Consider the following 57,671-nt stretch of genomic DNA (forward strand, 5'->3'; position numbering starts at 1 on the left):
GCCGACGATCGCCTCCGGCGCGGGCGCCTTCGGGCTCTCGGTCGGGACCGCGGGCGCGGCGAGCACCTCGGCGACGGGCGCGAGGTTCGTCGGGGTCGGCTTTGCTCCCTCCGCCGCGGCGCTCGCGACATGAGACCGCGCGACGAGGATCCGGTCCTCCCGCGACGCCCAGATCCCCGCCCCGCCGCCCACCACGGCCGCAACGAGCAACGCCGCGACCAGCACGCGCGACCCGTGCTCCCGCGCCCGCGCGGAGACCGACCACGTCCCGCCCCACGCAGCCCCGGTCGGCTCGGACGTCGAGATCGGCGGCGGCGGCTCCTGCATGGAGCGGAGCGTCGGCACGCTCTTCATCGCGGCCCGAACATCGCGCGACGTCGGCACGTCGTCCGGCATGGGATCCGTCGGGGGAATCGAGGGCAGGACGGTCACGGCCGGCGACGAAGGCAGCGACGCCCGGCTCTGCTTGCGCAGGCTGCGCGGCGCCTCCTCCTCGGGCACGAACGGCGCGAGCGCGGCGGCGAGCTCGAGCGCCGAGGGAAAACGATCATCGGGGTTTTTCCGCAGACAGCGACGCACCACCGCGTCGAGGGCCGGGGGCACGTCGGGCCGACGCACCGAGAGCGGCCGCGGCTCGCGCTCCAGGATCCCCTCGTATACGTCCGAGAGGCTCCGCGCCGCGAAGGGCGCTTCTCCCGCGAGCAACCTGTACAGGATCGCGCCGAGGGCCCAGAGGTCCGTCCGCGCGTCGACGTCCCGCGTCGAGCGCATCTGCTCGGGCGACATGTAGAGCGGCGAGCCGAGGATGTCGGTCGTCCGGGTCATCCCCGAGGGCGCGCGGGCGTCGCAGCGCTTCGAGATGCCGAAATCGAGCACCTTGACGCAGGGCGAGCCGTCGGGTCTCTGGGTGAGGAAGAGGTTCGCCGGCTTCAGATCGCGGTGGATGATGCCGGCCGCGTGGGCCTCGACGAGTGCGGTGCATGCGTGCATCACGTAGAGCACGGCCTCGGCCACGGGCAGACACTCGCGTTTCTTGCCGAGCTGCTGCAGATCGCAGCCTTCGAGGTACTCGAGCAAGATGTACGGGATGCCCCTCGGCGTCCTTCCTGCGTCGAAGACACGCGCCACGTGCTCGCTACGTAACTTCGCGGCTGCCCGTGCTTCCCGGAAGAAGCGCGCGAGCGCTTGCCGGTTCCCGATCTCGGCCGGGTGCATCAGCTTCACGGCGTAGAGCGCGTCGAGCTGGGTATGCCTCGCCGCGACCACGATCCCCATGCCGCCGACACCGAGGACGCGCTCGACCCGGTACTTTCCAAAGAGCACGTCTCCCACCGACACACGCGCGAACGACGGCTCGTTCATCGCACACGTCCCCCCTCTCGACCCTCGGGGGCTTTGTTCGGAAAGCCGAACCGCGCTCCCGCCCCCCGGAGTTCTCTCGCTGCCTCTGCGCTCTCGTTCGATGCCCGACCCTCCCGGTTTGCCGCACCGCGAAAGCATCCTCCGAAGCGAAAAATCTCCTGGAACGTGGCCCGGACGGCCGTTCGCCGCTCCGGGCGTGCCGCGTGTTTTTTCCTCGGCGGCCAAACCCGACTAAGCTCGGCCCGCGCCGTGCCGAACGTCCCTCCGAACGCCCCCCTCGCGCCCATGCGCCGGCAAGCCGTGATCCTCTGCGGAGGCCTCGCGACGCGCATGTACCCGCGCACGCTCGAGGTGCCGAAGTTCCTCCTCCCGATCGCGGGCCGTCCGTTCGGGCATCACCTGCTCGCGCGGCTCGCCGAGGCAGGCTACGAGGAGGTCGTGCTCTGCATCGGACACCTCGGCGACGTGATCCGCGCGGCCATCGGGGACGGCGCGTCCTTCGGGCTCCACGTCGCCTACGCCGACGAAGGCGAGACCCGGCTCGGCACGGCGGGTGCGCTCCGGCGCGCGCTCCCGCACCTCGGCGAGGCGTTCCTCGTGACGTACGGCGACTCGTACCTGCCTTTCGACTACGCCGCGCCGCTCGCCGATCTCGAAGCGCACCCCGAGGCGCGCGGCACGATGAGCGTCTACCGCAACGAGGATCGCTGGGACGATTCGAACTGCGAGATCGCGGGCGGCCGCGTCGTTCGTTACCAGAAACGAAAAGCCACCGAAGCGCGTGATCCCGCCCTGGATCACATCGACTACGGCGCGATCGCGCTCCGCCGCGAGGTCGTCGCGACGCTCCCGGAAGGCCCGAGCGACCTCGCCCCCGTGCTCTCGCGGCTCGCCGTGGCGGGCGCGCTCCGGGCGCTCGTCGTTTCGCAGAGGTTTTACGAAATCGGATCGGAATCCGGTTATCAGGAGCTCGAAGCGCATCTCGGCGCCCGGGCGGAGGTCTCCACGTGATCGTTTCCCGCGCGCCCGTGCGCTTCTCGCTCGGCGGCGGAGGCACCGATCTCCCGGCGTATTCGACGCGCTTCGGGGGATACCTGGTCTCCGCGGCCATCGACAAATACATCTACGTCACGGCGAACAAGCGGTTCCACCGCGACATCCGCCTCGCGTATTCGAAGACCGAGATCGTCTCCAGCGTCGATCGCGTCGAGCACCCGATCTTCCGCGAGGCCTTGCGGATGACCGGCATCGACCATTCGATCGAGCTCACGAGCGTGGCCGATCTCCCGGCGAACTCGGGCCTCGGCTCGTCGAGCGCCTTCACGGTCGCGCTCTTGAACGCGCTCCACACGTACAAGCGCGAGTTCGTCTCCTCGGAAAAACTCGCCGAGGAGGCGTGCACCCTGGAGATCGAGCGTCTCGGCGAGCCCATCGGCAAGCAGGACCAGTACATCTCGGCCTTCGGCAACGTCACAGCCTTCCGCTTCAACCCCGACGGCACCGTCCACGTCGAGCCCGTGCCCGTCCGGGACGAGGTGCTCGACGAGCTCGAATCGAACCTGGTCATCATCTGGTCGGGCATCGAGCGCCCGGCGCGTGTCGTCCTCAGCGAGCAGGGACAGAGGCTCCGCGAGCTCGAGCCGCCTGTGATCGAGTCGATGCACCGGATCAAGGAGATGGGCCACGAGACCTACCGGATCCTCACGAGCGGCGACATCGATCAGTACGGCGAGCTCTTGCACGTGCACTGGTCGCACAAGCGCAAGCTCGCCTCGAAGATGACGGACTCGGTCATCGACGAGCATTACGAGGCGGCGCGGAACGCCGGCGCGATCGGCGGCAAGCTGATGGGCGCGGGCGGCGGCGGCTTCTTCATGTTCTACGTCCGCCCCCAGGATCGACGCCGCGTGCTCGAGACCATGCTCGCCCGGGGCCTGCGCCCGCTCCGGTTCCGCTTCGACATGGATGGCGCCCGCATCATGGCCAACATGCACCGATCCTGACCGAGCGGAAAATCGTAGCCGGACCGGAAACATCTCCCGGCCTGTCGATGTCGAAAAAACTCGGAACCTTGCTCCGAGGTCGGTGTCTTCTCGCCATTCCCCGAGCGCGGCCGTGGGTCGCGTACGACGGAGGAGGAGGAGATTCACCATGGGCGGCGTCGACGTTGGCAGCGAGGGCGGCAAGAAGAGACCGACGAACACCGAGATCAACATGGTCCCGTTCATCGACCTGTTGATGTGCACGATCGCGTTCCTGCTCATCACGGCCGTCTGGGTGACGAATTCGCGCATCAATGCGGACGCGCAGGTCCCCGGGCCGCCGAGCCCGGATCCGCTCACCATCGTCCCGCCGGAAAAAGTGCTGAACGTGCACGTCGGCGAGAGTGATTTCGCGCTCGTGTGGAAGCAGGGCGCGACCGTGGTGAGCGAGGTGCGCATTCCGAAGGCCTCGCAGCAGGTGGGCGAGCTCGTGCAATACCCCGACCTCGAGAAGAAGCTCGCGGCGGAGTGGCAGGCGAACGCGAATCACCGCGATCCGAGCGACAAGAAGCTCGATCAGGCGATCCTGCACACGGACAACCGCACGCCGTTCAAGGAGATCGTCGCGGTGCTCGACGCGCTTTACGCGACGAAGCGCACGGTGAAGCTGGAAGGCGGCGACAAGGAAGTGCCCGTCTTCAACATGACGTTCGCGGCGCGCTGATCGACAAAGAAAACCGGGCGGATCGATGCCACCATCATCGAGCCGCCCGAGCACGACGTGTGGTGCGCGGCGTCAGGGATCGAGCGTGAGCTTGGCGGCGATGATGTCTTCGTCGCTTGTACCGTTGCCCTTGATCGTCAGCACCTTGCTCCCGTCTTCGGAGAAATTGAAATCGGTGATCCAGTTCCCGGCCAGCACGATACCGGTCTGGAGCGTCGTCACGTAGAAACCCCTCGTGAACGTCGTCTGGCCCTTCCCGTTGAAGACGTCGAACCACGAAAGCTCGCCGCTCGCGGGGTCGATCTTCGCAAGGAACGGGTTCGCCCCGGCACGTTCGAACGTGCCCGACGGCGAGGCCGGATCGATGTCGATGCTTTCACGGAACGTACCGGCGAAGTAAAGCGCACCGGCGGGCGTGAGCGCGAGGCTCGTGCCAGCGACATCTCCGAGCATCTGTGCCTGCCCACCGGTAAACACCCGCTTCCAGGAGTTCTCCAGCCCGATGGGCATGACGAACGCCGCGAGCTGGCCGTCGCTCACGAGGTCAGGCTCGACCGAGGTTTTTCCTTCGAGCTGCCCGGCGATGTACAGCGTCCCGTCGCTGGTCGACGTCGCGGCCGCTGCCCGCACGGCCTTCCCGCTCCCCGCCGAAATCTGCTTCGAGTCCAAGACCGCGCCAGATAGGTGCGCGAGCCCGAGAATGAACGAATCCGTCGTGCCGGCCTTCGCCGTGAAGGCGCTGCCGTTGGGAAGCGTCAGCGTGCCCTCGAAATGACCCACGACACGGAGCTCGTTCTTCTGGAGGACCAGCGCCGTCGGCGTGACGTTGCCCGCCGCCTGGACGAACCATTGGCAGGTACCTGCCGCGCTGAAGCCTGCCACGAACATGCCGCTCGTTGGGAGCACTTCCGCGCTGCAGCTCACGGTCTTGCTGGACGACGCGGTGATCGTGCCTGCAACGTAAAACTCGCCCGTCGCGCTGGCGGCGACGGCGACGGCCTCGTCCAGACCATCGCCCCCGAATTGAAACGTGGCTTTGTCGATGATGGCGTCGTTCATGCCGGGCGTGAACTTCCGGATGAATACGTCGGAATCCGGGATCCCGCCCTCCGTGAATGAGCTCGTTCCGGCGACCACCACATCACTCCCCGCAAACGCCACGGCATACGCGGTTCGCGGCTGATACCCGATCCCGAGCGCGACCGGCGCCGCCCACGTCGCGACTCCATTGCCATCGAGCAGCGTGACGTAGGCCTCGTAGTCGTAATTGGGCGATGCGAGCGGCAACGTCTTCGGAGACCCCTCGCCCATCTCGAAGCTCTGCCCGTTGTACGTCCCGGCCAGCGCGACCCTCGTCCCGTCGCTGGCGAGCGCGTGCACCCGTTGCTGATCGACCGCCCCCCACCGCGCCGACCACCCGAGGGACGCGCACGACGCGCTGGGCGAGCACACCGGCGTCGCGTCACAAAACGCCGGATGGCAATCCACTCCGCCGGGCTCCCCGCCGCTCCCGCCGCCGCCCTGCCCGCCCGCCCCGCCTTGCCCGCCCGTGCCGGGCTGCTGGACCGAAAGCTCCCCGAGGCATCCCCCGAGGAGCCACGCGCAAATCCCCGCCCCCAACGCCACACGAGCCGCCCTGCCGACCATGAACCACCTCCGCAACCAGGACGGAGGCTACCACGAGAGCTGGAACGACCTACAAATGTGTAGCGCGGAAGACGGCCGCGATCAGGGCGTGATCTGGGCGAGCACGATATCGAGCTCGCCCGGCTGGGAATTGCTCTCGAACACGAGCTGTGCTTTCCAGCCCGTGGCCAGGAAAATGCCGGCATCTCCGAAGGCGAGCGGGAGCGCGTGCGCCTTCGGCTCTTCGACGTGTCCCAGGACGTCGAGCCATTGCAAGGCGCCATTCTCGTCGAACCGCGCGAGGAGCGCGGCCAGGTCCTTCCGCGTGACGTCGATCCCCTCGTTTTGCGGATCGAAATCGAGCGTCGTGAAAAACGTCCCCGACACGAGCGCCCCGCCCGCCCCGCTCGGCACGATCCCGAGGCCCCTCGATTCGCCGCCCGGATTCGACGCGCCTCCGATGATCGAGCTCCATTGCGTCGTCGTGCCACTCGCCGCGAGCACGAACAGGCTGTCCTTGTCGGCGACGAGCGGGCCCTTGCCGAAATCAACGACACCGCTCGAGGATCCCGTCACGAGCACGAGACCCGCCCCATTCGAGGAGATCGCGCGGGGCGTCGCGGCGCCGCCGCCCCCGCCGCCGTACGTCGCGATCCCCGTGACGAGCCCGCTCACGCCGTCGATCTTCATCAAGAACATCGCAGGGTTTCCGCTCGGGATGGTCTCGGGCGCAGGTGTCGTCTCCGTCCCCTCCAGGGCGCCCGTGTACGTCCCCGTGACGAAGAGCTCGTTCTGGCTGCCCATGGTCATCGCCATGGGCTCGTGCACGCCGCCGGAGAAGCGCCGGGCCCATTTGCAATTGCCCACGGCGTCGTAGGCCAGGAGGACCATGTGTTTCTCGCCCGCGAAGACGGTCTTCGGCATCACGCTGGCACACGGAATGGTGACGTCCGTGTCGATTCCCTCGACGCTCGTTACGGTCGCGACGGCATAAGCATACGAGTCGCCCGCGGCCACGGCCACGACCTCGTCATTGCCGGGCCCGCTGACGGCCTGCGTCCATTGGATCATCGCTAGATCGTCGGAGTAGGCCCGCACGAAGCCCTCGAGCTCGTTCGTCGCATCGGTGAACCGCCCGCCCACGATCACCTGATTGCTCGTGCCGAACGCCACTCCATGCGCGATACGCGGCGGAAGGCCGAGCCCCTGGTTCATGGATTGCGCGGCCACGCCGGTGAAGCCCGGACCGAACACGGCCACGTACCCGTCGTCCCCCATCGGGCCGCCTTCGCTCATGAGGTTCGAGCTGCCAATCGTCATCGACCCCTGATATCGACCCGCGACGTAGATGCGGACGTTCGCAGGATCCTTCCCCAGGGCAATCCCGCGGGCATCCTGATCGGAGGCAAAGGGATAACGCTGCCCGGTCACGGTGGCGCATTTGACGGTCGGGCAAGGCGAGGCCTCCTCCTCGGCCGTGAAACACCACTCGACGCGGCAGGCGCCTCCCCCTTGCCCACCGGCGCCGCCGGCGCCGACGAGCCCCCCCGCGCCGCCTGTGCCGTCGGTCCCGACGGCGCCATCGTACTTGCCGGAATCGTAGAGGAAGATGCAGCCGCCGAGCGCCAGGAGGCCACAACCCGCCAGGACCGAGAGAACCCTTCGCATCGAACCTCCGTCTTGCCCCCGCTCGGTCCCCGTGGGCCCCCGACGCGGCCCCTGCGCGCGAGCGTGCGTCAGGGCTTGGGGGTGATCTTCGCGGCGATGATGTCTTCGTCACTGATGCCGTTGCCCTTGGCCGTCAGCACCTTGCTCTCGTCTTCGGAGAAGTTGAAATCAGTGTTCCAGCTCCCGGCCAGCACGACATCGCTCTGGAGCGTCGTCACGTGGAAAGACTTCGTGAACGTCGTCTGGCTCTTCCCGTTGTAGACATCGAACCACCAAACTGTGCCGCTGGTGGGGTCGAGCCTCGCGAGGAACGGGTTCACCTCGGGACGTTCGAACGTGCCCGAGGCCAAGTCCGGAGCGATGTCGATGACCTTCCGGAACGTGCCAGCGACATAAAGCGAGCCGTCCGCCGAGAGCGCGAGGCTCGTGCCGGCGGCTTGCCCGAGCTCGATCGCCGGCCCGCCGGTAAACACCCGCTTCCAGGAGTTCTCCAACCCAATGGGCATGACGAACGCCGCGTACTCGCCGTCCTCCACGAGGTCGGGCTCGACCGACGTTTTTCCTTCGAGCTGCCCGGCGACGTACATCGTCCCGTCCACGCCCACGGCCGCCGTCATGACGCGCACGGCCTTCCCGAGCCCCGCCGAAATCTGCTTCGATTCCGAGACCGCGCCAGACAGGGGCGCGAACCCGAGGACGAACGAATCCGTCGTGCCCTGCTTCGCCGTGAATTCGGTGTTGGAGAACGCCAGCGTGCCCTCGAAATGCCCCACGACACGGACCGCGTTCTTCTGGTAGACCAGCGCCGTCGGCGTGACGTTGCCCGGGACCTGGACGAACCATACGCAGGCGCCTGCCGGATCGAAGCCTGCCACGAACATACCGTTCTTTGGGTACTGTTCCGAGCCACAGACCACGGCTTTGCTGGACGACGCGGAGATCTTGCCTGCCACGTAGAAGTCGCCCATCGAGCCGGCGGCGACGGCGACGGCCTCGTCCAGATTGTCACCCCCGAACTTGAAGGGCTGCCCCATCTCGCCGATGGCGTTGTTGTCGAGGGGCGTGAACTTCCGGATGAAAACGTCTTGCTCCTGAATCCCGCCTTCCTTCGCGGCGGTCGAACCGGCGACCACGACGTCCGTCCCCGCGAACGCGACGGCATACGCGGTTCGCGGCTGATACCCGACCCCGAGCGCGATCGGCGCCGCCCACGTCGCGACCCCATCTCCATTGAGCAGCGTGACGTACGCCTCGTAGTCGTAATCGGGAGATGCGAGCGGCAACGTCCTCGGAGCCTCCTCGCCAATCTCGAAGCTTTGCCCGTTGTACGTCCCGGCCAGCGCGACCCTCGACCCGTCGCTGGCGATCGCGTGCACCCGTTGCTGATCGACCGCCCCCCACCGCGCCGACCACGCGAGCGGCGGACACGTCGTGTTGCCAGGACAGGTCGACGTCCCGTCACAAAACGCCGGATGGCAGGCGCCCGTGCCGCCCGTGCCGCCCGTGCCGCCCATTCCGCCCGGCCCGTTGGGCTGCCCCCCGCTTGCGCCCGCGCCGCCCGCCCCTACGCCGCCCGCCCCCAGGCCGGCGTACTCGTCGTAGGCCCCCTGGTCATAAGAAAGAAGGCAACCACCGAGCGCCACGATGCCCGAAGTGGCCGCGACAAAAAGAAGACTCCGCATCAGAACCTCCCGGACAAACCCATTCCTCCCCCACCCGGGACCACGATCGGCACGGGCACGAACGACGCCTTCCCCGCTTCCCCTTCCTTCGAGGACGGCGCCGTCAAGACGAGCACGAGGCCCACGCCCACGCCGGCGATCCCCACGCCCCACGCGACCGCGTTCGGCACGAGCAGGTTGTTGTACGTGTCGACGTCCTCCTGCTTGATCTCGCAGGTCTCGGGCGGCGTCGCGTTCCGACGCTGAATACACGCGTCGAAGCTGCTGCTCTTCGACATGATGATGCCGCCCGTCACCCCGGCCGCGACGAGCCCCGCCACGCCCACCCCGCCCACGATGAACCCCGCCGTGCGCCGGAAGCTCGCAGGCAGCGGCGGAGGCGTCCCGCCCCCCGTCGACGTCGCCGACGCCGTCGCCGTGGGCACCACGTTCGCCGACGACGATGCCGCCGGCCCCGGCGCCGCGGGCGTCGCCACGAACTCCGTGCGCTCCTTCTCGGCCAGCGTGAGCTCGTGCTTGCGGTCCGGGCGCCCCTCGGCGCGCACCACGATCACGTGCGTCCCGGGCTCGACGTAGAGCGGCGCCGAGAGCGCCGTCGGCGCGAACTCCGTCCCGTCGAGCACGACGGCCGACACCGGCTGCCCCGGCGGCACCACGATACGCAGCCGCGGCACGCGCGGCGAGAGCGCGTTGATGCGATCCTTCGCCACCTTCGCGCGTGGATCCTTGGCGTCGATCAGCGCGAGCCCGCGCTCCCAGTGCTCGAGCGCCCCGGCGATCTTGCCCTCGCCTTCATCACACTGCGCCACGTTGAAGAGCGTGTTCGCCACCGCGAACAGGCTCATGCTCTCGCGCATCTTCGCGCAGCCCGTGGCCTTGTCGCCGGCCTCGATCGCCTTGCGCCCCTCGACGAAGAGCTGCTGCGCGCGCGCCTTGTCGTCCTTCTCGTCCGCGTACGCGGCGCCGCCGATCACGAGCGCCAGCGCAAGCGGCGCGGCGACGAGACATGCGCCCCGAAACGGGCTCCGCACGGGTGTGGTCATTTTCCCCATTCGCCGAAGTCCGCCCCGCTCTTGACGCTCGGCCCCTTTTTCGTCGCGCTGGCCGTCACCGAAGGGACGGGCGGCGGGGCGCCCGCGTCCTCAATCACCACGCGCGCCGGACCGACCGGCAAAACCGACGGGGGCGCGGTCGGCGCCGCTGCCTCCACGCGTGCGCCGCCCGCGGTCGCCGTCGAGGACGGCGCAGGCACAGGCGTCGGATCCTCCGTGGATCCGCGCCCGAACACCAGGAACGCGACCACGCCGCCGAGCACGAGCGTGCCGATCGCGCCCCCGATCAACGCGCCGCGCGCCGGCGTCGCCGACGCCGGTGTCGGCGCCGTGGGATCACGCTTCAGCGTGGCGATCTGGCTGTCGACCGCGCCGGGGTTCGTCGTGCCCAGCGAGACGATGGGCGCGAGGTTCTGCGGCTCGCCGTTCTTGTCGAGCCACGCGAGCGCCTTGCGCACGGCGGCTTGCATGCTGCGCGCGTCCTGGTAACGCGCGTTCATGTCGAAGGCGAGCGACCTGTCGATGACCTCGGCCACGTCCGCGGGCAAACCCGGCATGATCGTGCGGATCGGCGGGGGCGGCTGCGTCATCGCCTTCAGCAGGAGCTGGTTCAGCGTCGGCGCCTCGTGCACGTGGCGGCCCGTCATCAGCGTGAACAGCGACGCGCCCACGGCCCACAGATCCGAGCGCGCGTCGACGCGGTTCCACTCGCCGAGGGCCTGCTCCGGCGGCATGAACGCGGGCGTGCCCATGGCGTTGCCCGTCTTCGTCATCTTCGCGGACGACTGCATCTCGCGCATGCGGGCGATCCCGAAGTCGAGCACCTTGAGCGCGCCGTCCTTCGTGAGGAACAGGTTCTCGGGCTTCAGATCGCGGTGCACGATCCCCTTGTCGTGCGCGGCGGCGAGCGTATCGAGGAGCTGATCGGCGATGCGGAACGACTCGGTGATCCCGAGGCGATGCGTGGGCCGATGTTCGGCGAGCGCCTCGACGGTCTTGCCTTCGAGCAGCTCCATCACGACGAAGACCGAGCCGTCTTCGGCCACGTCGTCGTCGAGCACGCTCACGGCGCCGGCGTGGCCCACGTTGTTCGCGACGTAGCCTTCGCGAAGGAAGCGCGCGCGCGCCTCGGGATCCACCGACAGCTCGAGGTGGAGCATCTTGATGGCGCCGCGCTTGCCGTTCCGGTGCGTGCCCTCGTAGACCGCGGCCATGCCGCCGATCCCGAGGACACGATCGATGCGCCACTTGGCTCGCAGCACGGTCCCGACGCGCGCCTGCGCCCGACGCGACACAGCATCGTCAAGCTCGGTCGGCGCGTCGTGCATCACCGGCAACGTCTGCATGCCTCGTCATCCCTTACAATGTTTCCCCCATGTTGTACAAGCGGTGCGACGTACCGTTCGCACCGGGAGCTTCCTGACACATTCCTGCCGACGCTCCCGACGATAGGCCGTTCACGCGGGGCGGATCACACCCCCGGGTCGTTTACGACGGAGACGGGAGCATGGTACCGTGGAGCGCCTCGCTTCCCGGCTCGCGAGCGGAAAAACCATGCCGATCCACGTCGTCCAGCAAGGCGAGTGCTTTTCGAAGATCGCCGAGCGATACGGCTTCGGTGATTATCGGGTCCTCTACGATCACCCCGACAACGCCGAGCTGAAGAAGAAACGCGCGAACCCGAACGTGCTCGAGCCCGGCGATCGGATCGTGATCCCGGACAAGGAGCTCAAGGTCGAGGAGGGCCTCGCGACCGGCAAGCTCCATCGATTCCGCCTGCGCCGGCCGAAAAAAGAGCTTCGCTTGAAGCTCGAAGGGCACGACGGCAGGCCCCTCGCGGGCGCGGCGTACGTGCTCGAGGTCGGGGGCGAGAAACACGAGGGCAAGACCGACGGCGACGGCAAGCTGGAACAAAAGGTCCCCGTCTCCGAGACGACCGGAAAACTCACGATCGCGGGGCGCGTGATTCACCTCCGGCTCGGGCACCTGAACCCGCTCGACGCCAAGGACGGCGGCGTTTCCGGGGCGCAGGGGCGGCTCGCGAACCTCGGATACAATCCGGGCCCGGCGGACGGCGTGCTCGGCAAACGCACGCGCACGGCGCTCGCGCTTTTTCAGCACGACGAGAAGCTCGAGGTCACGGGCGAGCTCGACGACGCGACGAAAACGAAGCTCGGAGAGAAACACGGCTCCTGACGGAAGCGAAAGGCACGCACGATGGAGCGAACCCACGACGTCGCGCTCGGCAACCCGCGGGGCAAGGATTTCAACACGATCGTCCTCTCCGGCGTGGATCTCACGGTCCCTCTGGAAATGGACCTCGACGACGATCCGCTCCAGGACGACGAGGTGCGCCTCCGGAGCGAGGACGGCCATTACGAAAAAATCCTCCTCGCGAGCGACGCGGACGCGAAGCCGGACCCGGACAAACGGATCGTGCTCTACACGTTCCGCCTCGTGCCGCCGGGCGCGTATCGCATTTCGGTGCGGATCGGGGCCGAAACGTGGCTCGACGTGGTGACGGGGCTCGTGGTGTCGAAGGAGGGGGCGTTCATCGGCGACGAGAAGCTCGGGACCGAGCCCGAGAGCGTGGCCGAGGAGAAGGCCGAAGCGCCCGCCGAGGATCCGCCCGAGGAGGCGCCGGAGGAGGAGGATCTCGGCGAGTTCGTGGACGTGAACGACGGCTTTTTCGAAGAGGGTGAGCGATGAGCGGCGACGGCGGAACCCCGAGCGGCGGCGCGACGAGCGCCGTGACGACGTATTGCGTCCCGACGCTGAAGATCACGAAGGTCGCGTGCACGGCCGGGCACGTGCTGCCGAACCTCTTCGTCCTCTTTCGAAAAACCCCACCGAAGCCCTCGGATCCCACGATTGGCAGCAAGCTCGCGGCCCTCTGGAAGAGCGAGGAAACGGCCGCGGGGCCCGTGCCGCCGTACGTGCTCGGCATGACGGACGCGACCGGTTTCCTCGGCCCGCCGATCGATCATTCGACGCCGGAGTGTTTCGATCAGGTTGCCGACGCGTACAAGCTCCAGCAGGGGCAATCGTACGACGTGTATTTGATCCAGCACCCGAGCCTCGCGCTCGCGCAGCGGATCGAGGCGGAGATCAACGCAGGATCGACGCTGTTCGGCGAGCCCAAGGCGCTCACGGTGCGGGCGGACGCGCCGACGCTTCCGGTGCCCGAGGAATCGAAGGGCCTCCTGCCCGGCGGCGCGGATCTCTACGAGGGCTGGGTCCTCTTCCGGGACATGCCTTTCGCGGCGTGCGAGCCGGTGAAAAAGCAGGTGCAGCGATTGCAGGCGCACCTCGGCGCGCTCCGGTACATGGTGGGCACGTCGAACTTCCCTTACCTGCCGGACGCGGGCACGGACGCCGACAAATCCGGCGGCGTGAACGACGGGATCTTCGACGTCCGCACGATGAACGCGGTCTATCGGTATCAAGGGGACGCGCGGTCGCGGGCGTTCAAGGTGAATGGCGGCGGCGCCTCCGGGCCGCATGCGGCGTACGTCGATTACGGGGCGAACTTCGCGCCGAAGGTCGATCGCGGCGGGCTCAAGGCGATGCAGGCGGAGCTCCAGGCGCTGAAGAAGCAGAAGGCGCTGACCGAGGACCAGAAGAAGCAAAAGATCACGCTCGACGGGAAGATCAAGGCCGAGCAGGCCGACGTGAAGACCGCGACGAACATCGCCAATGCGTGGGCCTATCTCGACGGCAGCGAGATCGCGGCGCCGGCGGACAAACCGGACGCGGCCGACGGCGTGGTGACGGCGGCGACGGGCAAGGCGATCAAGACGTGGCTCGAACAGGGCCTGCGCAAGCCGGGCGCGATCCTGGTCTCGATGATCGATCCACGGGGCTGGCTGAACTGGATGCGGCCCGAGGCGGCGCAATCGCTGCACGGCTGGAGCGAGCTCGTGAAGGCGCTCGGGTTCGAGCACGGGATCTGCGTGAACCATACGTTCCGCAGCGCGCAGGTCGACATCGGGAAAGCCGGTTATGGAAGGAGCGCGCGGTCGATTCACAAGACCGGGCTCGCCATGGATCTCGGCATCGCGAGCGGATTCGTGGACACAGTCTCGGGCTGGCCGGTGGCGTACACGCGCGAGGTCGTGGATGGCCGCGTGAAATGGAGGCTCCACGGCGCGGCCAAGCAATCCATCCCCGGCGCAGCGGACGCGGCGGCGCACGCGGCGCCGATTCTTTCGCGGCTCGCGGCGCTGCGGGACGAGCAATCGAAGACGCCCATCGCGGCGGCGATGCTCTTGCCGGCGATCGACAAACTCCTTGCGGAGATCCAGGCGAACCCCGCGGGCTTCTTCGCGAAGTATTATCGGGCCTCGATCGAGCGGTGGATGTACGACGCCTGGCACCCGGAAGGCGGGATCAAGGGCGCCACGATGACGGCGGCCGAGTTCTTCGCCGAGCACGAGCCGGCCAGCGCGGCGGACGCGGCCGAAGTTTTCGCGTACCTCGACCTCACGGCGGCCTCTGAGCTCTTGAGCCTCGGCCGGATCAGCTCGTTCAAATCGGGCTGGGGACAGACCACGAAGACGGTGAAGGCGACCGAGCTCGTCACGCTCGCCGACGCGCTCGACAAGGCGAAGACGAGCAAGACGGACGACGACGTGGTGACGGTCTCCCGCGGGAAATCGACGAAGCTGAAGTCGACGGTGCCAGCGCTCGACGCCGATTTCATGCGCCGATGGGCCGGGACGCTGAAGGACGCGAAGAAGGAGATCTCGAAGAGCGTCAAGACGAACTCGCCGCAGGTCACGGTGACGCTCTCCTGGTCGGCGGCGAAGATCGAGGACGCGAAGAAGGTCGCGGCGAAGCTGCGCGAGTATTCCGACAAATCGTTTTACGGGGTCGTTTCGGACGAGTCGCAGCCGCCGGTGCAATCGGGCGAGGCGTGGGCGAAATACATCGAGGAGCGGCCGCAAGCGCTGGAGCAGCAGGCGCCCGCGAATCAAAACGTCAAGCAAGCCACCGGCGCCACGGTGCCTTCGGCCAAGCCGAAGACGAGTAGCTGGACGGTGACGTTGTGCCCGATCTTCGAGATCGGGTACGCGGCGCCGGCGGATCCTGCGAGTGTGGCGGCGAGCGTGCTGATCCTGCCCGGCGACGCGGTCACCGTGCCCGCGCCGGGGCAGCCGATCGGAATGGAGTGGTGGCATTTCCAGCGGTCGGATCTGCTCGCGGACGAGAAGAGCCGAAAGCTCTGGGGGAGCTTCCTGATCGAAGTCGGCTGGACGCGGGAGTGCTTGCTGGAGAACACGGGCCCGGCGCTGTATCACCGGGCCGGCGTGGGATATCCGGAGTCGGAGCTGCTCGAAAAGGCGTATTGAGCGAGGCCAGAAGCTCCGACGTGTCGCGGCACCGTCAGGACGTGCTGCGAACGAAGGTCGCGATGTGCTCGGCCGTGGCTTCGGGGTGCTCGTGGTGCGGCCCGTGGCCGGCGCGCGGGTAGGTCAAGAGCTGCACCGTCGGCAGCTCCTGGTTCAGCGCATACCAGTTCTCGACCGGGCAGATGATGTCGTGATCCCCGGCGACGTGCAGGATCGGCAACCTGGTGGTCTTCAGGGCCTGAAGGATGGGATCGGCTGGGAAAAGCGGGTTCTTCGGCTTGTCGCCGATATAGGCCGCGGCCCAGTCGACGGGGACGGGAACACTACGCCCCTCCGTCCGCTGCGCGATCCGATCGACGGAGCGCCGCGCGGCCTCCCGGCTCGCCTGGGACCGCGGCTCGAAGAACAGGATGATCTCGTCCTCGAAGCTGTTCACGGGCTTCGACGCCGTGTCGTAGAAGAGCTGCTCCGCGAGCTTGACGTTCGGGCCGGGCGGCGACGTGCCGAGCAGAACGGCGTGGGTCAGGCGCTCCGGATACATGGCCACCACCACCTGGGCGCCCAGCCCGCCGAGCGACCAGCCGCCGATCACCACGCTCTTCAGATCGAGCGCCTCGATCAAATCACGCGCGTCCTTGGCGAGCGCGAAGGGCGAATAATCTTTTTCGCCGGTCGAGAGCCCGAGGCCGCTGTAATCGAACGTGATGACCCGGAAGCCACGCGCGGCCAGGGCATCGAGGAACGCCGGATCCCAGACGTCCATGTTCCCGCGGAAGCGCGTGCACAGCACGATCGGCTTGCCCGTCCCGATCGAACGGTAAGCGATGCGCCGGCCATGGGACTCGACGAACTGGTTGGGTGTGGTGACGGCACTTTCCGTGGGCTCGGTCGCGCTCATGTTTTGGTTCCTTCCCGAAAACGGTCATTACCTGCCGATGAAGGCGAGCAGGTCTGCGTTGATTTGATCCTTGTTCACCGACGGCAGGCCGTGGCTGCCGCCCGGGTACACCTTGAGCTCCGCCCCCTTGACCAGCTTCACCGTCGAAAGCGCGCTCGCGCCGATCGGCACGATCTGGTCGTCGTCGCCGTGGAGGATCAGCATCGGCACGTCGACCTTCTTCAGATCCTCCGTGAAATCGGTCTCGGAGAACGCCTTGATGCAATCGAGCGCGTTCTTGAGCCCCGCCTGCATGCCCTGCAGCCAGAAGCTGTCGCGCAGGCCCTCCGAGAGCCGGCCTCCCGGCCGGTTCGCGCCGTAAAACGACGTCGGCAGATCCTTGAAGAACTGCGAGCGATCCGCCGTGACGGCCGCGCGGATGCCATCGAAGATTTCGATCGGCAAGCCGCCCGGGTTCGCCTCGGTCTTCAGCATCAGCGGAGGCACGGCGCCGACGAGGACGAGCTTCGCGACCCGGGCGCTGCCGTGCCGGCCGATGTACCGCGTGACCTCGCCGCCGCCCGTCGAGTGGCCGACGAGCGTGACGTCGCGCAGATCGAGGTGCTCGATGAGCTGCGCAAGATCATCGGCATACGTGTCCATCTCGTTGCCGCCATAAGGCTGGCTCGAGCGGCCGTGGCCGCGGCGATCGTGGGCGATGCATCGATACCCGCGGGCCGCGAGGAAGACCATCTGGTCCTCCCACGCGTCGGCCGAGAGCGGCCAGCCGTGGCTGAAGACCACCGGACGGCCGGCACCCCAGTCCTTGTAATAGATCTGCGTCCCATCCTTGACCGTGATCGTGGCCATGAGCGCTCTCCTTCCCGCGTCGGTGCGAGCGTGTATCGCAACCGAACCGGCCCAGGAACCCGACCAAAGTCGGGTACGGGGGTGTAGGCCTACCCGCGCCGCGACGACGTGACGCGCCGCGGGTCGTCCGCGAGCTCGGCGGCGAATCGCACGAGCTCGGCGACCGACGAGGCCTGCATCTTCTGCATGACCTGCGCCCGCTGCTCCTTCACCGTCGCCTCGCGCGTCCCGAACTCCGCGGCGATCTGCTTGTTCAAGCGCCCCGCCACGACGCCCGCCATCACCTCGCGCTCGCGCGCCGAGAGGCTCTCGTACCGGCGCCTGAGCTCGGCGAGCCGCTCGGCCTGCTCCCGCGCGACCCGATCCTGCGCGAGCGCTTCCCGGATGGCGTGGATGAGATCCTCGGCGCGGAAAGGCTTCGTCAGGAACTCGACCGCGCCGGCCTTCATCGCGCGGACGGACATCGGGATGTCGCCGTGCCCGGTGATGAACACGATCGGCCGTGGAACATCGGCCTCGAGCAGCCGCTGCTGCAATTCGAGCCCACTTTGCTCCGGCAGCCGCACGTCGAGCACGAGGCAGCCGGGGGTGTCGTCCCGCCGAGCGTCGAGGAACGCCTCCGCGGTCGGAAAAGCCTCGACCGCGAGCCCGATCGAGCCGAGCAGCCGGCCGATCCCGTCGCGCACGGACTCGTCGTCGTCGACGATGAAGACCACGGGAGCCTTCGAGCTCACGCGGGCACCATGATCGCGAACTCGAACGTCGCGCCGAAGACCTCGTTCGGGCGGGCCCACAACTTGCCGCCGTGCCGTTCGAGGATGGAGCGGCTGATGGAGAGGCCCATGCCGAGCCCGTTCTCCTTGGTCGTGTAGAACGCGTCGAACAGGCGCGCCTTGTCGATCGCGGGGTCGAGCCCGACGCCGGCGTCCTCGACCGCGACGTGCACGAAGGAGCCGCTCGCGCGCCGCTCGACGAAGGTCCGGATCACCACGCGGCGCCGCTCCGGCGGCACGTCCTTCGAGGCCTCGGCCGCGTTGAGCATCAGGTTCAGGACCACCTGCTGGAGCTGCACCGGATCCCCCACCACCTGCGGTAGATCGGGCACGAGCACCTGCTGCACGACGAGCCCCTGGCGCGCGAGCTCGGGCGCGACGAGCGGGACGACGTCACGCACGACGTCGTTCAGGCTGCACGGGCGGCGGCGGGGCGGCGTGCGCGAGAGGAGCGAGCGGATCCGGAGGAGCACCCGCCCTGCGCGCTCGCCGTCGCCGATGATCGCGGTGAGCGACTCGCGCACCCGCAGGAGGTCCGGCGGATCGGCGGCGAGCCAGTTCATCGCGGCGTTCGCGTCCGCAACGATCGCGGCGAGCGGTTGATTGACCTCGTGGGCGATCGAGGCTGCGAGCTCGCCGAGGGTCGTGACGCGCGAGACGTGCGTGAGGGCCGCCTGCGCGCGTTGTAGCTCGTCGGCCGCGCGCCGGCTCGCCGTGATGTCCGTCGCGGCGCCGACGATCTCGTGGTTCCCGGCGGCGGTGACGCGGGATCGGCCGACGACGCGGACGAGCTTCACGGAGCCGTCCTCCATCACGAGGCGGTGCTCGTACTCGAACGTGGTGCCGTCGCGCAGCGCCTGCCGCACCACCTCCGTGACCCGCTCGCGGTCGCCTTCGTGGATGCGGCTCGCGAGCTCGGCGAGCGGGAGCCGCGTCCTGCTCGGGACCCCGACGATCTCGCAGACGCCGTCGGACAAGGTGAACTCGCGGCGCTGGATGTCGTAGCCGAAGGTCCCGGTGCGGCTCGAGCGCTCCGCCTCGGCGCGGTAGGCCTCGCTGCGCCGCAGCGCCTCCTCCGACTGGCTGCGCTCGATCGCGATGCTCGTGACGCGGGAGCATCGCTCGAGCAGCTCGAGCTCGGGCTTCGTCGGCGTTCGTGGCTCCGTGGCGTAGATGCCGAACGCGCCGAGCACCCGGCCGTCGGACGACAGCATCGGCGTCGACCAGCAGGCGCGCAGGCCGTGGGCCAGCGCGTTAGCTCGAAAAAGAGCCCCGAGCGGATCCTTCTCGATGTCGGCGAGGACCACGAGCTCCCGCCGCCACACGGCCGTGCCGCAAGAAAACGCGTCCGGGCCGATCGGGGCGCCGTCGATGACCTCCGTGTAGCTTCGCGGCAGGCTCAACACCGCGGCGTGCCGCAATGTCACCCCGTCCTCGTCGAGAAGGAGGATCGAGGCGCGGAGGCTCGTCGAGCCACGCTCCACGAGGCGCACGACGCCTTCGAGGATGGCGGCGGTCGGCTCGCCGCGGGTGATCATCTCGAGGAGGCGCTGCTCGCCATTGGCTTGCGCCTGGGCCTGTTTTTGATCGTCGATGTCCGTGTTCAGGCCCCACCAGCCCACGACGTCGCCGTGGTCGTCGAGCACGGGCCCGGCCTGGATCTGGAACCAGCGATAAACGCCGTCGGCGCGCCGGAGACGCGCCTCCATGCGCCCCTCCTTGCCGGAAGCGCGGATCGCGCCCCAGCTCTCGACGACCGTCGCGTGATCGTCGGGGTGGATCAGGTCCGCGTCCATCCACGCCCATCCGACGAGCTCCGCGTCGTCCTTGCCGGTGTACTCGCTCCACCGGCGGCTCAAGAGCTCGACGGATCCGTCCTGGCGTGCGCTCCAGACGAGGCCGGGCAGCTCGTCGAGGATGCCGCGCAGCTCGCCGTCAACCTGCAAGCGGGCTTCTTTCCCTGGCGAGATGCGGCTCATGAGCGCCGCTACCCTACATCTTTTTCTCGCCGAACTGTACGGGTTCGTCCGAAGGGAGGGCCCCGACACCCGCCTTTGGTCGGGTTCCGTCCGCCGAGGATCACGTTATACCCGCGCCTCACAAGCAAACGCGAAGACCGAAAGGGACGTTCGACATGAAGGAAGAGACGTTCGAAGGCAAGGGTGGGCTCCAGGTGTTCATGCGCTCGTGGCGCCCGGGGACGCCGCGCGCGGTGGTGGTGCTCGTCCACGGCTTCAAGGCGCACAGCGGGCTGTATACGTGGACGGCGGAGCAGCTCGTCGAGCATGGGTTTTCGGTGTACGCGCTCGACCTCCGCGGGCATGGGAAATCGGAGGGCGAACGGCTCTACGTCGACAAATTCACCGACTATGTGGACGACGTGCACACGCTCGTCGGCCTCGCGAAATCGCGGGAGCCCGGATTGCCCGTCTTCTTGCTCGGCCACAGCGCCGGCGGCGTGGTTTCGAGCGTGTACACGCTGGAGCACCCCGAGGAGCTCGCGGGGTTCATCTGCGAGAGCTTCGCGCACGAGGTGCCCGCGCCGGATTTCGCGCTGGCGATCCTGAAAGGCCTGAGCCACATCGCGCCGCACGCGCACGTGCTCAAGCTGAACGACGACGATTTTTCACGTGACGCGAGCTTCGTCGAGCAGATGAAGAACGACCCGCTCATCGATCGTGCGGGGTATCCGACGCAAACCGTGGCCGAAATGGTGCGCGCGGACGAGCGGCTGAAGCGGGAGTTTCCGCTCATCACGCTGCCGGTGCTGATCCTGCACGGCACGGCGGACAAGGTGACGTTGCCGCACGGCAGCCAGCTCTTCCACGAGAAGGCTGGGTCGAAGGACAAGACCCTCAAATTGTACGAGGATCACGCCCATGATTTATTGAACGACGTCGGCAAGGAGGGCGTGCTGCGCGATATCGTCGGTTGGATTTCAGCGCGGCTTTAGAGGGGCTGCCACAACGTGGCGCCGGGGTTTCTGAGCATTGGTCTCGTCGCAAGCCGCCGCGCCGGGGCGCCGCCCCGGACCCCGCGGGGGCTGTTCGCCCCTCGACCCGAACCAGCGCAAGCGCTGGACCATTTGGGAAGAACTGCGCATCGCGCAGTTCTTCCCACAGGCCGGTGGCAAGACCAGGGGGCGGCGTTGCCCGTCGAAACGTCAGCGCGGCGGCCTGGGCCAGTCTTGACTCGGCCTGTTCGATGAACTGCGCATCGCGCAGTTCATCGACCCCGAGTCCAGCGCTTGCGCTGGTCCGGGTGCAGGGGCGGACAGCCCCTGCTGGGGCCTGGGGCAACGCCCCAGCGAATCGGCTTCCAGATGAGACCAATGCTCGGGTCTCTGGACGCGGGGGGCTCGCCTACGGCGCGACGGAGGCCCCGGCTCCGTGCCTTCGGTATGGTTCCAGAAACGCGCGCGCCTCGGCTTCCGTCTCGACGAACGCCACGGGCCGGCTCCGGTGCGGCTCCAGGACGCGGACGGCGCGTATCAAGAGGGTCGCCATGACGCGCGTGGTGAACGAGGCGCCGATGACCGCCGAGCCACGGTGGATCGCGCGCAGACCTGCGAATTCATCCGCCGCCGCCACGCGCCGCGCCTGGGGCGTGAGCGAGCCCATCTCCGAGACGTCGGCGACCCAGAAGACGCCGCGCCCGGTGAGCTCGGCGAGCGCTTGGAGCGCTTCGACCTGCGCGAGCATGTCCTCGCCGAGCACGTTCCCTCGGATGCGGACGATGTACAGGTCCGGAGGCTCGAACCTGTGCAGGTGCGTGCCAAAGGGCTCCCATCGATCACTCGGGGGAACACGCTTCGCTTCTCGGGACACCCTGTCACTATACGGAACCCCCCTACGCGCGCGGGAAAAATCCGACGTGGAAGCGGGAGCAGTAGCGGGCGTCACGCGCGCGAGCGGGGCCCGATGCTTCCGGGCGAGGCGCAGGCGACGGTAGACGGCAATACCACGGCCCGGTCGTCGAAAACGTTGGTCGGTGGCGATCCAAGGCGCCATTTTCGCGGTGGTAGCCTCGATGACCAGACGGCCAGCTCCAGCGCGGCCGTACCTCCTCGGGCCCATATCCGCCCTCATGGCTCGTTGTTGCCAGCGAGCGAATGGTGAGGCACACTCGGGCCCGCTGACGCGGGGGGATCGAATTCGGCGACGCACGCACGTCGACCGGAGACCCGCCCGTGATCCAAAATCACGAACCGAGAAGGGGGCGCGATGGTTTCGCGGCGGGCATTCTTGAAATATACGGGAGCGACAGCGCTGACGCTCTTCATCCACGACAAGCTGGGCGTTCGCAAAGCTCTCGCGCAGATTCCGGGCGGCACGCTGGATCCCAATACCGTACCCAAGTATCTGACGCCCTTGCTGATCCCGCCCGTGATGCCCAAGGCCGGAACGATCAAGATGCAGGGCGGCAAGCAGGCCGATTCCTACGAGATCTCGATGCGTCAGTTCTCCCAGCAGATCCTGCCGGCTGGTCTTCCGGCGACGACGGTGTGGGGATACGGCGCCGTCACGTCGGCAAGCCCGAATGGCAGAGGGTTACTGATACACCACGCGCCGTCGCTCACCATCGAGGCGAGCTGGAGGCGCCCCGTCCGCATCAAATGGATCAACGAGCTCGTCGACGCGAACGGGAATTTCCTGCCCCACCTCTTGCCCGTGGACCCGACGCTGCACTGGGCCAATCCACCCGGCGGGGATGCGGAGCGTGATTCACGGCCGAGCTTCGACGTCACACCCGGTCCGTACACCGGACCGGTGCCCATCGTCACCCACGTGCACGGCGCGGTGGGTGTCGGCGACGAGAGCGACGGCTACGCCGAGGCATGGTACCTGCCGGCGGCCGGCAACATCCCGGCGGACTACGCCACGAAAGGCACCTGGTACGACTTTTTCGCGGGCAAGGCCTCGGCGAAGTTCGGCGTCACGTGGGGTACGGGATTCGCCACCTTCCAGTACCCGAACGACCAGCGCGCATCGACCATCTGGTATCACGACCATACGCTGGGCATGACCCGCGTGAACGTGTACGCGGGCCCCGCCGGTTTTTACATCATCCGCGGCGGACCGGCCGGCGACGGTGCCGTGCTCGACACCCGAACCGGCGCGCCGGCCGTGCTGCCCGGCCCCGCTCCCAAGGAGAACGACAAGTTCCCGCCCAACAAAACCTATTACGAGATTCCGATCGCCATCCAGGATCGCTCGTTCAACGCGGACGGGTCGCTCTTCTACCCCGATACGCGGGCGTTTTTCGATGGCATCACGGGGCCCTACATCCCGGACAGCGACATCTCGCCGATCTGGAACCCGGAGTTCTTCGGGAACATGATCATGTGCAATGGGAACACCTGGCCCTTCCAGACCGTCGAGCAGCGACGTTACCGCTTCCGCTTCCTCAACGGCTGCCAGTCGCGCTTCTTGATCCTCGACTTCAGCAACATCCCCGGCGTCGAGGTCTGGGCGATCGGCAACGAGGGCGGCTTCCTGGCAGCACCGGTGAACCTCACCGCGACGAACGGCAATCGGCTGGTCATGAGCCCGGCCGAGCGGGCCGACGTCATCGTCGATTTCACCAACGTTCCGGTCGGCAATCACGTGCTCGCCAACGTCGGTCCGGACGAGCCGTTCGCCGGCGGCGTGCCGGGCCTCGATTTCCAGGTCTCGGATCCGGCGACCACGGGCCAGGTCATGCAATTCATCGTGGTACCGGCCGTCGCTCCCGATCCGACCACGCCCCCGCGATTCTTGCAGTTGCCTGCGCTCACGCCGCTCCCGGCGGCGACATTCACACGGCCGCTCGCGCTGCTCGAGAAGTTATCGGAAGATTTCGCCGACGCGCCTGCGGAAGCCTTGCTCGGCATCGTCGACGGCGATCCCAATACGGGCCCGGGCACCTGGATCGAGCGCCACTGGGAGGACGCCGTCACCGAGAACCCTGCCGTCGGAGCGACGGAGGTGTGGGAGTTCTACAACACGACCCCGGACGCCCACCCGATGCACGTGCACGAGGTGGCCTTCGAGGTGGTCGACCGACAGCCGATCTTCGTCGACGAAGTCACGCAAACAGTCCAGGTCGTCACCGGCGCGCCCCCCATCCCGCCCGAGGCGTGGGAGACCGGCTTCAAGGACACCGTCATCGCCTATCCGGGCGTCGTCACCCGCATCCGGCTGCAGTTCAAGACGGCCGGGCAATTCGTCTGGCATTGCCACATCGTCGAGCACGAGGACAACGAGATGATGCGGCCGTACCGGATCGGGCCGTCTCAGCCGGGCCAGCCGGCGTAAGCGGCGGCGTATCCTGCCGACTTCGGCGATGCGGTGTCTCTCACCGCCCGACCAAAGCCGCTTGCTTCTTGGGGTCCTTGGGCGCCCCCGTCATACCATCGTCGACCCCGCCAGAATCGTCCACGCCTCGATCACCTGCACCACCGTCGCCGCATCCGGCGCCCGATACCCGCACGCCGTACCCGACCGCCGTTCCGTGAACGGCACGAGCTCCGCCACGTCCGCGCACGCCGAATTGACGAAATCGATCTCCAGGTCGAGCGGCAAAGCCGGGCGGAACGGCGAAAACGCCCCCTCGCGCGCCCGCCGCACCGCCCGCGCCGCTCCTTCACGAATGCGCTGCCGCGCGACGACCGGGGACAAGCACCGCGCCGCATAACGCGTGATCGCCTCCTTCACCTGCACCGTCTCCACCTCGCCCAGGATCTCCCGCGCCTGCGCACATACCGTCTGATCCCCCGTCACGAGGGCCACGGGGATCCCAAGCGCGCCGCAGACCGCCGCATTGATGGCCGTCTCGTTGAAATCGCGGCCGCCGACGCGGCAGCGCGCCACCACCCGACCGAAAAACGTATGATCCAGAATGCCCGCGCGGCTCCCGGCGCCCGCGTGGTACCCGACGAAAAGCGCGCAGCCGAAGCCCGGCGCAATGCCCTGCACCATGGAGAGCGGCTTCAGCGAGCCCGTGACGATCTCCGCCCGCGAATCGAGCTCGTCGAGCAGCAGGTTTCGCATGTCGCCGTGCGAATCATTCACGAGGACGCTCGTCGCGCCCCCGTCGAATGCGCCCATCACGGCGGCGTTGGCCTCGTCGGTCATCCACCGCCGCGCCCGCTCATAATCAGCCCCCGTCCGCCGCGTCTGGTCCACGTGGACCACCCCGGCGACCCCTTCCATGTCGACGCTGATGTACACCTGCATGCGCGGGCCTATAGCATCCCCGCGCGAGTCTCCGTGGACGAGCCGCCTCGACCGGTGGCACAATGTCTTCTCGTCGCCCCAGGGTCGCTGCGAAATGAGCCGCCTCGCCCAGTACCTCGTAGGCAGCCTCGCTCTCCTGCTGCTGCTGCTCGTCTCGATGACCGTCGTGACGATGACACGCGGCAAGCCCGCACCAGCGCCGGCCCCGTCCGCATCCGCGTCCGCGTCCGCGTGGGTGGCGGAGCTCGCCCTCCCGCCCCCCTTGCTGCCGTTTCCAGAGGGCCGGGTCGACCTCGTTCCCGAGCGCCGGGTCGGCCTTCGGGGCATCCGGCGCCCGCAAGACGAAGGCTTGGTCGAGCGAGGCACCGTCTGGGCCGCGCCCTCCGGACGTGGCTTTGGCCGCCACGTGGCTCGCTCGCTCCACCTGCTCGCCGATCCCGAGTGGATCCTCGTCCAGGCCGACAGCGGCCTCTGGCTCCTGGAGGCGAAGAGCCTCGCGCGGCGCGCGCGCCTCCGGACCGGCGCCGTCTCGGCGGTCGCCGTCTCGACGGACGGACGCCGGATCGCCTATGCGGAGTACACCCCGCAGCCGGACGAGGACGGCCTTCGTGAGGGCGAGGAGCCGGCCGAGCTCGTCGTCCTCGAGTTTCCATCACTCCTCGAGGTTCATCGCTCGCGCGTGATGAAGCCGGTCGAGGTGCGCTTCTCGCCCGATGCGCGGACGGTCGCCTCCGCCGCGAAAAACGGCGCGACCGTCGTTCCCCTCGACGGTCGCGGTGCACCGTGGACGACGAAGAGAGCTCCGAACGAGGCGAGCGACGCGATCGCCGTCGTCCCGCTCGACGACACGCGCGTCGCGTACCTGACGCGCTTCGCGTCGCTCATCATCCAGGACCGCGGCGCGGAGCGGTTCGAGCACCAGTACCCGCTGAAGTCGACCGACCTCATCTTCATCAAGATCACGCACACCTGGAGCGGCGGCGACCTCCATTACGACGCCGTGCTCGATCGTGTGCTCAGCGTCCAGGACTCCGAGGCCGTCGTGGTGGACGCGGCGCGCACGGAGTCCCCTCGCCTCGGCCATCCCATCGACGTCACCGCCGGGCCCGTCGATGCGATGCGCCCCTACGCGCTCCTGCGCATGGAGGAGCTCGCGCGGCGCTTTCCTGCGGCCGAGAATCTCAGCTTTCCCAGCGATCACGTCCGTGCCGCGCTCGGCGCTCGCGGCGATGCCTACTTCCTCTGGGGTGGTGCGGTCGTCCGTCTCGAGCGCGACCTTGCGCTACGTTCGCCGGACTTCGACGACGTCGAGGAATGGGAGTCGAGCCAAGCCGAGCACGACATCGTGTTCACGACCCACGCCACGAACGAAATGGTGGTCCGGCGCGTCTCGCTGGACGCGCCGGCGCTCGACATCACGCCGGAGCGGCTCGGGGCGTTTGCCCCTCATCATGGGTATAGGCCCTTCCTCTTCGAGAATGGCGATCGCGTCTTCCCGATCGCGAACGCTGCGGACCGTGGCGGGATCGTGCGCCTGCCGCGCGGAGGCAGCCTCCAGCCGATCGTATGGTTCGACGCCAAGGCGGTGAGCTTCAGCGCGACGACGCTCCGGGCCGAGGGACGCTTCGCGTTCGTGAACCCCGACTACGATCTCGTCGAGGTCGCGCCGGAGGGCGTTCGTGTCCTCGGTCGGATCGGGTTCGGCGCTGCCGTGTCGTGGAACGCAAAGAAGAAGTGCTGGGAGGTCAAGAAGTTCATGGAGAAGGACGTCCAGTGCACGCCGCGCTGAAGCCTACGCCGTCTCCGCGCCTCTTCCAAAGTGACGACGAACTCCGCGCGGCGACGACCCGCGCGGGCGAGCCGGTCGACGTGCTCTGCGACCTCGCGGCCGAGACACACGCGCACTTCGTCCGGCGCACACGGCCATAACACCTGGCGCCGCGCGGGCTGCATCGAGGCGGGCGTCGAAATCGTTGCCCTCGCGCGAAAGCTCGGCGGCCTCGCGATACCACACAATCGCCCGCTCGCGTGTGTCTCAATGCTCGAAATGTCCGGCCAACACCAGAGCGCCCGTATCTCTTCGTATTCGTGCGCGCCCTTTTCCGAGCGAGGCGAGCACGTGTCAACGTGCCGACGCATCCTGCGTGCGTGCTCGCGCCTGCACGTGCGCCGCGATGATTGACGCGGATCCCACGCGGCGTATAGCCTCGGGGTTCGGTGGCAAACGGGGGGGCACGTGAGGCATCGACATGACGCGGCTGGAAGAAGTGACGATCACAGAAGAGCTCGCAAGGACCGCGATGTCACGGCTGTTTCGTGGTCGCAGGGAGAGCGACGGTCTTCCTGTGCGCGTGAAGGTGCTCCGCGCCGAGTCCAATCGCGTCGCTGACGTCGCCAGCTTCAAGCACGACTATCAACGCCTGTCGCGCCTGCACGCCCCTGGCGTGGTGCGCGTGCACGGCTTCGAGCCGACCGGCGAGGGCATGGCCATGGTCCTCGCCGAGGTCGAGGGCGAGCCCCTGTCAGCCCGCCTGAAGTCGCCCGCTGGCGCGCGCGCGATGCTGGACCTCGCCATCCCGCTCACCACGGCGCTCGGCGCGATACACGCGGCCGGCGTCGTGCACCGGGGGCTTTCGGCGGCGAGCATCGTCGTCGACGCGAGCGGCCGCCCCACCATCGCGAGCTTCGGCACGGATGCGGCGCTGAGCCGCGAAAATGACGCGCTTTACGAACCGCATTTCGTCGCCGAGACCCTGCCTTTCTTCGCCCCCGAGCAGACCGGGCGCATGAACCGCGGCGTCGACGAGCGCTCCGACCTCTATTCGCTGGGCGTCATCTTCTATGCGCTCCTCACCGGGCAATTGCCATTTCGATCCCGGGACCCGCTCGAGCTCATCCACGCGCACCTCGCCCTCGCGCCCGAGCGGCCTTCCAAGATCGCTCACGACGTGCCGCCGCCGCTCGAGGCGATCGTGCTCCGGCTGCTCGAAAAGAACCCCGAGGATCGCTACCAGAGCACGAAGAGCCTCCTCGCCGACCTCGAGGCGTGCCGGCAGCGGCTCCGCCCCGATGGCGGTATCGACGAATTCCCCCTCGGCGTGTTGCACGAAAACGCCCGCCTGCTGCTCCGGAGCAAGCTCTACGGACGCGAGAACGACGTCGCGGAGCTCGTCGCGTCCTTCGAGCGGGTGCTCGGCCGGGCGCGCGAGATCATGCTCGTCTCGGGCTACTCGGGCGTCGGGAAGTCCTCGCTGGTCGCGGAGATCTTGAAGCCGCTCGCGCGGGCCAGGGGCTATTACATCACGGGCAAGTACGACCAGTTGAACCGCGAGGCGCCCTATAGCGCCATCCTCCAGGCCTTCGACGGGCTCGTCCGGACCATCCTATGCGAGAGCGAGGGACGCGTGCGCGCGTGGAAAGAGGCGCTCCTCGCCGCGCTCGGCCCGAACGCGTCCGTCGTCTGCGAGGTGCTCCCCTCGCTCGCGCACGTCCTCGGCGATCTGCCGCCCGCGCCGGCCCTCGGGTCCCTCGAGGCCCAGAATCGATTCACCCTCGCGATGCGGAGGTTCGTCTCGGTATTCGCCCGGCGCGCCCATCCGCTGGTGCTCTTCCTCGACGACCTGCAATGGGCCGACGCGGCGAGCCTGCGCCTGCTCACCACGCTCCTGCTCGACGACAGCATCGAGGCTCTCTTCTTCACGGGCGCTTACCGCGACAACGAGGTGAATGTCACGCACCCGCTCCGCGCGACACTCGCGGAGCTGCGAAAGGGCGGCCTCGGCCTGCGGGAGATCGTGCTCGGCCCGCTCCGGCTCGAGCACGTGAAAGAGCTGCTCGCGGACAGCCTGCGCGCGCCGAGCCCCGAGGGCGCGGCCGAGCTCGTGCTGCAAAAGACGGGAGGCAATCCATTTTTCGTGCGGCAGCTCTTGCGGTCGCTCCACGAAAAGGGGGCCCTCGAGCCCGGACCGGACGGATCGCTCGGCTGGAGCTCGCTCGAGGCGATCGCCGCGATGCCACACATGGCCAACGTGGTGGACTTGATGCTCGACGCGATCCGGCACCTGCCCCGGGTCACGCAGGAGGCGCTGAAGATCGGCGCCGCCATTGGCAGCCCGTTCGAGCTCGGCACGCTCAGCATCGTCACCGCATGCGCGCCGGAGGAGGCGTACGGCCGCCTCGCCCCGGCCCTCGAGGCAGGGCTCGTGGCGCGCGCCGGCGAGTCATACCGTTTCACCCACGACAAGATCCAGGAGGCCGCTTATGCGATGCTCGCCGAGGACGAGCGGGCCGCGCTCCACCTGCACCTCGGGCGCCTCTTCTCGAAGAAGAGCGACGCGCAGAGCCTGTTCGACGCCACGGGCCACCTGAACAGCGCGCGCGCGCTGGTGCTGGAGGCCGAGGAGCTCCTCGCGCTCTGCAAAATGAACCTCGCCGCCGCCGAGCGCGCCGAGGGGGCAGCCGCATTCCCAGCCGCTCTCCGCTACCTCGAGCACGGCATCGTCCTGCTCCCCGCGGACGCCTGGGATGCCCACTACGATCTCGCGCTCCGCTATTTCATGAAGAAGGGCGAGATGGAGGCCCTGTGCGAGCATCACGCGCAGGCGCGGGAGACGCTCGGCCAGGCCTTCGCGCACGCCCGGAGCCGCCTCGAGCGCACCCAGGTCCGGCGGCTCGTGATGAACGCCCACATTTTGACGAACGATCTCCTCGCCGCCCTCGATGAGGGCCTCGCCGCGCTCGAGCCCTTCGGCATCCATCTGCCGCGCTTTCCGAGCGATGAGGCGAGCAGCGCCGAGCTCGACGCGACCCTCGCCGCGCTCGAGGGCCGCCCCATCGACTCGCTGATCGAGCTGCCGCTCCTCGCGGATCCCGAGATCATGGCCCTCCAGGACGTGCTCGAGGACATGCTCTCGCCCTGCTACTTCGTCTCACCGAACAACTACGCGATCACGGTGGCGAAGATGGTGCAGCAGGCACTCGCGCACGGGCTGTCGAAGCACACGATCTATGCGTTCGTGAATTTCGGGATGTTCCTCTGCGTGCGGGGGGACATCGAGCGCGGCTACCAGTTCGGAAAGCTCGCGGTGCGGGTGAGCGAGCGTTATCCGGAGAAGAAATCCGAATCGATGCTCTGCAACATGTGGGGCGCGTTCGTGCAGCACTGGAAGGAGCCTTATTCGAAGTACAAGGAGAACTTCCCGCGGGGCGTGCACGTGGGCCTCGAGACGGGCCAGTACGTCTGGGCCTTTTACAATGCGACGAACATCCCCACGAACAGCCTGCTCTCGGGCGCGCGCCTCGCGGAGGTCCTCGAGGAGGCGGCGTCGCTCGCGCCGGTGTGCAAGCTCGACGTCTCCGGCGGCTTCACCTGGATCGTGAACGCCGCCGCCCAGATCGCGCAGAACCTTTCCACCCCGTCCGCGCAGAGCGACAGGCTTGTGGGGGATTGGCTCGACATCGACGCCGTCCGGAGCACGGCGACCGCGATGGGCAACCGCGCCGTGCTGTTCTTCGCGGATAACTTCACCATCATGCACGACGTCTTCCAGGGCCGTTACGCCGAGGCGGCGGAGGTGGCCCTCGGGGCCGAGCCCGACATCCCCTCGGTCGCGAGCTGGCACGTGACCGTCGTCTATCACTTCTATGCCTCCCTGGCGCTGCTGCTGGCGGCGGAAGAGGCCACACCCGAGGTGCGCGCGAGAAACCTGGCCCGCGCCGAGGCCTCCGCCGAAAAGCTCTCTCGCTGGGCCGATCTGTGCCCGGACAACCACCGGCACCGCGCGCTCCTCTTGCGCGCCGAGATTGCCCGGGCCCGCGGCGAGCGCCTTTCGGCCGTCGATCTCTACGATGAGGGCATCGCGGCGGCGGCCGCGGGAGGTTTCGTGCAGGACGAGGCGCTCGGCAACGAGCTGTGCGCGCGTTATCACCTGCGCCTCGGAAAGCCGAAGGTCGCGCGCACGTACCTGACCGAGGCGCACGCGCTCTACGGTCAATGGGGGGCCGTCGTGGTGACGGAGCGCCTCGAAAAGAGCTTCTTCGCGCTCATGCCGCGCGCCGCCCGCAGGCCACAAGTGGGCACGAGCGCAGAGGCGGAGGACGGCAGCGCGCGGGCGCTCGACGTGCACGCGGCCATCAAGGCCATGCAAGCCATCTCCGGCGAGGTGGTGCTCTCGCACCTGCTCGAGAGGCTCTTGCGGATCGCCCTCGAGAGCGCCGGGGCGACGCGGGGCATTTTGGTCCTCAAAGAGAATGACGATCTCTTGATCCAGGCCGAGGAGGAGCTCCAACGCGGAAAGGTCACCCTGCTCGCGGGCGTGCCCCTGGAGACGCGCGAGGATCTGCCCACGGGAATCGTGCATTACGTGGCGCGGACGGGCGAGAGCGTGGTCCTCGGGGACGCGGCGAGCGCGGAGCAGTTCTCCGGCGATCGCTGGCTCGCGCAGGGCAAGGCGCGGTCGCTCCTGGCGGCGCCGGTGGGCAAGCGCGGGCGGATCGTGGGGGTGCTCTATCTCGAGAACGAGCTCGCCGCCTTCGCATTCACGCCCGATCGCGTGGAGCTCTTGCGGATGCTCTCCACGCAGATGGCGATATCCATCGAGAATGCCCTGCTCTACGCGAGCCTGGAGCGCAAGGTGGAGGACCGGACCCGGGCGCTCGAGGAGGCGCATGCGGAGATCGTGACCTTGAGCGGCGAGCGCGAGCGCAGCCAGGCGGAGATGCTCGAGCACAGCCATGCCCTCATCGAGCGCCAGAAAGAGCTCATCCGGGCACTCTCGACGCCCATCCTCCAGGTCTGGGACGGGGTCCTGGCATTGCCCCTCATCGGCGCGCTCGACGGCCCGCGGGCCGCGGAGATCACCGAGCGGCTGCTTTCGCGCGTGGCGAGCTCGGCGACGCGCTTCGCGATCATCGACGTGACCGGCGTGGACACGCTGGACGGGCAGGCGGCCGAATTGCTGGTGCGCATCGGGCGCGCCGTGGAGCTTCTCGGCGCGCGGGCGCTCATCACCGGGCTGCACGCGAGCGCCGCCCGCACGCTGGTCTCCTACTGCGTCGATCTGCGCGGGATCGAGACGCGCGCCAACCTGCGCGACGGGTTGCGGCTCTGCCTCCGGCGCCTCGCCTGAGCTGCCTTCCGGCGAAGACATCGACCGCTTCTTCACCGAGGCAGACGACGCCCGGTAACATCCGCGCGCATGATCCGTCGCCTCGTCGCCGTCCTCGGCATCGCGCTCGCCGCGACGCCGGCTCGCACGTCCTTCGCGACGCCCGACATCGAGGCCCGCGGCGTGCCGTGGATCCGCGCGTTCGGCATCGACGACGGCATCCCGCAGAACACCGTCGAGGCCATCGGCTTCGATACCGCAGGCCGCCTGTGGGTCGGCACGCAGGGCGGCGTGGCCTCTTATGACGGCCGGCGCTTCACGCCCCTCGCGCTGCCGCCCGCGCAGACCTCGGGCTGGGTGCAGTCGATCGGCGCGACGCGCGACGGCGCCGTCTGGTTTGGAATGTTCACCGGCCACGTCCTCCGCTATGCCGAGGGGACGTTTACGCGATTCGGGGCCGACGAGGGCCTCACGTCCCAGCGAGAGGTCGTCGCGCTGGTCGAGGCGCCTTCCCCTTCCAGGGACGGGCTCACGTTATGGGCGGGGACGCTCGACGGACTCTACCGGTTCGAGGGCGCGCGTTTTTCGCGGGTCGACCTCGGGCCGGCGCTCGGGCGCGTGGACGTCCGCGCCCTTTCTCCAGGGGCCCTGCCGAGCGGCGAGCCGACGCTCTGGGTCGGCACGGGTCGGGGCCTCATGCATTGCGAGGACGTGCGCTGCGCGCCGGTGTCGCCCCTGGCCAAGGCCGAGGTCCCGCCGGACGAGGTGGTCACCGCGCTGCTCGCGTCGGTCGACGAGGCGCTCCGCCCGGTGCTCTGGGTCGGCACGCGCAAGGGCCTCGTCCGGTACGCCGAGGGGCGCTGGGAGTTCGTCGCGGCCTCCGGCGCGGCGCTCCCGGGCCAGGTCATCCGCGCGCTTGCCGAGACTGTGAGCGGATCCGGCAAACGCACGCTCTGGGTGGGCACCGACGGCGGCGGCATCGCCCGTCTCGCGGATGGGGTGTGGACGACGCTCACCAAAAAGACCAGCACCCTGCCGGACGACTACCTCAACACGCTCGTCGTGGGCCGGGGCGCGGGCGGCGCCCGCACGCTCTGGATCGGCACGGAGATGGGTGGCCTCGGCCGCTTGCGCCACGACGGCTGGGTCGGATTCACGGAACGGAATGCGGGCGTGCCCGGCTCCGTGCGTGGCGTGGCGGAGGTCACCCCGTCGGGCGGCGCGCCCGAGATCTGGCTCATCGTGGGGAACCAGATGCTCCGGTCCTCGGAGGCCGGCTTCGTGCCGGTCCTCTCCCCCGAGGCCTCCGCCGAGCTGAGCCCGCTGCTCGCCTTCGTCCTCCCCTCGCGCCACGCGCCGGGCGTGGTCTGGACGGGCGGCTTCAACAAGGGCCTGCACCGCTGGTCCGATGGGAAGCTCGAGACCTTCACCCGGAAAAACTCCTCGCTCCCCTACGAGGTCGTTTACGCGGCCAGCGAATCTCTGGACGGCCGCTCGCTCTGGGTCGGTACGACGGCCGGCGCCGCGCGCCTCGACGCGGTCGGCTCGGGGCCCGTCTTCAAGGAGAGCCGCGAGGGCCTCGTCCACGACAACCTGCTCGCCATCGTCGAGACGGCGCGCCTCGGCGGCGGGACGACGACGTGGTTCGGGACGACCAAGGGGCTCTCGCGGCTCGACGACGGCGCATGGCGAACGTATACGTCCGCGAACGCGCCGCTCGGCGCGGACCTCGTCGCGACGCTCTCCGAGATCCGAGACGCGCGTGGGGCGCGGAGCCTCTGGATCGGCACCGTGGGCGGCGGCGTCGCGCGCTACGACCTCGACGCCGAGGCGTGGCTCGCCACGCTGAACGAGACATCGAGCCCCGCGCTGCCGGACAGCACCGTGAGCAGCGTGCGCGCCGACGCGCTGGGCCGTGTGTATCTCGGTACCAATCGTGGCGTCGCTCGCCTCACCCCGCGCGCGCCGACGCCGGAGGACCCTGCGCCCTATTCCGTGTACGTCTTCACGCGCGAGGACGGGCTGCCGGGCGAGGAATGCAATGGGAGCGCCTCCTGGCTCGACAGCCGCGGACGCATCTGGATCGGCTCGATCGACGGTGCTGCGGTCTTCGATCCGGCCGAGGAGATCCCCGACCTCGACGCGAGCCCGCTCGTGACCGCGGCGCGCGCCGCGGACAGCGCGCTCCTGCTCTCGCCCGGCGCGTCGCTCGCCTGGGACCAGAACACGGTGTCGTTCGATTATGCGCTCCTCCATTTCAGCCACGAACGAAGCACGCGATACCGCACGCAGATGCTCGGCTTCGACGCTTCGCCGAGCGCGTGGACCGCGGACACGAAGGTGCGGTACACGAACCTGCCGGCGGGCGCGTACACGTTCCAGGTCTGGGGCCGCGATCACGCGGGCGCCGTCGCGGGGCCTTCGGCGATTGCCTTCGAGGTGAGGCCTGCGCCCTGGCGGACGTGGTGGGCCTACCTCGGGTATGCCGTCCTGGCCTCGGCGCTCGTGCATGGCGGGATGCGGTTTCGATTGCGGGCGCTCGCGCGTCGCAACGAGGAGCTCGAGAAGGTCGTGGAAGAGCGCACGGCCGAGCTTCTCGCCGCGAAAGAGGCAGCCGACGCGGCGAACCGCGCGAAATCGAGCTTCCTCGCCAGCATGAGCCACGAGCTGCGCACGCCGCTCAATGGCATCCTCGGCTATGCAGAGCTCCTCGCCCGGTCCCCGCGGCTCCCGTGGAAGGAGGTCCTCGCGGGGCTCGGCGTCGTGCAGCGCTCGGGGGAACACCTGCTCGCCCTCATCGACGACGTGCTCGACCTCGCCCGGATCGAGGCGGGCAAGATGGATCTCGCCCCGGCCGAGGTCCACCTGCCGGCGCTCCTGCGAAGCGTCGCCGATCTCTGCCAGGTGCGGGCGACGCAAAAAGGGATCGATTTTCATTACGTCCCGGCGGAGGACGCGCCCTCGTGGGTGCGGCTCGACGAGAAACGATTCACGCAGGTGCTCCTGAACCTGCTCGGCAATGCGGTCAAGTTCACCCGCGAGGGGAGCGTCACCCTGCGCGTCGAGGCGCGGGGCGACGCGTTCGTCTTTCGGGTGGAGGACACGGGCCCGGGGATTGCTCCCGCGGACCTCGCGCGGATCTTCGATCCCTTCGAGCAGGCCGGCGATCGGGGGGCGCGCGCCGAGGGCGCCGGCCTCGGGCTCGCCATCAGCCGCAGGATCGTGGAGCAAATGGGCGGCCGCCTCGACGTCACGAGTGTCCCGGGCGAGGGGAGCACGTTCACGGTGACGCTCCGGCTGCCGGTGATCGCCGAACGAGCGCCGACCGGCGACACGGGCTCGGACGAGGTGATCACCGGATACGCGGGGACGCGGCGGGTCGTCCTCGTCGTCGACGACAACGAGGGGAATCGATCCTTCTTGCGGGACGCCCTGGTCCCGCTCGGATTCGAGGTCGTCCTGGCCGAGGATGGCGCGGGGGCGTTATCGACCCTCGCGGTGCAGCGCCCCGACCTCGTGATCCTCGACCTCGCTTTGCCGGACATCGGGGGCCCCGAGGTCGCGCGGCGCATTCGAACCACCCCCTCCCTGGCCGGTTTGCCCCTCGTCGCGTCCTCGGCGAGCGTGGACGAGGCGCAGCAGAGGCGCGCCAAGGACGCCGGCTGCGACGAATTCCTCCCCAAGCCCGTACGCCTGCCGGCCCTTTTCGAGGTCCTCGCGCGGCGGCTCGATCTCGAGTGGATTCGTGGTCCGCGGGGCACGACCGAAGAAACGAAAGAGACCACGCCCCCGATCGAGCCGCCCGCCGACGTGATGACGGAGCTCCTCGATCTCGCGGAGCGGGGGCGCATTCCCGAGCTCTTGCAAAGGCTCGATGCGATCGAAGCGGAGGACGCGCGGCTCTCCGCGTGGGTGGCCGAGGTGCGGGCCCTGGCAGAGTCGTTCCAGCTCCGCGAGCTTTGCGCCGCGCTCGCGCCGCGCCTCACCTAGTCGTTCTGGCCGCTCGCGTGCAGGGCGAGCGCGGAGGGTGCCCTGCGGCGCCGCAGGATGGGGGGCGCAGAGCGCGTTCGGGGACCTCGGGCGCGGCAGAATGGGAGACGGCCTCGCGGAGGGGAACCTGCGGCGCCCGAGGTCGGCGTTCCCGGAGCGGGATCGGCGAGCTTGGGCGGTGTGAATCGGGTGCGGGTGAGCCCGGAGGGCGGCCTCTGGCGCCGCAGGGGGCAGGACGCGCCCGGGGATCGGCGGTCCACAGCGCCCGAGGTCGGCGGGCGCGCAAGCGGGGGCCGGGTCGCGGCGGCGCAGGAGGCGATTCGCGGGGTGCGACCGCGATCTTGCGGGGACGCGTGGCGCGCGGGGAACGGCGTCGACGGCGTCAGGGGCAAAGTCCTACAGGAGGCGCGCGAGGCCACGGCGGATGGGGATTGATATCGTCCTGGATCACCCGCCCGACGGCCTCATCTCATGAAGTTGTCGAGCACCTTCCCGACCTCGTCGAAGGCGCTCATGTTGTCCATGGGCCTCTCGCCGAACTGCTGCTTCATGAAGCCGGTCCGCGCCTCGATGAACTTCCCCAGGAGGAGCGTCTTGTCCTGCCCATCCGCGTGCTTCGGCCATTCGGAGCCCGTGGAGGACGACGGCGTACCGGTGCGGGCGAACTCGAACCAGTATTCGCTGACGCGGCTCGCGACCTCCTCGTCGGTCGCGGTGACCGCGAGCGGGGTGTCCGGGGAGCCCGGCGGAAAGGGCGGGGCGAAGGCGAGCGTGTTCATGGTGAACGCGACGTCGTCGCCGTGACGTGTCCCGTCGGGGACCGTGGCGCGGTGGTTCTCCGCGGTGTAGTCGAAGTAATACCGCCAAACGTTCGCGCGCTGCTTGGCGTGCGCCTCCGCGATCTTGTAGGTCGTCACCGTGAAGAACGCGTCGCGCGCCAGGCGCCGGCCGAGGATGGGCTTCAGGGCCAGGACATCCTGCCGCTCCGCGAGGTCCGGGTAGTAATACCTCACGGCCCCGATCTTGTGCTCGGGCGCCATTTCGAAGATCAGCCCCGCGGGCACGATGTCGAGCACCACGCTCCCATCGTCGCTGGTGTTGCCGATGATGAGCGGCAGCGGCGCCGCCTCGCCCTTCAGGAAGCTGTCGATCACCCCGGCCTCATTGGGGAGCACGTCGTCTCCGGTGATCGCGACGGGCGAATTCGAGGTCCCCTTGAGTTGCTCCTTGGTGAACTCGCCGTCGATGTTGACGATCCTGCGCGCGTCGATACCGCGGAGCTGCTCGGCGGTCGCCGTCGAACCGTCCGCGAGACCGAGGAGCAGGCCCGCGAGCTTTTCGCCGCGCGCGCGCGCCTGCGCCTGGGTGGCGTCCGGATTCCTGTACACGCTCTGCGCGATCCCCCGGTGGAAGAGGGGCTTTTCCCGCTGCGTGACGAGCGGCGAGGTGAAGAGCGCGAGGACGCTCCTCGCCCCGGCGGATTGACCGAAGATGGTCACGTTGTCGGGATCGCCGCCGAACTTCTCGATGTTTCGTTGCACCCACTCGAGCGCGGCGACCTGATCGAGCAGCCCGAAGTTGTTCACCCGGAGCTCCCCTTCACGGCGCTCGGCGTCGAGCGCGGGGTGCGCAAAAAAGCCGAGGGCGCCGAGCCGGTAATTGATGCTGACGAGGATCACGCCCCGCTTCACCAGGGGCGCGCCATGATACACAGGCAGCCTTCCGGCGCCGAAGATGTAGGCGCCGCCGTGGATCCACACCATGACCGGGAGCTTTCCGGCGCCCGCGTCGGGCGGGGGGGTCCAGACGTTGAGGTAAAGGCAGTCCTCGGACATGGGGTACGGATCGCCGCCCCCCAGCTCGATGCACTGCTGCCGATTCTGCCAGCAAGTCGGCGCCTCCTCCTTCGACGGGTGACGCGTCTCGGTCCAGGGCGTGACCGGCCGCGGCGGTCGCCAGCGGAGGTCTCCCACGGGCGGCTCCGCGTAGGGGATGCCCTTGTACGCGACGACGTCGTGATCGAGGACGCCCTGGATCGGACCCTCGGCCGTGTGGATGATGGGCAGGTTGGTGTTGATCGACATTCGTTCGACTCCCTTCGCGCTGATCTGTGAAATACCCTCAACGTTCGGTCACGAGCTTGGCCTCGACCCACGCGAGGAGCTCCGGCGCGTCCGTCTCCACCGTGCCGAAATGGTACCCGAGGCGCTCGGGATCGTGGGTCTGCGAGACGTATTCTTTTTTCGTGTAGAGCCGGTATTCGACCCGTTCCGGGTTTGTCGTTTTGAGCTGGGTCACGAGCGGCGTCGTGAAGCTCTCCCAGATACGTTCGTCGGCCTCGGCCTGCGTGATCCGGATCGGCGCGTGGATCTCGAGATTGGGATGCATGCGCTCGAGCTCCCGGGTGAGCGCATGCAGGCTCGGGTTGTCCTTGTTCTTGAGGAGGTTCGTCCCCTTGATACCGCCGAAGGAGTCCGGCTCGGCCAATCCCGCGCGCGGCCTCGATTCGACGTGGTGGAAGACGGCATAGGCTTCCGGGGTGAGCACCTCGGAGGGCTGGATGCTCGGGTCGCCGGCGATGGCGCCCGTGAGGAAGAGCGCGGTGAAGGCGAATCCGGGCCGGGGCTCGTCGATGTCACGGACGCCGAAGAAGAGATCCTTGATGCCGGAGGCGGGCGCGAGGGCCGCGACGCAGCGGAGGTCGAGCTCGGGCGTCCACGTGGGCGCGTGATGGGCGCCGAAGAGCGCCGCCTGGCCGCCCTGGGAGTGGCCGACGATCGCGAGGCGCGCGCTGATTTCGGGGTGGAGCTTCCGCGCCGCGCGCACGATGTCGAGGATGCCCCGCGCCTGGGATTCGCCGAGGAGGTACGGGTGCCGGCCGTAGGTGCCGAGGCCCTCGTAATCGGTCATCACCACGGCCCAGCCCTTTTCGAGGAACTGATTCAGCAGGGCGTGGGGATGCTGGTTCCAGAGGTGGGCGGGGCACCTCGGATTGTCACGCGACGGCGCGCAATCATCGGCGCTGCCGATCGTGCCGTGCGCCCAGGAGACCACGGGATACCCGCCGCGCGGCGGATCGGCCTTGGGCAATGCGACGATGCCGGAGACCGCGATGGGACGCCCGTGCACGTCGCGGGATCGGTAGAGCACGACCTCGTTGCTCTTCGCCGCGGCGAGCGCGGCCACGCCTCCGAGCGGGCGGGACCAGATCACCTCGCCATGCTCGCCTTCGAGCAGCACGTACGGAGGATAATAAAAAGAGTCGCCCTCGGGGGCGAGGGGGAGCGGGGTTATCGTGGGCATGGGTATCCTTCTCCCCCTCTCCCGCGGCGCGGGAGAGGGGACGGGGGTTGAGGAGACGGGGGTGTGGGAATCGTCAGGCCTTGACCCGCTTCAAGGGGGCGACGGCCTCCGCCGGGGCCGGCGCCCATCCGGCGGGCGGCGGGAGGAGCGGGATCCGGCTCATGTTCGTGCCGTCCGAGCCGGGTGTAGCCGTCGCCGAAGCCGTGCCTCGGTCACTCATGGGCGAGAGGGATACCAGGCCCGAGTCGCCCGGGACATGGGACCAAAGTCCTACATGCCTCGCGAGCACGTCGAAGAGCTCGCGGAGCCGGGGAAAAAACGCGAGCTTTGGGCCGTCCCGGGGGCCGGCGAGCCCGTGCTCGTCGGGACGAATCCGAGCCCCAACTGGTATCCCAGGCGGTCGGGCGCGGGCTTTCTGTTCGAGCTCGATCATGACGGCGCGGTCGGCACGCTGGGGACCTGGACGCTGGAGGGTGGTTTTTCTCCGCTCCTCGCGGATTCCGCGGGGACCTGGGGATCGTTCAGCGACTATTTCGCGGCGCTCGCGGACGTGCAGGAGGATGTCGGGACGCTCGTCGTGTACGACAGGACGAACCTGGCCGAAGCTCTTCGGGTCCCGCGCGTCCACCGCGCGAGCCCGACCTTTGCACGCCAGGTGCTCGCCCTCGGCTATGTCCACGACTGGGACGACGCGCTCGGGGCAGGCACCTTCGGGGTCTGGATCCCGTACACCGGACAGCAGATCGACGTCGATACGGGCGTCACTGAATTCGAAGAGCTCGTCTGGCCCGAGCCCGGCATCGTCTACGCCGTGCGCACGCCCGAACGCGCGGGCATCTGGACAGCCTATCCGGACCTCTAGCCATCGGCCCCCGCCCCCTTCCATGATGCGCGGGCCGCTCGTCGCGGGCGCCTGGAGGGCCGTCGCCGGTTTGTTGCAGGTCGGACCAACACCTGCGCACACTCGCGCTCATGCAGGTCTCGTTCAGCGCACCTTGTACCGAACGCGAGGCACAGATCATCCGCGCCGTGCTGATTGTTTATGACACGGCGCTCCGGGCGTCGGTCATCGGACGCGCAGGGCACGTCGACGACGAGGCGGCGAAGACCATTGAAGAGCAGGTGATGAAGCTCGCGCGCGAATGTTTTCCCGACATTCACATCAGGCCGCTCGCGCCTGCGCCCCTGGAGGGCGACGAGCCGCAAACGCCCTGAGCTCCGACGGTCAGAAGCCGCTTGGAACGGCCACGCACTGGCCGGGGACGAGCAGGTTCGGCACCGTGCCTGCGGGGCAATTGCCGATCGGCGGGAGGCCACTCGGCGGAGGGATCGCGCCGGGGGAAGGAACCGCGCCGCCGCCCGGGAGGGGCAGGCATACCCCGAAGACGGCGGTTTGCCCCTGGGGGCAGCTCGTCACGGGCATGTTCGGGGCCGGCGGCATCGAGGGCGGTACGTACGGCGCGCCCGCCGCGTCGCTCACGCGGACGCGGTAGGCGTGGAGCAGGTGTGTTCGGAGCATCGATTCGGGGATCCAGAGATACCCGCCGAGCCCCCACTCCGGCCCCCAGCTATTCTGGAACAAGAACTCCCGCCCCGTCGGCCCCGTGCGGTAGCCCTGGAGCACCACCGCGTGGCCGATGCCGTCCTGGCGCGGATAGTAGGGCAGATATCCCGATCGCACGCTGTCCCAGTCCCACGCTTGCCGGTTGAACGCGAGCGCGATCCACACGGCCTCCCCCTCCGCCAGGAGGAGCGCCATCTGGTCGACGTCGTCGCCATCCATGTATTCGAGCGCGTCGATGCGGTAGGTGCCCATGGAGTCGGCGCGCGCGCGCTCCGACAGGAGCATCGGGTCGTTCACGCCGGAGCCCGGGACGACGCCCGCATCGGACTGGCAATATCCGCCATGTTGCGGCGAGGCGATGCGGCAGGCCTTCACCTTGTCGAAGGGCCACACCGGATCGACCGCGAGCGCGCGGCCCTTGAGGGCGCCAAGGTCGTTCGGCTGCGTGTAGGTCGCGAAGACATGGAGGGGCGACACGACGTCGTAACGTCCGCGCCGCCGGATCGCGTTGTCCATCACGGACGACATCGCGAACCCCGAGCACGCCCCGACCGGGTTCTGGTCCTTCACCGGTCCCGTCAGCCCTTGCGCGCGGTGGTCCACCTGGCCCGGCAGCGAGCCTGCCGCGATCGCCCTGGGCACGTAGGCGACGGCGTTCGTGGCCGTCCGGATCGCCGCGCAATCGATGAGCCGCGTCACCTCGGGCGGCAGGCCCGGCAGCGGGCACGGGATGTTCTTTTGCGCCGCGATGATCAAGTCCAGCATCGCCGAGCCGAGCGCCGGCTGCGCTGGTTGCGCCTGCGGATAGGGCTGCGGATACGGCTGCGGGTAGGGCTGCGTCGCGTAGGGCTGCGGCGGCGGCGCGGGCGGCGGGCTCTTCGAGCAGGCCGCGAGCAGCGAGACCGTGAGCGCGAGTGCCCGCGGCGGGAGGCGGCGGTTGCGGTCGGAGCGGGGCGAGCTCGGCATACGTACGGAAGAACGATGCGGGATGCCGGATGATACACGACGGGACGATTTTCCGAGCGGGATCCGGCGCTTGCCGTGTCGCGTCTTCGGTTTTCCGTTCCCGCTCCCCTCCCCGCCTCCGTCGACCCTGTGCCGGGCGGGTTGACGCTGTGCCGCCGGGTGGAGAAGCTCGCACCATGAGAAGCGCGCTGATCGTCGGTGACCTCCAGGCCGGGGTTCTTGGCAACTACCCGTTCACGAAGGCCGTGGTGCCGCCGGTGATGGAACTGCTGCCGCGTGCTCGCGCGGCTGGGGTGCTGGTCGTGTTCGTGCGTACCGCGTTTCGGGCCAACGGCGCGGACCTGGCGGGTGAGGTCTTTGCGGCCTTCCACCGGGCCAGTGACCTGTTCCACGAGGGTTCGCCGGGTACGGAGGTCGCGCTGGAGGTCACCGCGGACGACGTCGTCGTGCTCAAGCGGCGCACGAGCGCGTTCGCGGGAACGGATCTCGATCTGGTGCTCCGCGCCCGCGGCGTGGACTCGCTCGCGCTCACCGGAGTCGCGACGAGCGCCATGGTCGCGGCCACGCTGTACGACGCGTCGGACCGGGGCTACAAGCTGACCGTGCTCCGCGACGGGTGCGCTGACCAGGACCCGGCGGTGCACGAGCTCCTCGTCAACACCGTCTTTCCCAACAGGGGAGCGGAGATCCTCACGTGCGCGGAGTGGCCAGCTCCTTCTCGAACCAGTGGTGCGCGTACGGCGCCCCGTTGAACGGCTCGACCTCGCGGTACCCCGCGGCGCTCGCCACGCTTGCCGGCGACATGACCGATTCGAGCGGGTCCACTAAAATGTGGGTGGTGCCGCGTCGAGGTCGGAATCCAGGAAATCGGTGATCATGGGGATCAGCCAATCCGTCCGTTGCATCAGACCTATGTGCGTGGTCCCCGGGATGACGGCAAGGCGCGATTTCGGCAGCCCATGGATGTCCCCCATTTTGCCGCCGCCCTTGGCCCGAAACAGGTCCAGCGCATGCTCATATCGCACACCGTCGGCATCGCCAATGGCCATGAAGATGGGGGCCTGGATGTTTTTCACGTCCCTGGACCAGTCATAAGGCTTCAGATCGATACCGATGACCTTCTTGAAGAATGCAGGAAAATGGGCCGGATCGTTTCCGAGGCTCTCGTACTGTTGTTGGATGGGGGTGCCTTTGAACATCTCTGCGTTCATCGTGGCAAAACTGGCCTCCACGTCCGGCCACCATCCGTCGTGCGCGTACGTACCCGACAGCACCACGAGCCTGCGTACCTTTTCAGGATGGCGCACGGCGACCTGAAAGGCGACTCCACCGCCCATGCTGTATCCCAAGATGTCAGCACTGTCGATCCCGAGGTGATCGAGCAAACCGGAAACATCGTCGGCCATGCCTTCGTAACTGAACTCTCGGGCGATGTCTCTCGTGCGGCCGTGGCCCTGCATTTCCGCTACGATCACTTTCCGGTCCTTGGCCAACAAGGGTATGAATTGCGACCAGTTCAAAGGGATCGTCATGAAAGACCCATGCAGCAATACGATGGGTTTGCCGTCGCCGTGCACCTCGTAATACAGCTCGAGTCCGTTCACGTCTGCATGGCCGCTCACCGCCATCGAGAGACTGTTTTCAAGGTGCTTGTTCATCCGGCAACGATATTCGCGGCGCTACCGCCCAGGCAACCTTTTGCGCGGAGGGCGGACCTGGACAAAGCCCTTCGTGTTGCCTACCCTCCCGCGTTGACGGGATGACCTGCCTCGGTTTTGGGTGCCACGCAAAGTCGAGTTTCCGTGGCGCGGATTTGGCTCGCCGGCGGTCGATGCTCTCCGCGGCCGGAGCGCGATGCTGCTCGTCGGGTTCGTCTTACCGAGTCCGTCACCGTCGTGGAGAGGGGCACCATGATTCTTCCCAAAAAACGTGACCCACGGTTCATCACCATCCGCCGCGGAGGGCTCCTGGATGACAGTGCCCATCACGCGTTGGCAATCTGGGCCGCGGAGTGCGCGCAGCACGTCCTGGGGTTCTTCGACCAATACAGGCCAGACGATGACCGGCCGCGTCGAGCCCTTGCACTGGTGCGGGCGTGGACCCGAGGCGAGGCCACAATGAGAGAGTGTCACAAGGCGGCGTTCGCTTCCAACGCCGCAGGCCGGGAGGCGCCCCCCGCCGCCCGGTTCGCCGCCCTTTCGGCGGGTCAGGCGGTGGCCGTGGCGCATGTCGCCGCCCATGAGCTGGGGGCCGCGGCGTACGCCATCCGGGCTGCCAGGGAAGCCGCACCATCGGGCCAAGGGGACGCGGCTGCGCGAGCCGAACGCCAATGGCAGTGGGAACAACTGCCCGACGAAATCCGAGACCTCGTTCTCGACGACCAAAAACTGCGAAACGCACTCTGTTGGAACGTGTTCGTCGACTGAGCCGACGGCACTGCCACGAGGGGACATGACGAAGGTCCTCGCTCGCACAAAGGACACAGTCGCTCGCACGAAGGACACAGTCGCTCGCACGAAGGACACAATCGCTCGCACGAAGGACACAGTCGCTCGCACGTAACCCCCCGACCAACCGCATCTCCCCCGCCTCTGTCCCGTGATCTACGCTGCAGCGCGGACGCGCGCGTCGTCTGCGTGCGGGTCGAGTGACGCCGCCCCCGCACACACACCAGCGCCGACACCCGGCTCCCGGGGTCGTCTGCCCAGGGCCGGGTCGCGTCCTCTTTACGGCGTGCACAGCCCGCCGCCGGTGACGGGCGCGTAAACGACGTCAATAAACTGCGGGGCGCGCCGTCGACTCGCGTGCGCCTCCCCGGCGCTTTCGCACCCCCCGAGCGCTTGTCGCTGGCGGCCCGCCGGCCCGCCCGCGTGCCACGCGCCCCCCGACCCGTCACGACGGCCTACGGCGAAGACGTACAAGATTTCGGCCGAGAGGCAGCATCGACGGCGAGAACAAAATTATGGTTACAGCTCTGGTTTTTGCCCTACAATCTACAAACATGACAGGGTTGAGATATTTCGTACTGACCGTTCTCGCGGCAGCGACGGCCGCCTGTGACGCCAGCCGCCCCTCGGTGGCCATCCCTGCGTCGCCCCGCCCGAGCCCCACCCCGGTGACGGCGCCAGCCCCCCCTCAAAAGCACGTCACGCTCGGCGACGTCGGCCTCGACCCGACCGCGCTCGATCGCACCGCCGACCCTTGCCAAGACTTCTATCAATACGCCTGCGGCGGCTGGCTTGCCAAGAACGAGATACCCGCCGACCGCACCCGCGTGGGTCGCAATATCGAGATCGTCGAACGAAACCAGAACGCACTCAGAAGCATTCTCGAGAGCGCTTCGTCGCAGGCGGCCGGCGACCCGGCGCTCCAGGCCGTCGGCACCTTCTACGGCACGTGCGTCGACGAAGCGGCGCTCGAGGCCGCCGGCACCAAGGGCATCGACCCCCTCGTAAAGAAAGTGCGCGCGGTGCGTGACCTGCCTTCACTCGTCGCCGCCGTCGCCGACCTGCACCGACACGGCATCTTTTCGATCTTCGTCATCGGCAGCGAGCAAGACGCGAAGGACGCGACGCGCGTCATCGCCCGCCTCGACCAAGGCGGCCTCGGGTTGCCCGACCGCGACGACTACCTGAACGACGACGCGCGGTCGAAAGAGATTCGAACGCACTATCTCGACCACGTCGGCCGCATGATGCAGCTTGCCGGCAAGAAGCCCGCCGACGCAAAGAAGGCCGCCGACGACGTGATGGCGATCGAGACCGCGCTCGCCCGCGCCTCGAAGACGCGCGTCGAGCGGCGCGACCCGTCCGGCATGTACAACAAGGTCGACCGCGCAGGGCTCGCGCGCCTCGCGCCGATCTGGGGCTGGAGCGCCTACTTCAAGGGCCTGGGCTTCGAAGGCCTGCACGACTTCAACGTCACCGCCCCGGGCTTTCTGCAGGGCCTCGAGCACCTGCTCGCGTCGACCAAGCCGGCGGCGTGGCAGGCCTACCTCGAGTGGCATGTTCTGAACGCCACCGCCGACGCGCTACCAAAGAGGTTCGACGACGAATCGTTCACCATGTGGCGGTTTTTGAGCGGCCAGCAGAAGCAGCGAGACCGCTGGAGGCGCTGCGTGACCGCCACCGACGCCGCGCTCGGCGAGTCGCTCGGCCGGTTCTTCGTCGCCCGCCACTTCGCTGGCGAGAGCCGCGATGTCGTCCGACAGATGATCGTCGCCATCAGCGAGGCCTTCGACGAGCGCTTCGGCGAGCTCGACTGGATGGACGAAAAGACCAAAGAGCGCGCCCGCGAAAAGCGCCAGCAGATAGCCTACCTCATCGGCTACCCGAACACGTGGCGCGTCTATGATTTCTCTCTCGACAAGAAGGTGCACGCGGCCAACGTGCTCGCCGGCAAGGCCTTCGACGTGAAGCGCCAACTCACCAAGGTGGGCAAGCCCGTCGACCGCGAGGACTGGCAAATGAGCCCGGCCACGGTGAACGCCTACTACGACCCGCAGCTCAACCAAATGGCCTTCCCGGCAGGCATTTTGCAGCCGCCCTTTTTCTCGGCCCGCTCTAGCCTGGCCGTCAACATGGGCGCGACCGGCGAGACCATCGGCCACGAACTCATCCACGGCTTCGACGACGAGGGCTCGCGGTACGACGGCAAGGGCAACCTCGCGTCGTGGTGGGAGCCTGAAACCCGCAGTCGCTTCGAGGCCAGGGCGCAATGCGTCGTCGACCAGTATTCGGCCTACGAGCCCCTGCCCGGCGTGAAGATCAACGGCAAGCTGACCCTCGGCGAGAACATCGCCGATATCGGTGGCCTCAAGCTCGCCTTTCGCGCGTATCGCGCCCTGCGAAAGAGCGCAGAAGAGCGCATTTGGGCCGACGGGTTCGACGAAGACCAACAGTTTTTTCTGTCGTTCGGCCAGTCTCAGTGCACGAAGTGGCGTGAAGAGCGGGCGCGCACGCTCTTGCAGACCGACCCGCATTCGCTGGCAAAATTTCGGGTAAACGGGTCTGTCACGAACATGCCCGAGTTCGCCCGCGCCTTCTCATGCGCCGAGGGCAAGGCCCTGAACCCCAAGCAGCGCTGCGACGTCTGGTGAGCCGCACTCGAGCGTGAGCGGGCGCGGTGATCGATGGCCGCGATCGCCACCGTGTGGAGAGACTGTGCCGGTACCTGGCCCGGCCGCCGACACAGGAACGGCTCGTCGAGATCGCCGGCAGGAAGCTGCATCATAACAAGCGACCGATGGCGTGCTCGCAGCTCGAGTCAGCCGTCGCGCGGAGAGCCGCCCGGCTTCCAGACGTTCGGCAGCAGCTCGTCGAGCCGGTCCTTGGGCCAGCCTGATTGCAGCTTCTCGATGACATCCGTAAGGTACGCGAGCGGATTGACGCCATTCATGTGGCAGGAGCCGGTCACCGTATAGGCAATCGCCAACCTTTCGGCGCCCTTGTCCGAGCCTGCGAACAGGAAGTTCTTCCTCCCGAGCGCCACCCACCGGAGACGTCGCTCGACCTCGCCGTTATCGATCTCGAAGCGCCCATCGCTGAAGCAGCGCCTCCAGGCGGCCTCGTGCTTGATGGCGTACCGCGTCGCAGAAACGCCTTCAAGAACGCGGCCGGCCCCTCGGCGCTCCAATTCGGCGTGCAATGAAACACGACGTGGCCCGCGCCCACATACGCCCAGACGTTTTTCCCGGTCTTCCTCGACCACGACGAACTGCGCCGGGACGAAGTCCAGGATCTCGCTCCGGATGTACCCGATGCAGGTCTTTTCGGTGCCGCAGTCCGCGCACTTGCGCTCGGCTTCCGGCACGCGGACGACCTTCGGCTTGCGCGGAAGATGCGCAGGCAGCGCATTACGGCCCTTGTGGGGCGGCGGGCGCTTCGGCTCGGGATTGGGCTTCTCCGGCGGAGGCTCGTCCCCGATTGCATCGCGCGCCGCATCTGGCGCGTCCTTGCCAAGCGCATCGAGCATCAGCGTGAGCTGCTCCGCGCTGACCTTCTCGGTGCGTCGCCCGTAGAGCATCCTGAGCGCATTCTGCAGCCGCGCCGCGAGGGCCGAGTTTTCGTCCCGTACCCGGGCGAGCAGGCCCATGACGACCTCGACGAGTTCATCGATCCGGCCTTCCTCGGCCATCGACAGGAGCTTCGAGCGCACGTGGGCGAGGTCCTGGGGAGCGTTTGTCCGCGGGGAGGTCATGCCCGCTCTGTAAGCCTCGCGGGCCTGAATATCAAGCGAGAACGTCACGCCCGGGTTTGCCCGAGGAGCCTCGGGCGAACCTACGGCGGCTACGGGTGACGAACCCTCACGCGCGTTACCGCGGCTGCGGGAGGAGCCGAAACCGCTTGCGGCGCTGGGCATCGCTCAGATCGATGCCTTCGAGGAGCAGGCCCAGCTCGGCGTCCACCTCGAGGCAGCAGGCCGCGGGCGACGCAGGCACGGGGAGGTGGAAGCGTCCACGTGCGAGCCTCTTGGCAATGATGCAATAGCCGGTGCGGTCCCCAGAACAGCACGCGGATCTGATCCCCGCGACGACTCCGGAACACGAAGAGGTGGCCCGAGGTGGGATCCTGGCCGATGATCTGGGCCACGGCAGCCGACAGGCCATCGAAACTCTTTCAACTCCCCCGCACTCAAGCCGCTGCGCTTCCAGCGCGCGACCAGCCGAGACCACTGCTTCGCCGTCCTACGTGCCATCCGTCCTCCAGGTGCGTCGAGCGCAGGGTGAACGGATGGCGCAGGGGCTCCAAGGTGTAGTTGGCCGGGCGCTTACGCTCGCACGAAGGACACAGTCGCTCGCACGAAGGATCCTTGAACCCCTCGCCTTCCCTCTCGTAGAGTGCCCGTCTCGATCGGCACACGCCGTGACACCGCCATGCATCCGCGTTCGGTAGCCCTCTTCGTCCCCCTCCTCGGGCTCACCGCCCCCTTCCCCGGCTGCACGAGCGCCGCCGTTCCGCAGAGCGCGCCGCCCCTCCCAGCGGCGAGCGCCTCAACCGAAGCGCCCGCGCCTTCGGCGCCGAACGACGCCTCGAAGTGGCTCGATTGCGCATGGCTCCGTCAGAAGGACAACTGCTGGCAGCCGATGAAGCGCGAGATCCGCGCCTGCCTCGGCCCTCTCCCGATCGAGGGCATGCTCGCGCGTGACGGAAAGACCTGCACGGCCTCGAACGCAGAGGTGATCTTTCGGCCCGAGGTGCCGAAAGGCAGCCCCTGGGCCCTCGACGTCGAGGTGCGCGTCGCGAACAAGACCTGCTTTCGCTATCGCGACACGGGCCCGGAGACAGGGCCGGCGACGCCGGACACCCCACGGATCCACGTCCTCGAGGGGCCGACCGGCGCGACGATTACGTTCACGTCGGCCGTGCCCGCAACGCTCACGTGCCCCGACGGATCGACCTTCCACACGGATCACCCGGACCCGGGCCTCGACGGATGCATCACGGAGCGTGTCTGGGAGGGCGCGCTCCCGCTCGGCGGAGGGAACGTCCACCCCAATACGTCTCCGATTTGGCTGTCGATCGATCCACGCTGGGGGCACGTCTTCGAATGCGAGCGCCCGGACGATTGAGCTCCTCATGTCACCCTGTGCGAATCGTTTTACCCTCTCTCCTGCTTCGAGCCGTGCGCGCGACGAAAGGATCTCGTGAAGCCCCCCTCGCCGCTTCGTGTATCCGTGCTGGGCGCCCTCGCGATCGGAAGCCTCGTGGCGGCGTGTGGCGGAGGCAGCCCACCTCCCGCCGTTGCGAAAGCAGCCGCCGCCGAGAAGAGCATTCCCTTTCGCCCGCGGCCCGGCGTCAATACCGTGGACTGCCCGACGGAGACGGACGATTGCGCGAGCACGAGCCCCGCGACATGCGAGGCGGCCTGCGGCGACGGGGACATGGCGGCCTGCGTGGCGCTCGCGGAGTGGCACGCGAGGCACCCGAAAGACGGAGGCGAGCCGGCGCGGGGCATGGAGCTCCTGCGCATGACGTGCGAGAAGGGGTTTGCCTGGGGTTGCCTCACGCTCGCCTGGAAAAAGGAGGCGACGGCCGGCGATCGAGTGATGAGCGAGGCCAGGCTCCGCACGGCCTGCGAGCGCGACGCGATGTGCGGGTGCTGGATGTATGGATCGGGGCTGACGGGTGATCCGCGCACGGAGGTGCGGGGCGTCGAGACGATCGGCGAGGCGTGCGAGCGGGGAGCGCTGACCGCGTGCGACGAGCTCGAGATCCTCCGGGAGATTTGCGAGCGCGATCAGGTGCGCGGGGGGATGTGCCGGCGGCTCCAGCAAGGCTGGCGGCTTCGGCCGCCCGATCCGCCGCCTCCGCAATGGTCGCGGGCGCCGCTCCCGGCAGCGCTCACGGGCTGCTTCCGGGTGACGGCGCCGGGAGGGCCACGCGAGCCGACGGGTTTTCTGGTGGGCACGCTGTATTGCTTCACGGACGGCCGAACTTTCATGAAGCCGGTCGGCGAGCCCTGGGACGCATGGCGAGCGCAATGGTCGTCGACGGACGAGAGGCGCGTATTCAGGAACGAAGCGATACGCGAGCTGATGGAGCTCTACGAGGAGAAGCCCCAGGTCATTCTCCAGCGCGGAGGGTTCACGGCGTGGCTGGAGCGGCTCGCGGGGCCGGAGGCAGAGGCGGCGCTCGCAGAGACGAGGGCATTGCCAGACTTGGAGGAGGCGTGCGCGCGGGCGGGTCGGTGCGTGAATGCGTTGCCGTACGGCTACGACGGGGTGATGCCCGAGACCCTGCGGGAGTGCCTTTCGACGGAGAAAGGGGCGCGCGAGATGATCGAGGGGGAGCGCGGGAAGGAGGCGGCGGAGAAGGCTTGTCGGTGAGGATGCAGGCTGGGAGAGTCAGGCGGCGTGACGGCGCGTGAAAATCCATGCGCCTGTGCATCGACCGCATCGCGATCGATGCATCCGAGGTCCAGGGCTCGTCCAGGCCCGCCGCTCCCAACAACCCCGCGAGAAAAAATCGGTGTCCGCGGGCCCCCCGGCTGTGTTGTATTGCGCACTGCAGGAGGCCACGATGTTCCGGGGACAGGTTTCGGGGATGGTTGGAGCTCATACTGAGCAACGGATGCGCGGGGGGTGGGCACGAGAGTTTTTTTGCAGAGGTCTCGTACTGCTCGTGCCGCCCCTGGTGGCCGCTTGCGGCGAGGGCACGGGAAAGGACACGAGCGGTGAAACGGCGCCTTCCCTCGCGCCCGCCGCGGTGATGGCAAACGAGGCGCCGCAGGACGGGGCGATCATGCCGCCCGCGTTGCGCGATGCCTACATCGCCACCCGACAAACCGAAGCGGGCAGCGGCCCGCCGGGGCCCCCCGAGACGACCGACGCGCTCGGCTCGCTCCAGCAGCTCAAGCTCACCGCCGCCGCCGACGCCAAGGCCTCCGATTACTTCGGCATCAAGGTCGCCATCCACGGGGATACCGCCCTCGTCGGAGCCACGCGGGGCGACGCCAGCGCGAGCCTCGCGGACACCGGCGCCGCTTATGTCTTCGTGCGCAGCGGCGGAACCTGGACCCTCCAGGCCAAGCTCGTGGCGTCGGACGCCGCCACCGGCGACAATTTTGGCGGCTCCGTCGCGCTCGAGGGCAATACGGCCGTCATCGGGGCCACCTCGGACGACACGGCGGCAGGCACGGATGCCGGCTCGGCCTATGTCTTCGTGCGCAGCGGCACGACCTGGACCCAGCAGCAAAAGCTCACGGCCGCCGACCCCGCCGCCGGGGACCTCTTTGGCCGCGCGGTCGCGCTGAGCGGTGACACGGCGCTCGTCACGGCGATCCAGGACGACGTGACCGGAGCCACGGATGCCGGCTCGGCGTACGTCTTCGTGCGCAGCGGCGCGACCTGGACCCAGCAGCAAAAGCTCACGGCCGCCGATCGCGGCGCCTTCGACAACTTCGGTCGCTCGGCCGCGCTCGACGGCAACACCGCCCTCGTCGGCGCCCTCTTCCACTCGACGCTCGCCGTCACCAGCGCGGGCGCGGCGTACGTCTTCACGCGCAGCGGCACGACCTGGACCCAAGAAGCCCAGCTCCTTGCCTCGGACGCCGCGGCCGATGATTGTCTCGGCACGTCGGTCGCCCTGGAGGGCGACACCGCCCTCGTCGGCGCCTACAACGGCGACCGCTCCCCCGCGCTCACGGACACCGGCGCGGCGTACGTCTTCACGCGCAGCGGCGCGACGTGGACGCAGCAGCAAAAGCTCGCCGCGAGCGACGCTGCGAAGGGCGACAATTTCGGCTTGGATGTGGCGCTGAGCGGTGACAATGCCGTCGTCTCGGCGCCCCGAGCGGACACCGCGGGCGGCTTGAACGCCGGATCGACCTACGCCTTCGAGCGCATCGGCGGCGTCTTCACGGAGCAAACCAAACTCGTCGCCTCGGATGGCAGCGCTGATTCCGAGTTCGGCCATTCGGTCGCGCTCGACGTGGACAGGGTCCTCGTCGGGGCATGGTATGCCGATTTCGGTTTGACCTCCGATGCCGGAGGCGCCTACGTCTTCAACCTGGTCCAGGACAACGGCAAGCCCTGCTCCGCGTCCGTGAACTGCGCGAGCGGCTTCTGCGTCGACGGCGTCTGCTGCGACAATGCTTGCGGCGGCGGGATCGCCGGCGATTGCATGGCCTGCAGCACGGCGGCCGGCGCGATGGCGAACGGCACGTGTGGCGTGGTGTCGGCCGGCATCACCTGCCGCGGGGCCATGGGCATCTGCGACGTGGCCGAGACCTGCGACGGAAGCGCGACGTCATGCCCGCCGGACGGCGTGGTCTCGGCGGGCACCGGATGCCGCGCGGTCGCAGGCGTGTGCGACGTGGCCGAAACGTGCGACGGCACGAGCAAGACGTGCCCCGCCGACACGCGCGCCCCTGCAGGCACCCCGTGCCGGGACGCAACGGACGTCTGCGACGCGGCCGAAACGTGCAATGGCACCTCGGTCCAATGCCCCGCCGACGTCCCGGCGCCCGTGAATACCCCCTGCCGGCCCGCGGCGGGGCTCTGCGACGCGGCCGAGGTGTGTAATGGCACGAGCAAGGCGTGCCCTGCCGACGCGCGCGTGGCCGCAGGCACGACGTGCCGCGCCGCGACCGACGCCTGCGACGCGCCCGAGACCTGCGACGGCAGCAACGCGGCCTGCCCGGCCGATGGCGTCATGACCGCAGGCACCCCCTGCCGGGTCGCCCTGGGCATCTGCGACGCGGCCGAGGTTTGCGACGGCACGAGCAAAACATGCCCCGCGGATCTGCGCGCTCCCCCAGGAACCCCTTGCCGCCCGGCAGCCGACGCCTGCGACGCGCCCGAGACCTGCGACGGCGTCGCGGTGACGTGTGCGAACGACGAGGTCCTCCCCGCGGGCACCACATGCCGCGTTGCCGCAGGCGCGTGTGATCAGGCCGAGGCGTGTAACGGCGCGAGCAAGAGTTGCCCGATCGATCTGCCCACTCCGGCAGGGACCACCTGCCGCGCCGCGGCCGGAGCCTGTGACGTCCCCGAGGCCTGCGACGGCATGGCCAAGGACTGCCCGTCGGACGTGCTGGTCGCCATGGGGACCGAGTGCCGACCGAGCTCCGGTGATTGCGACGTGGCGGAGGCCTGCACCGGGAGCCATGCCGCCTGCCCTGCCGACGCCTTCGCCGTCCCGGGCACCCTGTGCCGGGCCGCCGTGGGCCCCTGCGACGTGGCCGAGCTCTGCACGGGCGGGAGCGCGGTTTGTCCTGGGAATGGCGTGGCCAACACGATGACCATTTGCCGAATCGCGGCAGGTCCCTGCGATCTGGCGGAGTACTGCGACGGACTGAACACGTTCTGCGGCCCGAATACGCTCGCGCCCGTGGGAGCGCTGTGCCGTCCTGCGATGGAAGCGTGCGACGAAGAGGAGATCTGCACGGGCGCGTCAGCCGATTGCCCCCTGGACATGGTCGCTCCCGATGGAACGGCCTGTAATGGCGGGACGTGTGTTGAAGGCGTCTGCGAGGGCGGCAGCGGCGGCGCAGGCGGGACCGGCGGCGCAGGCGGAGCCGGCGGCGCTGGCGGCAACGGTGGCGCTGGCGGAACCGGCGGCGGCGCTGGCGGCAGCGGTGGCGCTGGCGGAGCCGGCGGCGCTGGCGGCAGTGGCGGCGCAGGCGGAACCGGCGGCGCAGGTGGCAACGGTGGCGCTGGCGGCAGCGGTGGCGCTGGCGGTTCGGGCGGCGCCGGAGGCGCGGGCGCAACCGGCGGAAATGGCGGCAGTGGCCCTGCAAGCGGCAGCGGCGGGATGAACGCCGGCGGCGCCAGCGCGACCGTAAACGTGAATTGCAGTCTCCGCACGGTCGGCGCGACGGGCGACGAGCGCACGTCGACGGCCTTCGTCCTGCTGAGCCTCGGGCTCATCATGGCCGCGCGGCGCAGGGCTGCCCAAGGTCGGTGACGCACTCGCCTCGAGAGAGGCGAGCTGCCCCGTCATTCTCGCGCTCCCGCTCCCGCGCCCGCTTCCGCCTCCGCTCCCCGCTTCACCTCGGGCCACGTTCGGCGCTAAGGTCCGCCCGAAGGAACGACCCCGCATGACCACCAAGCTCGACAAATCGCACGCCGAAGCCTTCTCCGAGCGCATCTGGGAGCAGGAGATCCTCCCCGCCCTCACCGAGTACATCCGCATCCCCAACAAGTCCCCCTCGTTCGATCGCAACTGGCGCGAGAACGGCCACATGGAGCGCGCCGTCACGCTCATCGAGCAGTGGTGCCGGGCCCAGCCCGTCCCCGGCCTCAAGGTCGAGGTCGTGCGCCTCGAAGGCCGGACGCCTGTCATCCTCATGGAAGTCCCCGGCAAGGGTGACGACACCGTCCTGCTCTACGGTCACCTCGACAAGCAGCCCGAGATGACCGGCTGGGCCGAGGGCAAAGGCCCCTGGGAGCCCGTGCGCGAAGGCGACAAGCTCTACGGGCGCGGCGGCGCCGACGACGGGTACTCGGCCTTCGCCTCCGTCGCGGCCCTCCGCCTGCTCGCCGAGCAGGGCCTCCCGCACGCGCGTTGTGTCGTGTTGATCGAAGCCGCCGAGGAGAGCGGCAGCTTCGACCTGCCCGCATACATCGACGCGCTCGCCCCCCGCATCGGGAAGCCGAGCCTCGTCGTTTGCCTCGATTCCGGCTGCGGCAACTACGATCAGCTCTGGACCACGACCTCGCTCCGCGGCCTCGTGCAAGGCACGCTCGAGGTACGCATCCTGCGCGAGGGCGTGCACTCCGGCTCGGCGAGCGGCGTCGCGGCGTCGAGCTTCCGCATCCTCCGCCAGCTCCTCTCGCGCATCGAGGACGAGCGCACCGGGCGTATCCTCGTGGACGAGCTCTTCGCGGTCATCCCCGAGCAACGGATCGGCCAGGCCGAGGCCGCCGCTGCGGTTCTCGGGGACGCGGTGTACACGGAGATGCCCTGGGCCGCGGGCGCGAAGCCGATGGCGCAGGACAACAAGGAGCTCCTGCTCAACCGCACCTGGCGACCCGCGCTCAGCGTGACAGGCGCCGACGGCCTGCCGCCGATCGCGAACGCAGGCAACGTCCTCCGCCCCTTCACCAAGGTCAAACTCTCGATGCGGATCCCGCCCCGCGTGAACCCGCGGCGCGCGGCCGATGCGCTCAAGCGCGCCCTCGAAGCAGATCCGCCGTACGGAGCCGACGTCACGTTCACGCTCTCGGAGCCCTCCGAGGGCTGGGACGCACCGCCGCTCGCGCCTTGGCTCGACGCGGCGATGCACCGCGCGAGCCAGGCGTTCTTCGGCAAGCCCGCGATGGCGTTCGGCGAAGGCGGGACCATCCCGTTCATGGCCATGCTCGGCGAGAAGTTCCCCGAGGCCCAGTACCTCATCACGGGCGTCCTCGGCCCGCAGTCGAACGCGCACGGCCCGAACGAGTTCTTGCACATCCGTTGCGGCAAGAAGCTGACGGCGTGTGTCGCCAGCGTCATCGCGGATCATTTCACCCGGAACGCGTAAGAGATCGGGGCACGGCGCGCGCGGGTCGTAGTATCCTCGTGTCATGCCCCCGTCCTCCGGCTCGAACCAGTTCGCCCCCGGCATCCACCACGTCGACTGGCCCGTCGTCGCGGACGAGGAGCGGCTCCCGCGTGATCCGATGGAGGCGCTCGACAAGCTGACGCAGCTCAACGGTTCGAGCCCCTCGGCAAGCGCACACGCATGCGGCGCGGTCTCGCTCGTGGGCGCGATGCTCGCGACCTCGGGCTACGCAGGGCTCGTCGAGCTCGCCGCACGCATCGCAGACGAACTCGACGACGAGAAGCGCACCGAGCTGACGCGGCTCGCGCAGGCCATCACGAGCGACGGCCCCGAGGCGACGTACGGCGCGCTCGCCGATTACGCGATCCTGCTCTACCGGCGCTACCGCGGGATGGACGGCGGAATGGAGTACCGCAAGCTGCTCCACCTGATGCAACGCGCAGGTTTTTCCCCGCCGCGCCGGCCAAACGACGACGACCTCGCGCGGACGCTCGACCACAAAGGCGAATGCTGGCCCGCCAAGATCTCGATATTCGGCGACGAAGGCGATCACTGGATCCTCGTCGGCCGCGACGCGCGTGGCCTCTTCGTGTTCGATCCGTACCCGCGGGAAGACGGCAGCCAGATCATCCGCCCCGGGGAAGCCGACTGGAAGCGGTACGTGGAAGCCATCGGAGAGGACGAAGCAGGCCGGAACACGATTGGCTTTCTGCCAGCCGAGTGACGCCCGCACAGGCGTCGCGCCGGGGCGCTGCCCCGGACCCCGCGGGGGCTGTTCGCCCCTCGACCCGAACCAGCGCCAGCGCTGGACCTTTTGGGGAAGAACTGCGCGATGCGCAGTTCTTCCCACAGGCCGGTGGCAAGACCATGAAGGTCGTCGCACGCAGCGGCACGTTGCCCGCTGAAACGTCAACGCTGCCGCCTTGGCTGGCAGGGTCGTCGTGGGTCTTGACCTGGCCCGTTCGATGAACTGCGCATCGCGCAGTTCATCGACCCCGAGTCCAGCGCTTGCGCTGGTCCGGGTCCAGGGGTGGACAACCCCTGGTCGGGTCCGGGGTGAAACCCCGGCGCTACGCTCCCGCCTTCGCACGCGCGGGGCGCGCCGGCGGCTCTTTCGACAGCCAAAACAGCAGCACCCCCGCCGCCACCAGCGCCACGTCGCGCAGCACCGTCAACATCGTCACGGGCCCCGAGCCCTCGCCGAAGCAGCCGCACGTGATGTTCACGCCGCGCGCGACCACGGAGGCCACGGCCACCGTGAACACGCCGAGCACCAGCGTCGAGCCGAGCGCGCCCGCGCGCATCCATGGACGCGGCGCTGCGAGTAGCGCGAGGCCGAGGACGATCTCCACGGTTGGCAGCGTCGCTGCGAGCAGCGGGGCGAGATCCGGCAAGAGCTGGTAGTTGTGGATCTCCAGCGCGAACGAGGTTGGATCGTTGAATTTGAGCGCGCCGGCCGCGACGAACATGCCGCCGAGGCCGAGACGCAAGAGCCAAAGTAGCGCGGTCTTCACGGGCTCGGCTCCTGTTTGTGGGTGATGGCGCAGCCCGGACACGGGCCCGAGGCGCACG

42 protein-coding genes (2 of these 42 cut by a window edge) are annotated in these 57,671 nt (G+C 68.5%); 22 read left to right on the forward strand and 20 right to left on the reverse strand.

All coding sequences use genetic code 11. The annotated features are described in order from the left end of the window. A protein-coding gene (locus tag QHF84_RS19690; RefSeq protein WP_281314872.1) for a serine/threonine protein kinase crosses the window boundary here: on the reverse strand, window positions 1–1,362 show its 5' portion. Its footprint begins 111 nt before the window's first position; only the first 1,362 of its 1,473 coding nucleotides appear in the window; its start codon is at window positions 1,360–1,362; its stop codon lies beyond the left edge, outside the window. A gap of 285 nt (window positions 1,363–1,647) precedes the next feature. Here QHF84_RS19690 and QHF84_RS19695 point away from each other — a divergent pair, with 285 nt between their 5' ends. The 3 genes from QHF84_RS19695 to QHF84_RS19705 all read left to right on the forward strand — a co-directional run bounded on the left by QHF84_RS19695 (window position 1,648) and on the right by QHF84_RS19705 (window position 4,068). Continuing rightward, window positions 1,648–2,373: a sugar phosphate nucleotidyltransferase gene (locus QHF84_RS19695; protein ID WP_281314873.1), complete on the forward strand. Its 726-nt coding sequence runs from the start codon at window positions 1,648–1,650 to the stop codon at window positions 2,371–2,373. Beyond that, window positions 2,370–3,365 (forward strand): sugar kinase, encoded by a 996-nt coding sequence (locus QHF84_RS19700; RefSeq protein ID WP_281314874.1) that lies wholly within the window; start codon window positions 2,370–2,372, stop codon window positions 3,363–3,365. The genes QHF84_RS19695 and QHF84_RS19700 overlap by 4 nt, the downstream gene beginning before the upstream one ends. A 148-nt stretch (window positions 3,366–3,513) precedes the next feature. After that, window positions 3,514–4,068, forward strand: coding sequence for a biopolymer transporter ExbD (locus tag QHF84_RS19705; protein ID WP_281314875.1), 555 nt, complete (start codon window positions 3,514–3,516; stop codon window positions 4,066–4,068). A 72-nt stretch (window positions 4,069–4,140) separates the two neighbouring features. On the opposite strand, the gene QHF84_RS19710 is transcribed toward QHF84_RS19705, so the two are convergent. The 5 genes from QHF84_RS19710 to QHF84_RS19730 all read right to left on the reverse strand — a co-directional run bounded on the left by QHF84_RS19710 (window position 4,141) and on the right by QHF84_RS19730 (window position 11,442). After that, the gene (locus QHF84_RS19710; RefSeq protein WP_281314876.1) at window positions 4,141–5,715 is read right to left on the reverse strand and encodes a hypothetical protein; all 1,575 of its coding nucleotides are present in this window, start codon (window positions 5,713–5,715) and stop codon (window positions 4,141–4,143) included. Window positions 5,716–5,796: 81 nt separating this feature from the next. Then, a complete protein-coding gene (locus tag QHF84_RS19715; RefSeq protein ID WP_281314877.1) occupies window positions 5,797–7,362 on the reverse strand; it encodes a hypothetical protein in 1,566 nt (521 codons plus the stop codon). 68 nt (window positions 7,363–7,430) lie between these two features. Further along, entirely contained in the window at window positions 7,431–9,044 is a 1,614-nt protein-coding gene (locus tag QHF84_RS19720) for a hypothetical protein (protein ID WP_281314878.1), read from the reverse strand. Continuing rightward, window positions 9,044–10,087 carry a hypothetical protein gene (locus tag QHF84_RS19725; RefSeq protein ID WP_281314879.1) on the reverse strand — a complete coding sequence of 348 codons (1,044 nt, stop codon included), beginning with the start codon at window positions 10,085–10,087 and terminating at the stop codon, window positions 9,044–9,046. Before QHF84_RS19725 ends, QHF84_RS19720 begins: the two co-directional genes overlap by 1 nt. Further along, complete coding sequence (locus QHF84_RS19730) at window positions 10,084–11,442, reverse strand: serine/threonine-protein kinase (RefSeq protein ID WP_281314880.1); 1,359 nt, start codon at window positions 11,440–11,442, stop codon at window positions 10,084–10,086. The genes QHF84_RS19725 and QHF84_RS19730 overlap by 4 nt, the downstream gene beginning before the upstream one ends. 169 nt (window positions 11,443–11,611) lie before the next feature. Between QHF84_RS19730 and QHF84_RS19735 the strand changes: the two genes are divergently transcribed. From QHF84_RS19735 to QHF84_RS19745, 3 genes are read left to right on the forward strand one after another with little or no spacing between them, the layout of a single operon-like run. Continuing rightward, window positions 11,612–12,292: a peptidoglycan-binding protein gene (locus tag QHF84_RS19735; RefSeq protein WP_281314881.1), complete on the forward strand. Its 681-nt coding sequence runs from the start codon at window positions 11,612–11,614 to the stop codon at window positions 12,290–12,292. A gap of 21 nt (window positions 12,293–12,313) precedes the next feature. Then, window positions 12,314–12,805 (forward strand): hypothetical protein, encoded by a 492-nt coding sequence (locus tag QHF84_RS19740; protein WP_281314882.1) that lies wholly within the window; start codon window positions 12,314–12,316, stop codon window positions 12,803–12,805. Further along, a complete protein-coding gene (locus tag QHF84_RS19745; RefSeq protein ID WP_281314883.1) occupies window positions 12,802–15,447 on the forward strand; it encodes a hypothetical protein in 2,646 nt (881 codons plus the stop codon). Before QHF84_RS19740 ends, QHF84_RS19745 begins: the two co-directional genes overlap by 4 nt. Before the next feature lie 34 nt (window positions 15,448–15,481). Here the strand turns inward: QHF84_RS19745 and QHF84_RS19750 are convergent, their stop codons facing one another. The 4 genes from QHF84_RS19750 to QHF84_RS19765 all read right to left on the reverse strand — a co-directional run bounded on the left by QHF84_RS19750 (window position 15,482) and on the right by QHF84_RS19765 (window position 19,946). Next, window positions 15,482–16,345: an alpha/beta hydrolase gene (locus tag QHF84_RS19750; RefSeq protein ID WP_281314884.1), complete on the reverse strand. Its 864-nt coding sequence runs from the start codon at window positions 16,343–16,345 to the stop codon at window positions 15,482–15,484. 27 nt (window positions 16,346–16,372) lie between these two features. Beyond that, complete coding sequence (locus tag QHF84_RS19755) at window positions 16,373–17,194, reverse strand: alpha/beta hydrolase (RefSeq protein WP_281314885.1); 822 nt, start codon at window positions 17,192–17,194, stop codon at window positions 16,373–16,375. A gap of 89 nt (window positions 17,195–17,283) precedes the next feature. After that, the gene (locus QHF84_RS19760) at window positions 17,284–17,928 is read right to left on the reverse strand and encodes a response regulator (RefSeq protein ID WP_281314886.1); all 645 of its coding nucleotides are present in this window, start codon (window positions 17,926–17,928) and stop codon (window positions 17,284–17,286) included. Next, window positions 17,925–19,946: a PAS domain-containing protein gene (locus QHF84_RS19765; RefSeq protein WP_281314887.1), complete on the reverse strand. Its 2,022-nt coding sequence runs from the start codon at window positions 19,944–19,946 to the stop codon at window positions 17,925–17,927. The genes QHF84_RS19760 and QHF84_RS19765 overlap by 4 nt, the downstream gene beginning before the upstream one ends. 155 nt (window positions 19,947–20,101) lie before the next feature. On the opposite strand from QHF84_RS19765, the gene QHF84_RS19770 reads away from it, so the two are divergent. Then, a complete protein-coding gene (locus tag QHF84_RS19770) occupies window positions 20,102–20,920 on the forward strand; it encodes an alpha/beta hydrolase (protein WP_281314888.1) in 819 nt (272 codons plus the stop codon). A 409-nt stretch (window positions 20,921–21,329) separates the two neighbouring features. Here the strand turns inward: QHF84_RS19770 and QHF84_RS19775 are convergent, their stop codons facing one another. Further along, entirely contained in the window at window positions 21,330–21,794 is a 465-nt protein-coding gene (locus QHF84_RS19775; protein ID WP_281314889.1) for an STAS/SEC14 domain-containing protein, read from the reverse strand. A gap of 396 nt (window positions 21,795–22,190) precedes the next feature. Between QHF84_RS19775 and QHF84_RS19780 the strand changes: the two genes are divergently transcribed. Next, window positions 22,191–24,263: a multicopper oxidase gene (locus QHF84_RS19780; protein ID WP_348652864.1), complete on the forward strand. Its 2,073-nt coding sequence runs from the start codon at window positions 22,191–22,193 to the stop codon at window positions 24,261–24,263. A 90-nt stretch (window positions 24,264–24,353) separates the two neighbouring features. On the opposite strand, the gene QHF84_RS19785 is transcribed toward QHF84_RS19780, so the two are convergent. Next, window positions 24,354–25,184 carry a M55 family metallopeptidase gene (locus tag QHF84_RS19785; RefSeq protein ID WP_281314891.1) on the reverse strand — a complete coding sequence of 277 codons (831 nt, stop codon included), beginning with the start codon at window positions 25,182–25,184 and terminating at the stop codon, window positions 24,354–24,356. A 94-nt stretch (window positions 25,185–25,278) separates the two neighbouring features. On the opposite strand from QHF84_RS19785, the gene QHF84_RS19790 reads away from it, so the two are divergent. From QHF84_RS19790 to QHF84_RS19805, 4 genes are all read left to right on the forward strand, one after another. Beyond that, window positions 25,279–26,973, forward strand: coding sequence for a hypothetical protein (locus QHF84_RS19790; protein ID WP_281314892.1), 1,695 nt, complete (start codon window positions 25,279–25,281; stop codon window positions 26,971–26,973). Then, window positions 26,958–27,113, forward strand: a complete 156-nt coding sequence (locus QHF84_RS19795) for a hypothetical protein (RefSeq protein ID WP_281314893.1) — start codon at window positions 26,958–26,960, stop codon at window positions 27,111–27,113. The genes QHF84_RS19790 and QHF84_RS19795 overlap by 16 nt, the downstream gene beginning before the upstream one ends. A gap of 320 nt (window positions 27,114–27,433) precedes the next feature. Continuing rightward, entirely contained in the window at window positions 27,434–32,311 is a 4,878-nt protein-coding gene (locus tag QHF84_RS19800) for an AAA family ATPase (protein WP_281314894.1), read from the forward strand. Window positions 32,312–32,380: 69 nt separating this feature from the next. Further along, a complete protein-coding gene (locus QHF84_RS19805; protein ID WP_281314895.1) occupies window positions 32,381–36,280 on the forward strand; it encodes a hybrid sensor histidine kinase/response regulator in 3,900 nt (1,299 codons plus the stop codon). Window positions 36,281–36,744: 464 nt separating this feature from the next. Here the strand turns inward: QHF84_RS19805 and QHF84_RS19810 are convergent, their stop codons facing one another. The 3 genes from QHF84_RS19810 to QHF84_RS19820 all read right to left on the reverse strand — a co-directional run bounded on the left by QHF84_RS19810 (window position 36,745) and on the right by QHF84_RS19820 (window position 39,803). Continuing rightward, window positions 36,745–38,364 (reverse strand): carboxylesterase family protein, encoded by a 1,620-nt coding sequence (locus QHF84_RS19810; RefSeq protein ID WP_281314896.1) that lies wholly within the window; start codon window positions 38,362–38,364, stop codon window positions 36,745–36,747. A 37-nt stretch (window positions 38,365–38,401) separates the two neighbouring features. Then, a complete protein-coding gene (locus QHF84_RS19815; RefSeq protein WP_281314897.1) occupies window positions 38,402–39,583 on the reverse strand; it encodes a lipase family protein in 1,182 nt (393 codons plus the stop codon). A 73-nt stretch (window positions 39,584–39,656) separates the two neighbouring features. Beyond that, the gene (locus QHF84_RS19820) at window positions 39,657–39,803 is read right to left on the reverse strand and encodes a hypothetical protein (RefSeq protein WP_281314898.1); all 147 of its coding nucleotides are present in this window, start codon (window positions 39,801–39,803) and stop codon (window positions 39,657–39,659) included. A 54-nt stretch (window positions 39,804–39,857) separates the two neighbouring features. Here QHF84_RS19820 and QHF84_RS19825 point away from each other — a divergent pair, with 54 nt between their 5' ends. Together QHF84_RS19825 and QHF84_RS19830 are read left to right on the forward strand one after the other, a co-directional pair. Next, complete coding sequence (locus QHF84_RS19825; protein WP_281314899.1) at window positions 39,858–40,445, forward strand: hypothetical protein; 588 nt, start codon at window positions 39,858–39,860, stop codon at window positions 40,443–40,445. A 110-nt stretch (window positions 40,446–40,555) separates the two neighbouring features. Next, the gene (locus QHF84_RS19830) at window positions 40,556–40,798 is read left to right on the forward strand and encodes a hypothetical protein (protein WP_281314900.1); all 243 of its coding nucleotides are present in this window, start codon (window positions 40,556–40,558) and stop codon (window positions 40,796–40,798) included. Between the two features lie 10 nt (window positions 40,799–40,808). Here the strand turns inward: QHF84_RS19830 and QHF84_RS19835 are convergent, their stop codons facing one another. Next, window positions 40,809–42,113, reverse strand: a complete 1,305-nt coding sequence (locus tag QHF84_RS19835) for a C1 family peptidase (protein ID WP_281314901.1) — start codon at window positions 42,111–42,113, stop codon at window positions 40,809–40,811. A 176-nt stretch (window positions 42,114–42,289) separates the two neighbouring features. Here QHF84_RS19835 and QHF84_RS19840 point away from each other — a divergent pair, with 176 nt between their 5' ends. Beyond that, on the forward strand, window positions 42,290–42,865 hold the full coding sequence (locus tag QHF84_RS19840) for a cysteine hydrolase (protein WP_281314902.1): 576 nt from the start codon (window positions 42,290–42,292) through the stop codon (window positions 42,863–42,865). 72 nt (window positions 42,866–42,937) lie between these two features. Here the strand turns inward: QHF84_RS19840 and QHF84_RS19845 are convergent, their stop codons facing one another. Then, window positions 42,938–43,771, reverse strand: coding sequence for an alpha/beta hydrolase (locus QHF84_RS19845; RefSeq protein ID WP_281314903.1), 834 nt, complete (start codon window positions 43,769–43,771; stop codon window positions 42,938–42,940). A 252-nt stretch (window positions 43,772–44,023) separates the two neighbouring features. On the opposite strand from QHF84_RS19845, the gene QHF84_RS19850 reads away from it, so the two are divergent. Beyond that, on the forward strand, window positions 44,024–44,539 hold the full coding sequence (locus QHF84_RS19850) for a putative immunity protein (protein ID WP_281314904.1): 516 nt from the start codon (window positions 44,024–44,026) through the stop codon (window positions 44,537–44,539). A 575-nt stretch (window positions 44,540–45,114) separates the two neighbouring features. Next, window positions 45,115–47,211, forward strand: coding sequence for a M13 family metallopeptidase (locus QHF84_RS19855; RefSeq protein WP_281314905.1), 2,097 nt, complete (start codon window positions 45,115–45,117; stop codon window positions 47,209–47,211). Between the two features lie 167 nt (window positions 47,212–47,378). Here the strand turns inward: QHF84_RS19855 and QHF84_RS19860 are convergent, their stop codons facing one another. Continuing rightward, window positions 47,379–48,473 (reverse strand): transposase, encoded by a 1,095-nt coding sequence (locus tag QHF84_RS19860; RefSeq protein WP_281314906.1) that lies wholly within the window; start codon window positions 48,471–48,473, stop codon window positions 47,379–47,381. Window positions 48,474–48,987: 514 nt separating this feature from the next. Between QHF84_RS19860 and QHF84_RS19865 the strand changes: the two genes are divergently transcribed. The 5 genes from QHF84_RS19865 to QHF84_RS19885 all read left to right on the forward strand — a co-directional run bounded on the left by QHF84_RS19865 (window position 48,988) and on the right by QHF84_RS19885 (window position 56,823). Further along, window positions 48,988–49,683, forward strand: coding sequence for a hypothetical protein (locus QHF84_RS19865; RefSeq protein WP_281314907.1), 696 nt, complete (start codon window positions 48,988–48,990; stop codon window positions 49,681–49,683). A 75-nt stretch (window positions 49,684–49,758) separates the two neighbouring features. Next, complete coding sequence (locus QHF84_RS19870) at window positions 49,759–50,940, forward strand: hypothetical protein (RefSeq protein WP_281314908.1); 1,182 nt, start codon at window positions 49,759–49,761, stop codon at window positions 50,938–50,940. A 295-nt stretch (window positions 50,941–51,235) separates the two neighbouring features. After that, window positions 51,236–54,520 carry a hypothetical protein gene (locus QHF84_RS19875; protein ID WP_281314909.1) on the forward strand — a complete coding sequence of 1,095 codons (3,285 nt, stop codon included), beginning with the start codon at window positions 51,236–51,238 and terminating at the stop codon, window positions 54,518–54,520. Between the two features lie 133 nt (window positions 54,521–54,653). Next, window positions 54,654–56,078, forward strand: a complete 1,425-nt coding sequence (locus QHF84_RS19880) for a M20 family metallopeptidase (protein WP_281314910.1) — start codon at window positions 54,654–54,656, stop codon at window positions 56,076–56,078. 43 nt (window positions 56,079–56,121) lie between these two features. Continuing rightward, a complete protein-coding gene (locus QHF84_RS19885; protein WP_281314911.1) occupies window positions 56,122–56,823 on the forward strand; it encodes a hypothetical protein in 702 nt (233 codons plus the stop codon). Between the two features lie 346 nt (window positions 56,824–57,169). Here QHF84_RS19885 and QHF84_RS19890 read toward each other — a convergent pair whose 3' ends face one another. Together QHF84_RS19890 and QHF84_RS19895 are read right to left on the reverse strand one after the other, a co-directional pair. Continuing rightward, window positions 57,170–57,613 (reverse strand): MauE/DoxX family redox-associated membrane protein, encoded by a 444-nt coding sequence (locus QHF84_RS19890; RefSeq protein WP_281314912.1) that lies wholly within the window; start codon window positions 57,611–57,613, stop codon window positions 57,170–57,172. After that, window positions 57,610–57,671 carry the end of a rhodanese-like domain-containing protein gene (locus QHF84_RS19895; RefSeq protein WP_281314913.1) on the reverse strand. Its footprint extends 475 nt past the window's final position, so 62 of the gene's 537 nt are visible here — the last part of the coding sequence; its start codon lies off the right edge, out of view — the gene reads right to left on this strand; it ends in the stop codon at window positions 57,610–57,612. The genes QHF84_RS19890 and QHF84_RS19895 overlap by 4 nt, the downstream gene beginning before the upstream one ends.

This window comes from Polyangium sp. y55x31, from assembly GCF_029946505.1.
Classification (GTDB): Bacteria; Myxococcota_A; Polyangia; order Polyangiales; family Polyangiaceae; genus Polyangium.

Excerpts from the sequence above, each read along its gene's own strand:
- QHF84_RS19695 (WP_281314873.1), top strand. The coding sequence starts at position 1,648 with ATGCGCCGGCAAGCCGTGATCCTCTGCGGAGGCCTCGCGACGCGCATG.
- QHF84_RS19705 (WP_281314875.1), top strand. The coding sequence starts at position 3,514 with ATGGGCGGCGTCGACGTTGGCAGCGAGGGCGGCAAGAAGAGACCGACG.
- QHF84_RS19710 (WP_281314876.1), bottom strand. The coding sequence starts at position 5,715 with ATGGTCGGCAGGGCGGCTCGTGTGGCGTTGGGGGCGGGGATTTGCGCG.
- QHF84_RS19715 (WP_281314877.1), bottom strand. The coding sequence starts at position 7,362 with ATGCGAAGGGTTCTCTCGGTCCTGGCGGGTTGTGGCCTCCTGGCGCTC.
- QHF84_RS19720 (WP_281314878.1), bottom strand. The coding sequence starts at position 9,044 with ATGCGGAGTCTTCTTTTTGTCGCGGCCACTTCGGGCATCGTGGCGCTC.
- QHF84_RS19725 (WP_281314879.1), bottom strand. The coding sequence starts at position 10,087 with ATGACCACACCCGTGCGGAGCCCGTTTCGGGGCGCATGTCTCGTCGCC.
- QHF84_RS19730 (WP_281314880.1), bottom strand. The coding sequence starts at position 11,442 with ATGCAGACGTTGCCGGTGATGCACGACGCGCCGACCGAGCTTGACGAT.
- QHF84_RS19740 (WP_281314882.1), top strand. The coding sequence starts at position 12,314 with ATGGAGCGAACCCACGACGTCGCGCTCGGCAACCCGCGGGGCAAGGAT.
- QHF84_RS19745 (WP_281314883.1), top strand. The coding sequence starts at position 12,802 with ATGAGCGGCGACGGCGGAACCCCGAGCGGCGGCGCGACGAGCGCCGTG.
- QHF84_RS19750 (WP_281314884.1), bottom strand. The coding sequence starts at position 16,345 with ATGAGCGCGACCGAGCCCACGGAAAGTGCCGTCACCACACCCAACCAG.
- QHF84_RS19755 (WP_281314885.1), bottom strand. The coding sequence starts at position 17,194 with ATGGCCACGATCACGGTCAAGGATGGGACGCAGATCTATTACAAGGAC.
- QHF84_RS19765 (WP_281314887.1), bottom strand. The coding sequence starts at position 19,946 with ATGAGCCGCATCTCGCCAGGGAAAGAAGCCCGCTTGCAGGTTGACGGC.
- QHF84_RS19770 (WP_281314888.1), top strand. The coding sequence starts at position 20,102 with ATGAAGGAAGAGACGTTCGAAGGCAAGGGTGGGCTCCAGGTGTTCATG.
- QHF84_RS19780 (WP_348652864.1), top strand. The coding sequence starts at position 22,191 with ATGGTTTCGCGGCGGGCATTCTTGAAATATACGGGAGCGACAGCGCTG.
- QHF84_RS19785 (WP_281314891.1), bottom strand. The coding sequence starts at position 25,184 with ATGCAGGTGTACATCAGCGTCGACATGGAAGGGGTCGCCGGGGTGGTC.
- QHF84_RS19790 (WP_281314892.1), top strand. The coding sequence starts at position 25,279 with ATGAGCCGCCTCGCCCAGTACCTCGTAGGCAGCCTCGCTCTCCTGCTG.
- QHF84_RS19800 (WP_281314894.1), top strand. The coding sequence starts at position 27,434 with ATGACGCGGCTGGAAGAAGTGACGATCACAGAAGAGCTCGCAAGGACC.
- QHF84_RS19805 (WP_281314895.1), top strand. The coding sequence starts at position 32,381 with ATGATCCGTCGCCTCGTCGCCGTCCTCGGCATCGCGCTCGCCGCGACG.
- QHF84_RS19810 (WP_281314896.1), bottom strand. The coding sequence starts at position 38,364 with ATGTCGATCAACACCAACCTGCCCATCATCCACACGGCCGAGGGTCCG.
- QHF84_RS19815 (WP_281314897.1), bottom strand. The coding sequence starts at position 39,583 with ATGCCCACGATAACCCCGCTCCCCCTCGCCCCCGAGGGCGACTCTTTT.
- QHF84_RS19820 (WP_281314898.1), bottom strand. The coding sequence starts at position 39,803 with ATGAGTGACCGAGGCACGGCTTCGGCGACGGCTACACCCGGCTCGGAC.
- QHF84_RS19825 (WP_281314899.1), top strand. The coding sequence starts at position 39,858 with ATGCCTCGCGAGCACGTCGAAGAGCTCGCGGAGCCGGGGAAAAAACGC.
- QHF84_RS19830 (WP_281314900.1), top strand. The coding sequence starts at position 40,556 with ATGCAGGTCTCGTTCAGCGCACCTTGTACCGAACGCGAGGCACAGATC.
- QHF84_RS19835 (WP_281314901.1), bottom strand. The coding sequence starts at position 42,113 with ATGCCGAGCTCGCCCCGCTCCGACCGCAACCGCCGCCTCCCGCCGCGG.
- QHF84_RS19840 (WP_281314902.1), top strand. The coding sequence starts at position 42,290 with ATGAGAAGCGCGCTGATCGTCGGTGACCTCCAGGCCGGGGTTCTTGGC.
- QHF84_RS19845 (WP_281314903.1), bottom strand. The coding sequence starts at position 43,771 with ATGAACAAGCACCTTGAAAACAGTCTCTCGATGGCGGTGAGCGGCCAT.
- QHF84_RS19850 (WP_281314904.1), top strand. The coding sequence starts at position 44,024 with ATGATTCTTCCCAAAAAACGTGACCCACGGTTCATCACCATCCGCCGC.
- QHF84_RS19855 (WP_281314905.1), top strand. The coding sequence starts at position 45,115 with ATGACAGGGTTGAGATATTTCGTACTGACCGTTCTCGCGGCAGCGACG.
- QHF84_RS19860 (WP_281314906.1), bottom strand. The coding sequence starts at position 48,473 with ATGCCCAGCGCCGCAAGCGGTTTCGGCTCCTCCCGCAGCCGCGGTAAC.
- QHF84_RS19865 (WP_281314907.1), top strand. The coding sequence starts at position 48,988 with ATGCATCCGCGTTCGGTAGCCCTCTTCGTCCCCCTCCTCGGGCTCACC.
- QHF84_RS19880 (WP_281314910.1), top strand. The coding sequence starts at position 54,654 with ATGACCACCAAGCTCGACAAATCGCACGCCGAAGCCTTCTCCGAGCGC.
- QHF84_RS19885 (WP_281314911.1), top strand. The coding sequence starts at position 56,122 with ATGCCCCCGTCCTCCGGCTCGAACCAGTTCGCCCCCGGCATCCACCAC.